Source organism: Paenochrobactrum gallinarii (assembly GCF_014205685.1).
In the GTDB taxonomy this organism is placed as follows: Bacteria; Pseudomonadota; Alphaproteobacteria; order Rhizobiales; family Rhizobiaceae; genus Paenochrobactrum; species Paenochrobactrum gallinarii.
In genome coordinates this window covers 1-57,671 of record NZ_JACIIU010000013.1, presented here as the reverse complement: position 1 = coordinate 57,671, position 57,671 = coordinate 1, and the positions used below count along the sequence as shown (strand labels likewise).

Below are 57,671 nucleotides of genomic sequence, written 5' to 3'. Positions count from 1 at the left end.
TAAAAATCGCGGTGTACCGCGCGCATCATTTGCACAGCTTGGTGCTTTCGGTGCACTTGATGCAGAAGAAGGTCAGCCGTTTAAACTGGATGTGGAAAAAGCAAAGGAATTGCTGGCCGAAGCCGGTTACCCTGACGGTTTTGAAACCACGATGCTGATTACCAATCAGCCATATGCAGCACCGATTGCCCAGTCCATTCAGGATGCAGCAAGTAAAATTGGTGTTAAAATCAAGATCGAACGCATGGCTTCTTCGCAGCTTTTCAGCCGCGTTCGCGGCCGTGAATTCCAGACAAGTCTGCTGGCATGGAAAACCACCGTTCCTGATGCACATGGCAATGCTTCACGCCAGATTTACAATCCGGACAATCGCCTAGAAGCCAAGCAGTCGATGTATCCGAGCTGGCGCGCTTCTTATTTTGATGAAGCAGTCAACGCCAAAGTTGAAGAAGCATTGCTTGAGCGCGATGAGGAAAAGCGCAAGCAGCTTTACCATGCATTGCAGAAAGAAATGCTGGAAAAAGGCCCGCACGCCTATATTTTCCAGAGCCTGACAACTGCAAGCATGAACAAGTCAATGAAAAATTGGCAGTGGAACGGTTTCCGCGCCTATTACGATCTGGCTGAAAAATAAGTGTTTAAAAACTGTTCTGCCGGTCTTTTGCCGGCAGAACAGGATATTTATTCAGCCCTGTTTATGACAAGCACACGCCCTCGCTTGTATAAAATCCTGCTCTTATTTTTTAGGAATAACTGCCGATGACGACGCATGAAATCATTGAAGACGGGGAGGTTGAACGAGAACTTAGCCCTGCGCTTCAGTTTTTCGCCGCCGCCGCGCGTCTGATCATTTCCGTGGCGATTACGCTGCTGGGTTTGGTTACGCTCACGTTTTTTATCAGTCGCCTTTTGCCGCTGGATCCGATCATTGCCATGCTGGGCGATAATATCTCGCAGGAAACTTACGATATTATGTATCGTAAGCTTGGCCTCGATCAGCCTCTGATCGTGCAATATGGTATGTATATTAAAAACGCGCTGATGTTTGATTTCGGGCAGGCGCTGACCTCCGGTCGCCCTGTCTTGGAAGATATCGCCCGCGTGTTTCCGGCCACCATCGAATTGGCAACAGTGGCGATTGTTATCGGCACGGCTTTTGGTATTCCGCTCGGCGTTTATTCCGCAATGTATCGCAATTCATTGCTTGATCACAGCGTGCGTATTATCAGCCTTTTTGGTTATTCGACGCCGAATTTCTGGCTGGGTCTGATGGCCTTGATTATTTTTTATGCCAAGCTTGACTGGATCGGTGGTCCGGGACGCATTGATTTCATTTATGAATATGCGTTTGAGAGCAAAACCGGTTTCATGTTGCTGGATACGGCCATGCAAGGCCAGTGGGAAGCATTCAGCAATGCTTTCAGCCATATTATTATGCCGGCATTAATTTTGGCTTTTGGCTCGATGGCTTATATCAGCCGCATGACCCGCGGTTTTATGATTGAGCAGCTCAATCAGGAATATATCATTACCGCCCGCGTTAAAGGTCTTTCATGGCCACGCACCGTGTGGGGGCATGCTTTCCGCAATGTTGCCGTGCAGGTGGTAACAATTGTTGCGCTTTCTTACGCCTTTTTGCTGGAAGGTGCGGTGCTGACCGAAACGATTTTCGCATGGCCTGGTTTTGGCCGATATCTCACTAACGCCCTGATGGCGGGTGATATGAACGCGGTTGTTGGCTGTACGCTGCTGATCGGCATCCTCTTTGTTGCCATCAATCTGATCAGCGATCTTCTCTATCGCGTCTTCGATCCGCGCACCAGATAAGGAAACATAACAATGAGTAATCATTCCGCTTCTGAATCCTTGCGCAAACAATCGGCATTTCGCGCATGGCTGACTGCTCCTGTTGCTGCTTCCGCTTTCCAGTCGCGCGTGCAGCAATCCTATCGCTCATGGCTCAAATTTCGCATGAATACATCAGCGATGTTTGGCATGATTATTGTCGTCGCTTTGGTGCTGATTGCAATTTTTGCGCCATATATCGCACCATATGATATTTATAGCAGTGATCTGGCTAATCGTTTGCAACCGCCATCATGGCAGCATTATTTCGGCACCGATGAAATCGGCCGCGATATATTTAGCCGTCTGATTTTCGGCTCGCGTATTACGCTTTATATTGTGACCCTAACCGCCGTCATTGCAGCGCCGATTGGTTTGATCATCGGCACCACCGCTGGTTATATGGGTGGCTGGGTCGATACAGCGTTGATGCGTATCGTTGACATTTTTCTGGCCTTCCCAAGTCTGGTATTGGCGCTTGCCTTTGCCGCAGCCCTTGGACCCGGTCTTGAAAACGCAGTGATTGCAATTTCGCTTGCTTCATGGCCACCGATTGCGCGTCTGGCGCGAGCCGAAACCCTGACCATTCGTTCATCCGATTATGTGGCAGCGATTAAATTGCAGGGTGCATCAACCATGCGCATTATTCTGCGTCATGTGGTGCCGATGTGTATTCCGTCCGTCGTGATCCGTATCACTTTGAATATGGCGTCCATTATTCTGACTGCTGCTGGTCTGGGCTTTCTTGGTCTTGGCGCACAGCCGCCAAGTCCGGAATGGGGCGCGATGCTCTCAAGTGGCCGTGAATTCATGATGACATCATGGTGGCTGGCCGCTGTTCCGGGTTGCGCCATCCTGCTCTCAAGCCTTGCCTTCAATCTGTTTGGCGATGGATTGCGTGATGTTCTTGACCCGCGGAATGGATAATAAAATGACCAAGCCTTTACTTGAAGTTGAAGATCTGTGGGTTTCTTTTCCAGGTGTCGATCGGGATTTTGATGTCGTGCGCGGCATTAGTTTTTCGATCGGACGCGAAAAAGTCGGTATTGTTGGTGAATCCGGCTCAGGTAAGTCGATGACCGGTCGTTCGGTGCTCAAACTAACCCCGAAAGCTGCAAAAATCCGCGCCAAAACCATGCGTTTTGGTGATACGGATTTGCTTAGTGCGTCTGAAAAAGACATGCGGAAAGTTCGCGGCAACAAGATTTCGATGATCCTGCAGGATCCGAAATATTCACTCAACCCATTGATCCGCATCGGTGATCAGATCATGGAAGCCTATCGCCTGCATCATAAGGTCAACAAGGCGGAAGCGCGCCAGCGCACATTGAATATGCTGGAAGCAGTGCATATTCGTGATGCTGAACGTGTCATGCAATTGTTTCCGCATGAGATTTCCGGTGGTATGGGGCAGCGCGTGATGATCGCGATGATGCTGATACCTGAACCGGATATGATTATTGCCGATGAGCCAACCTCAGCGCTGGACGTAACTGTTCGCCGTCAGGTTCTGACCGTTTTGGACGAACTGGTCAGCCGTTCCGGCACCGGTTTGATGTTCATCAGCCATGATCTTAATCTGGTTGCGGATTTTTGTGATCGTGTGCTGGTGATGTATGCTGGCCGCATCATGGAAGATTTGCCAGCCAAAGAACTGCACAAAGCGCAGCATCCTTATACGCAAGCACTTCTTGCCAGTTTGCCGCGCCTTAATCAGCCTGTTGATATGCTTGAAGTGCCACAGCGTGACCCAAGCTGGCTGACTGAGCCAACTCTGGCCGGAGCAAATAAATGACAGATATGACACAAGCTCCTTTCGTTGATGTGCGCAATCTTTCCATCAGCTTTGGTAAAGGCAGCAAGCGTGCCCGCGTCGTCAAGCAGGTCAATTTCCACATTGAACGTGGTGAAGCTTATGGTTTGATCGGTGAATCCGGCTGCGGTAAATCGACGATCCTGCGTGCCCTTGCAGGGCTTATTCCGCATTATCAGGGCGATTTTGTCTTTGATAATGTAAAGCTCGGCCAGCAACGCGACAAAGCTTTTTTCCGCCGTGTGCAGATGGTGTTTCAAGATCCATATGCTTCACTGCATCCGCGTAAGCAAGTGCATAAAGTGCTGGCGGAAAGCCTTGCCATTCACAATATGGATCGCAAGGAAGAGCGTATTCTGGATGTGCTGAAAGCAGTGGGTCTGGGCCCGAGCTTTCTCTATCGTTATCCGCATGAATTATCGGGCGGTCAGCGTCAGCGCGTGGCTATTGCGCGGGCTTTGATTATCGAGCCTGAAGTTTTGCTGCTGGATGAGCCAACCTCTGCACTGGATGTTTCTGTGCAGGCAGAAATTCTCAATCTGCTGAAGGTACTTCGCCGCGAAAGGAATCTCACCTATCTGATGGTGAGTCATGATTTGGCAGTGGTCGCGCATATTTGCGAGCGCGTTGGCGTGATGCATAAGGGCGTTATTCTGGAAGAATTGACGGCTGATGATCTGCGCCAATCCCGTGCCAATGCTGAATATACGCAAAGCTTTCTGCAAGCCAGTATTGAAGCCGTTGAACGCCGTCAGGAAGCTTGACGCAGTTTTACTAATAAGTCTGCATTTAAAAAACGGCCTGCATGATTGTATCATGCAGGCCATTTTCGTTTATGGTGTTTAATCTATTTAACGGTACAGAGTGCCTGAGGATCAAGCGCAGTAATAATGCCGCGAAGCTCGGCTAGCCCACGCATACGGCCGATCACCGGATAGCCAGGTGTTACTTTCTTGTCTAAGTCATCCAGCATGCGATGGCCGTGGTCAGAACGGAAAATAATTTTATCGCCCTTGTCACGCTTGCGGTCTTCCTGAACAAGAACGCGTAATAGGGCAACCATATCCACATCGCCTTCGAGATGTGCAGCTTCATAGAAGCTGCGACCATCGCCAAGCCGTGTTGTTGCGCGCAAATGCGAAAAATAAATGCGCGAAGCAAAGCGTTTGGCCATAGCTGGTAAATCATTATCCGCATTGACACCAAGGCTGCCTGAGCAAAAACACATGCCATTGGCTTGTGATGGTACGGCATCAAAAATCGCCGCATAATCGGCTTCATTCGATGCGATACGTGGCAAGCCGAAGAGTGAGCGAGGCGGATCATCTGGATGCAATGTCAGGCGAACACCAAGTTTTTCAGCAACCGGTGTTACTTCTTCCAAGAACTCAATCAGGTTCTGGCGGAGTTGGTCTGCATCAATATGGGTATAGGTTTCGAGTTTTTCACGGAATGCCGGAATTGTAAGTGGCTCGGTTGTAGAGCCGGGCAATGCGCTGGCAATATTGGCAATCAGCTGGTTGATATCATCGTCGCTCATTGCTTCAAAGGTAGAGCGTGCCGCAATACGATCTGCTTCTGAATAGTCTTTCTCGGCGTCTTTACGTTGCAAAATATGCAAGTCAAACGCGGCAAAGCGGTTCTGATCGAAATACATTGCTGTCGCGCCGGTGGAGACTTCATAATCAAGATCGGTACGACACCAATCCACTACCGGCATGAAATTATAGCAGATGACCTTAATGTCATTTTCAGCCAGTGCTTCCATGGAAGCGATCCATGCTGCGATATCCTGACTTGCTGCACGTCCCTCACGCTTGATTTTATCCGAAATCGGAATGCTTTCAACAACCGACCAGATAAGAGGTGTACGGCCGGAAGGGGTGTTCTCAATCAGGTTTTTGCGTGCACGCACCTGATCGGATGTCCAGGCTTGACCAATCGGCACTTCATGCAAAGCTGACACAATGTCAGTTGCCCCAGCTTGCCGCACTGCATCTAATGGTATGCCTCCATTGGGGCCAAACCATCTCCATCCCTGACGCATGTCAAATTCCTCACTTCATTCTTTAATTCAGTCTAAGACGAATTTGGCTTTAGTTAATACGGATGCCGGTTGTGGCATCAAAAAGATGCACGTTTTCAGTCGCATAGTTTAAATATACTGTGTCTGCGATGCGTGCATTCAGGCGTTGGTGCAATTGCACTTCAATCTTTTGAGTACCGATCATCCCTTGAATGAATGTGTCAGATCCTGTCGGTTCCAGATTGGTAATGGTGACCGGAATGCCCTGCGTTTCATCTGTCAGCGTCAGATGCTCCGGGCGAATGCCGAAAGTTACATCGTTACCGCCTGCCAGTGCGGTGGCCGAACCAAGAGGCAGGTTTATACCATCAGCTGTTTGTACTGACTTTTGATCTGCTGACACTTTACCTTTGATGAAATTCATCGACGGAGAACCAATGAAGCTGGCCACAAAAACATTGGCCGGATGATCATAAAGCTCAAGCGGTGAGCCCACCTGTTCAATCAAGCCGTCTTTCATGACGACGATTTTATCGGCCATCGTCATGGCTTCAATCTGATCGTGGGTGACGTAAATGGTTGTTGTTTTCAGGCGTGCATGCAGTTCTTTGAGCTCAGCACGCATTTGTACACGCAGCTTTGCATCCAGATTGGAAAGCGGTTCGTCAAAGAGGAAAACCTGCGGATTGCGAACCACTGCACGGCCCATCGCCACACGTTGGCGCTGACCACCGGAAAGCTGTTTTGGATAGCGGTCAAGATAATCAGAAAGACCCAGCATCCGTGCAGCTTCTGCAACGCGTGACTGAATTTCTGCCGCTGGCTTTTTAGCCAAGCGTAGCGAGAAACCCATATTTTCGGCAATGGTCATATGCGGATAAAGCGCATAATTTTGGAACACCATCGCAATGTCACGGTGTTTGGGTTCCACATCATTGACCACTCGGCCACCGATACGGATTTCACCGCCGGTGATGTCTTCAAGCCCTGCAATCATACGCAGCAATGTGGATTTGCCGCAGCCCGAAGGGCCGACAAGTACGACAAATGAACCATCGGGCACATCAACTGAAACGCCCTTGATGGTTTCAAGCTGACCATAGGCCTTGGTGACGTTTGCAATTTCAACAGAAGCCATGTCTCTTAAACCTTATGCGTTGCAGATAATGAAGATTTATTGCTTAATCTGTCTGCCACCTGAAGGGCAGCAAGCAGGCTGAGGCCGGTATGGTAGCCCGGATCAAGATCCGGTGTGGCAGGTACAAAATCGATCTGGCCATCTTGCGTCATGGTTTGACGTGCTAATGGTGGCGTGCCGAGCCAGTAATTTTTGAAGAAGGCTTGATCAGCCGTTTTCCAGACATCAAGAACTTCATTGCTGCGGTTGCGTTCATAAAGCAGCGCTGCCGCACGGATTGTTTCTGGCAGTGACCACCACGGGCAGGTTTTATTGGTGGCTTGGGTTGTGGCAACCGAAACTGACAAAGCAATACCCGGATTGATAAAGCCTGTTTTGAATGAAGCGAGCAGAATTTTTTCTAAGTTTTTAATTAGTGAAGGGTCCGCGTCCTCGCCCAAATAATCGAGCGCGAAACCAACAAATTCAATGCCATGGCCGACATTGCATTCATCACCTTCGGGCACATTACGTAGTAAGCCGGTTTTCACATCGAAATGCCGGTCGATAATATGACTGATAAAGCGTCCGGCATAGGCCGTGTGATTATGCAGACCAACACGATTGAAAAGGGCGGCAGCACCAAGCAAGATCATGCGGGGGCCGATGTCATCTGGTTGCTTTTCGATTGCCATTTTTGACAGAGGCTGGCGTTCGTCGATCTGAAAACGTCCGTTCTCAATTGCCTGAATGACATTGTCCAGATAGGCGACATGGTTTTTATCAGGCGCGCCGTGATAACGATTGCTTGCAACCATCAACCCTTTTGACACGAAGGCGTCAGAATAGGTGTAGATGTTGTTGGCCGGATTTTGGCGGGCAAGCTTGTAGTTTTGATCCGGATAAACCGGATTATGGTCTGGATCATAACAAAAATAAGCATGACCGTCTTTGGCAATGAGCTTTTCCAAAAGCGGATAAAGCGCCTTGCCTGTGGCATCGAGTTTTGTAGCGAGTGGCGGTAATTCCAGATCAAAAAAATTAGCATGAGTGGCGAGTGCTTCCAGCCCGCGACCTTGTATCCATCCATAGGTATAATCGGGCCCGCGCATGCCATCAGCATTACCATAATCTTGCAAGGTAAGGCTGTTATGCTTGGTGTTCAGAAAACCACCCTGTAACGGCGCACGTGACAGCATCCAGTAAAATGTGCCGCTATTAACAGCTAAATATTGGCTGCGGGCTGCATCAAGAAAATTCATCATTTATTCCTTCATGCCGGTGCTGGCGACACCTTGAACAAAGTTGCGGCGCAGCAGAACAAAGAGAAGAACAGACGGAATAAGCACGGTGGCCGAAGCGGCGCTGAGGCGACCCAAATCAACGGTGAAACCGGTTTGGAACAGTGCAAGCCCGACTTCAATTGTATAGCTCTCACGCGTTGTTGCCACAATCATCGGCCATGCGAATGATGTCCATGCCTGGAAAAAAGCCAGAACTGCAAGTGCAGCCAATGCACCGCGTAAGAGCGGCAGAACAATGCGCAGAAAAATCCAAAACTCACTGGCACCATCAATGCGTGCTGCTTCCAGTAATTCATCCGGAATGGAGTGAATGACATTTTGACGGATAAGAAAAATGCCAAAGCTCATCACCATATAGCCGAATAATAATCCCCAGACGGAATTCAGCAGGCCTAAGCTTTTGACCTGAAAATAGAGCGGGATCATATAGACTTCAAAAGGCACCACCGCCGTTGCCAAGAAGAGCGCGAAGATAATATTCATGCTGCGATAGCGGAATTTGCCCAGCACATAACCGGCAATTGCGGATGTGGCGACAATGCAGATGGTGGAAAGACATGCAAACAGAATGCTGTTCATGATCCAGCGCAAAAGCGGTGTGTCACTCAAAACCGACTTAAAATTTTCAAGAGTTGGATCCGCCGGAATAATGGTCGGCGGCCATGTGAGCATTTCTTGCGGTGTTTTGAACGCGTTCGCGACCAAAAATATCAGTGGCAACAGCATAGAGATCGAGATCACAAAAAGCAGCACATCAATCGATAGATTGACATTGCGCTTTTTACGCCGCAAGCGTTGCCCGTCTTGATGGTGGTCAGCTGTTTGTGTGGTTTGAACTTGGGTCATTACCGGCCCTTTTCACGTAACAGAGTAAACTGGATCAGGGTGAGCACCAATACAATGGCAAGCAGTACGACAGCCTCGGACGCCGCATAGCCGATACGGTAATTGCGGAAGCTGTTTTCCAGCATATCAAGCACCAGCACGCGAACCTGACGACCTGGCGCGCCTTGTGAGTCTGAGGCCAGCACAAAGGCTTGCGCATAGACGTTAAAGCCGGAAACAAGCGTCACAACGGATACGTAAAGGGTAATCGGCTTGAGCATCGGCACAGATAAGTGCCAGAAGGATTGCCGCGCTGTGGCGCCATCAAGCTTGGCTGCTTCATAAAGCGAAACGGGAAGGCTTTTAAAGCCGACCAGATAGATCAAAACCGCATAACCAAGTGCCTGCCAAGAGCACAGAATAATCATGCAAATAACCGATAAAACCGGATCAAAAAGCCATGGCTGCGGACTGATGCCGAAGATCGACAAAAAGGCGTTTAAAGGGCCAAGACGCGCATCAAATATCCATTTCCATGCCATCGCCGCGGGAACGAGCGAAACAATATAGGGAATGAAAATCGCGGTTTCGAAAAAGGCGGAAAAACGCGATGTGCTGCGATGATGGATAAGGCCGGCAATTACCATTGCGGTTGGAATGGTGATAATCAGCACGCCGAAAGCGATGATACTGGTATTTACCAGTGCATCCAGAAAGAGCTGATCGCTCATTAATTCGCGAAAATTGTCGAGGCCGATGAAGGGCTTTTTCTTCGACAGCAGATCCCATTTATGCAGGCTGAGCCGCAATGTGTCGACGATGGGATAAATCCGCATCCATGAGAAAATGGCAAGCGTCGGGAGGATTGCCAGAATTGCAAAAATCCATCGTTTACGGGTCAGCATGGCTCTTCCCTTAGAAAATGGGCCTTAAAAAATGGGCCTTAGAAAACAGACCTTGGAAAAGTGGCATTGGAAAAACGGGTCGGGCAATGTTGCCCGACCAGAAAGACTGCTGTTGAAATACTTATTTGCCGAGCAGGTCTTCACGATCGAGAATTTTCTCAATCTCTTCGCTGGCAGTTTTCAAGAAAGCATCAATCGCCGCATCATCATTGACCAGTTTGGCATTGCCGAAAGCATTGGTCAGCTGGGCTGCAAAGCGTGTGAGAATTTCTTCAACCGGACCAATGGATGGCAAAGTGAAGAACTCATAACCTTCAGGATAATCAACAAACGCTGCAAAAGCCGGTTGGCTGTTGGTGACCGATGAATAATCAACGCCGGAACGGTTTGGCAGCCAGCCAACATTTTTGAGCATCCAGACAAGATTTTCCGGAGTGTTGGCAGCTTTGGCAAATTCCCAACCAATATTGGCCTTGTCTCCTTCGCCCGCAACATAAAGATTGTTTGGCAGGCCGATGGAGCCGCGCGGCAGCGGGGCCGTGGCATATTTCAGATCGGGTGCCTTGGACGCAATATCGCTGATAACCCATGACTCACGGATGAACATGGCAGTTTCACCGCGCTCAAATGCTTCCGCATCCGCAGGCATTTCCGGTGTAACGGTTTTCAGCGTGTAAACATTTTCCAGATATTGCTTGAGCGCCTTACGGCCAGCCTCATTGGCAAAATCAGTGACCCATTTACCGTCATCTGTTTGCTTGACGACGTTGCCGCCAAACTGGAACAAGTTGATCCAGAATTTCTCGGCAATACCCTGACCGCCACCAGTCAAACGAAGGCTCCAACCAGAGACGGTCGGCTTGCCGGAAGCGTCACGTTTGGTGAGCTTTTCAGCGAATTGCGAATATTCTTCCATGGTTTTTGGCGCGCGATCAAGACCGGCTGCCGCAAACATTTCGGTATTATAGAAAAGCGAACCCTGACCGCGGAACAATGGCACACCGTAAACGGTGCCATCCATGCTAGCGGTCTGGCTGAAGAACGAACCAAAATTGGCCGGATCTTTCACAAAAGATGCAACTTCGTCTGGCGCTGCTGGCAGCAGTTCGTTTTCAATATAACGGCTGGCGGTGGAGCCGGAAAGCTCAATAACGGTTGTGTCGGATGTGCCCGATGACAGACCAAGAGCGACGCGTTTTTCATGTTCACGCAGTGCAATGGCTTCTACTTTTACCTGCAAATCAGGAAATTTTTCCTTCATGCCTTCAGCAACATGCTGATAGAACGGCGCCATTTCCGGATAGCCGCTCCAAACGGTCAGTGTTTCGGCGGAAACCCCAGAAAGACCAGCGAGAAGCCCTGCGCTGAGCACAGCGCTAAAGATGGTTTTTTTGTTGGCTGATGTCTGAACGACAAACTGTTTTGACCAGATTTTATTAATTATTGTCATTACTTCCTCCCTCATTTTAATGTAAAATTTCTCATGCAACCGGTTGCGTGTCAAGTTAACAAAGCAGATTTGCATGATTTTGGTTGTTTATTTTGTTATTCTTTCGTTGTTTTTTGTGCGAGACGGATGATGCCATTTGTGAGCAATTCTGCACATCCGGCGGCAAAAGTTGCGCTTTGCCCATAATAACGGTGGGCTTCATCCACTTCATAACCGCCATGGATATATTCATCCTCCGGTGGAATATATCCCGGATTATCATCGGAAAATCCGGCAATCAGCAAACACTCGTGAGTTTGCAATGCTTGGCGTATGTTAAGGCCGCTTTGGGCAAAAATTTCGCCGGGTAAAGCCGCAATGCCAATGCCCGCCCAGTTCAAGAATGTAATTCTTGCGTCAAGAGGCTCTAATGGTTCAAGGGCCTTGCTCTTTGCCCAGTCGCACCAATAGTTAAGTAATGCACGCCTTGCCGGTTCAGCAGTTTTTGCCTCATTTTGCCAAAGCGCCAAAAGTTCTTGTGGCGTTTGTTTTTCACGCCGTTCAAAGGTTAGTTCAACTGTCATATTCTGCGCGCTGACCGTGCCGTGCACCTGTTGTTCAGGTGCTGTCATCGCCGCATTGACAATCTTTTCACCGATGCGTTCGGCATTTTCATAAGTGCGATCCGGTGTGGCTGTCAGGCTTACCGAAGCATGGGCGTTATGGCCGGTATTTACATCGCCAATCGCACCGGTCACAAATAGAGCGACTGCTTCCGGATAGTGTTCTTCCAGTTTTTCACGCACATAAAAAGGATAATCAGCCGTCCAGAGAAGGTTGTCTGCGCCTAAAACAACAGGGTGGCAGGCATAATTGATGATAAGTGCCAGCATTTTTCCTGAGCTATCGCGGATCCGGATAAGTGGCAAGGCGGTGTCAACCGGCCCGTCTTTATGGCGGCGATTACGCCCGACATCAGGATCAGAACCGTGTGCTGCTGTGATGATTACGGGTTGCAGATTGTTTGCTGCCTGATTGATCGCAGTCACACAAGCATCTTCCAACCGTTCCAGCCATGCGGCATCGGCTTGAATACTTAAACGGTCGGCCATGGACACTGGCCCGCCATGATTGTGCAGAGCGCTGATAACAATATTGTCTGCGGCTAAGCAACAGCGCTGACGAATACGAGCGCTCATATCTGCACTGATGCCGATAACGTCGGCAACGACAAGAGCGGTGTCGTTGAGAACAAGTGCGCGCACACTGAGGCGGTCATGCGCACCTTCGGCAGGTTTTGTGCGAGCGGCAAAACCGGACATGGCAACGCCACATGTCGGGGTGATGTCAATAACAGCAACGCCTGCAGATATATTTACTGGTGAGGTGCTGCTGCTCATCATACAATCCGCTTTCCGGCAACCCAGACGGCTTGAATATCAAGCTGTTTCATCTGCGGCTCATAAATGAAGCTGATCAGATCAGCGCGTTCGCCAATCTGCAATTTACCGCGGCCATTGATGAAATGACCTGGATTACTGGTCGCTAATTGCAGCGCTTCGGCCAAAGACAGGTTCGCCATTTGCATGGCAATTGGAACATTGGCTGCGAGTGGCAGACCAGCGCCTGCAAGATAAGGCGTATCTGCAACGCCGATTCGACCGTTTTCAGAAACTTCAACCGTGCCGCCGATTGCTTGTTCATAGCGTCCGGCTGGCATGCCAGCGAGAGCCACACTGTCCGAGACCAGAAAAGAACGCTCAAATCCGCGGGCACGCAGCATGGCTTTAAATGTATCCGGTGATAAATGCCAACCATCAGCGATGAAACCTGCCGATAGCTTATCATTGGCAAGTTGCGCCCAGATTAAATTGGGATGGCGCGGCATAGTCGCTGCAACACCATTGCCAAGGTGAGTGGACATGGACGCACCAGCTTCAACGGCTTGATGAATATCATCCGGCGAGGCGGCGCTATGACCAATGGAGACGGTTATATTTTGCGCACTTAAAGCGCGGATATAATCAATGGCGCCAGTTTGTTCCGGTGCGATCGTTACTAAAGTTACTAAATTGCCGCTGGCTTTCTGCCACTCATCAAATTCGTCTAATGAGGGAGCGCGGACATGTTGCAAGGGATGTGCGCCACGCGGGCCCTCAAGCGGTGAAATCGAAGGACCTTCGACGTGCACACCGGCAATCATTTGCTCTGCCAGCCAATCCGTGCGGCGCGCTTCAGCAATGGCTTGCAATGCGGAAATGATGGAGCTTTTAGATGCCGTGATGAGCGTTGGTAACCAGCTGGTGACACCCAGCCTACATAGTTTACGGCATAAAGCACTGACCGTTTCAGGCGTGAGTTCGCCTGAATTCAGATCAAGGCCGGCATAGCCGTTAACTTGTAGATCGATAAGTCCAGCTGAAATATAGGGGAGGGGCGTTGCTTTAATGGCTGAGAGCGAAAGCTTGGCATCATCATCTTTTTCGATCGAAACAATGCGACCATCCTGTATGGAAATTTTGAGACCGCATTGGGTGGCAGGGTCAATGCCATACAGGATGTCTGTCATCACAGTGCTTTCACTCGATGCTGGAAATTAGCAATAAAACGACCATTCGCTTCGTCACCACCTGGTGCATTGCCACTACGCCAGACTGGTGGCTCGACATTGTCTTCAACCAGTTTTGCCACAGTGCGCATCACCAGACAGTTAAGCGTGAAGGCATTGGCAAAGGTTGAAATAGCCGCAATCTTCTCGCTCATGCCTGGCATGGTCACAACAGCATCGCCAATCGGCACTTTCGTATCAATGGCAATGTCAACGAGATCATGCAAATTATGCTTGGTAGGATGGCGTGCCGGATGGTCCGGACTGGTGTTTTCGGCATGTTCACGAGAGCTGACACCGATAACAAAAGCGCCACGTCTTTTGGCCTCGAGGGCTGCGTCAATCAAGGCTGCATTAATGCCGTAAGCATTAACAAGAATAAGCAGGTCTGTGCTGTCAAGATTTTGATCAGTAATAACAATTTTGCCATAACCAGGCAGACGTTCAATCGCCATGGAGCGCAGAGCGCCATTGGACAACAAGGTGCCTTCATCCAAAATGGCGCTGATATGCATCAGGCCGCCGGCGCGAAAGAAAACCTCTTGCGCGGCAAGATTGGAATGGCCGCCGGGCCCAAAAATATGGATCAGCCGGTCAGCCTTGATCTGTTCTGCCAGTTTGGCGGCGGCTTTATCCAGCGCGGATGTTTCCTCACATAAAATACGCTTCATAAGCGCATGGGTTTTGTCCAAATAATCAGCGCATAACTGGTCAGCATTGATGGTGTGAGTTTCAGGCATCCGGATCAGAATCCTTATCTAGATACAATGTGCAGGACGGATGGTTGCGTAAAATACTGGCCGGACATGCTGTGGTGATTTCACCATAAAGCGTATCACGCACTGCATTTTGCTTAAACGCACCCGGGACGACGCAAAATAATTGCTGGCCACTCATCAGGCATGGAATGGTGAGTGTAATGGCTTTTTCCGGTACATCATTGAAAGTGGCAAAACATTTATCATCAACCTGTTGCTGACGGCAGACATCATCCAACACAACAATTTTGACTGTTTCGGGATCATCAAACAGCGCAACCGGCGGATCATTAAAGGCGATATGGCCATTAACACCGATGCCAAGGCAGATGAAATCAATCGGCGCTTCTTCCAGTAATGCTGCATAACGCTTTGCTTCAGCGGACGCATCATCGCCCGGCATAATGCGATGCACTTGCCCAAAGGGAAGCTGATTAAAAATATGTCGGTTCAGCCAGAGGCCAAAACGTGCAGGATGATCCAGGCTCAAGCCGATATATTCATCCATATGGAAAGCCGTGACACGGCGCCAGTCAATATCAGGGGCAGCGCAAAGCATTTTGAGCATATCTGCCTGACTAGGGGCGGCGGCAAAAATCATACGAACCTGATTCTGGGTTTGAAGGCGGGCACGCAGCGCCGCTGCAATATCATTTGCCGCTGCCTCTCCCATATAATCGCGGTTTTCAAACGACCGAACCTTTAAGCTACCGTAATAACGGTTGCCCGTAGCTAAGCTCTCACCAATATTCGCTTCCGACAAAAATCTCTCCAGCATTTTAGGTGCGGCACGATCAGGAGCCAGCGATCAGTCTTTTGGCTTTTGATGCAAATTACGCACGATTATTTATTTTTATATTTGTCACGAAGATTCCATGCAACCGGTTGCATGTCAATAACATAAATTGCACATTGGCGCATAATCACGCATGCTATGGGCGTTTAAAGAGATGAGAAGCAGTTTTTAATGTGGGTAAAAAGAGCGGTAAAAGCTTGGAAAACTTAGCATTTCGACGAAAGAAAAACGGGCAATAATAACAATGATAAAGCAAATCAAGGGCGTCACAATTAGTCAGGTGGCAGAGGCAGCCGGTGTCGCACGCTCCAGCGTTTCCCGTGCTTTTACGCGCCCTGATATGTTGAGTCCTGAAACTGTGACCCGTATTTTGAATGCGGCAAAAGCGCTTGGTTATGTGCCAAATCATACAGCTCGCGCTTTAAGCACCGGCCGTTATGGCAACATTGCTTTGACTGTTCCTGATATCGCTAACCCGTTTTTTCCACCGCTCATTCAAGCTTCTCAAATGGAAGCCGACCGTTCGGATTTTTGCATTTTCTTAGGCAACGGTAGTGAAGATCCGGTTCAGGAAGATAAATTGCTCAAGCGTTTTGCCGGACAGGTGGAAGGTTTTGTGCTGGCGTCATCGCGCTTGTCAGATGCGCAAATTCGCGAACATGCCAGCCAGCATCCCCTCGTTTTGATCAATCGTGATGTTGAGGGGATTGCGCGAGTGCTGATTGATAGTGGTACAGGTGTGTGGCAGGCGGTGGAACATTTAGCCAGATTAGGGCATCGCAAGATTGTTTATGTCAGCGGGCCATCTACATCATGGTCGAACCAGCAGCGTAGTGCCGCTGTGCGTGATGCGTCAGAAAAATTCAACCTAACCGCACAGACCGTTGCAACCATTGTGCCATCATTTGAGGCGGGAAAAAATGCCGTTGATGCCATTTTAAAAACGGGTGCCAGCGCGGCAATTGCCTTTGATGATTTAACGGCGCAGGGGGTACTCGCCGGCATGGCCGAGCGGCATGTGATCGTGCCAAAAGATTTCAGTCTGATCGGTTGCGATGATGTGCTGGGTGCGATGACATATCCGGCCCTTACATCGGTTTCCAATCAATCAAGTGAGGCAGGCCGTGTCGCTGTCTCACTGCTCATGGAAATATTGCAGGCCGGCACTATTCGCGATGTGCGTCACACATTGGAAACGCATCTTGTTATTCGTGATACGATGACAAATATTCCGGCAGAATTTGCGCTGGTTGACTAAATAAATTCAGGCGCTGCAATTTCTTACAGCGCCTGAAATGTGTCTATGCGGTTTAATTAAATGCCGTCCGGATGCACATGCTGATAATAATCAGTAAGGCGCAATTGGCTTGCGGCTTCCTCGTCGGTGATGATGGTTGCGTGACGGTGGAACTGCAATGCTGATGCAGGGCAAGCAGCTGAAACAGGTCCCTCAATCATATCAGCAACGGCTTGTGCTTTGTCGGCACCTGTTGCGATCAGCAGGCATTCACGCGCATCCAAAATAGTGCCAATACCCATGGTCAGTGCAAAACGTGGTGTTTCTTCACCTTCAGGGAAATATTGGCGGTTTGCGTTACGTGTGGTTTCGGTCAGCGTTTTTACGCGGGTGCGCGATGCAAGCGATGAGGATGGTTCGTTAAAACCAATATGGCCGTTTTTACCAATGCCCAATAATTGCAATGAGATACCGCCCGCTGCGGTGATTTCCGCCTCATAGCGTTCACCTTCTGCATCCACATCATCCGGCATGCCATGCGGCAGATGAGTGCGGGATTGGTCGATATCAATGTGCCGGAACAGAATATCACGCATATAGGTGTGATATGAGCAAGGATGTTCCGGCGGGATGCCGATATATTCATCCAGATTGAAAGTTGTCACACCAGCAAAAGAGACAGCACCTGCCTGATAGGCACTGACGATGCGCTCATATAAAGGTACCATAGTGCCGCCCGTTGCAAGGCCGAGAACGGCTTTAGGCCTGGCATTAACGTGATCAATGATGATGCCTTTGGCGCGCTCAATCGCTGCATCGCGATCGGGACAAATGAGAACTTTCACTTCAAACTTCTTTCTCTATGTAAGGCACTTTAAGTGCATTAGCATGATAACCGCATTGGTGAGCGACATTGTTGCTATCAGGATTATTGCGACGAAGCTGTTTTTGCAAGCAGTCAGCGAGGCTTAGATCACTAAAATATGCGTATCTTTTATATTTATCTGAGAAGTCAGCACATTTCCTTTAAAACGATTTAATTTTTTGCTTATCCGGCCTGTGCGTTTTATCGGGAGTGGCTGATTTTACTCCGCCGGTTTCGTGGTAATTGCGAGAGATGCCTTATGTTTCATGGTGCAAACCCGATGTAATGAGATTGTCGTAAAATGGTGCTGTGTGATGCCGAGCGAGAATAAATTGCAGGAAGCACGTTATAAACAAGCAATTTTAAGCGAGTATCCGATTACCCGATCCTGAAGCCACGCGGATTAATGACTTTGGTGCAAGGCTGATCGATGACGGTATTTATTGGAGGGGTTTTGTATCCTCAAAAGCTGGCTATATCAGTGGCACTAATGTTAATGCGCCCTTGTTGCCCACCAGCACATAAGTGAACCTGCACTAACCAGTAATGCGCCAAGCCAGAAGGAAATACCTAAACTTTCCCCCAGTAGCTGCGCAGCAAAAAATGCTGAAAGCACGGGTGTAAAATAGGAGGCCGTGGCAAGCACGGTGACATTGCCGTAGAGAATGCCGGTATTCCATGCGGCATAGCCTAAACCCATGGCGCATGAGACCAGTGACAGCTCTATAAGCAGCTGAGGTGTGAAGTTAAAAGCCTGATTTTCAGTGAAAGCAAATTGAAGCCATAAGACTGTTGCCGTCAGGATGAAAAACAGCGTTATGCCGTTACAACCTTTTGCAATTTTTTTGGTTAGAACGCAGTAAACGCTCCATATAATCGCACCAGCGAAAGCAAGCCCATAACTGAGCGGGTTTGAACCAATATTAACTGCCATATGATGCAATGAAAGACCATTTTCACCACCCAACACCTTACTGACGCCTATCAGGCAGACGGTCATTCCAACAAATATAAGCGGGCGTAAGGTTTGCTTGCTGGTTATCACAGTGAGTAAAAGCGTCAGGCTTGGCCAAAGATAATTGACCATGCTGACTTCGATTGCTTGGGTGCCAGAATCTGCAAAACCAATAGAGAGTGACAAACACATCTCATAAGCGGCGAAAAGAAGTCCGCCCCAAATCAGATATCGGCGCGGGAAAGCGGATAGTTTTGGAACACCTACCGCAATAAGCAGAATAACAGAGCTGAGCGTATAGACCATTGCGGCGCCTCCGACCGCGCCCAATGCTTCGGTGACAGATCGGATAAGGCCGACGATCGTGCTCCAAAGAAGAATGGCTGTTAAACCTATAGCGGTAGCTCTGCTGTGAGGCACTGAAAAATTCTCGTTTTGTGGTTCGGAAGTATCCGATTGATTTGCCCCTTGCTAATAGATGCAGCCATTTTTGTACATGGTTGAATTGGCGGTGAGCGTAGTCGTCAACAATTGACGGAAAATGAGAGGACATACGGATTTAAAGAACTGTGCCTTTGATGTTATTTTTTAACGATGAGATTGAAAAACGGACATATTTGTGTAGTCCTGTTCATATTAGCTAATCATTGAGTGACAGGAGTCCCCGCTCACTAAAAGCGGGGTGAAGAGCATGAGCCAGTCAGATAATTTTGCCCGTATCGTTGATCTTGAGCCGCACCGTCCGGCATTGGAAGAAATGCGCCATCACTTGCATGCGCATCCGGAACTTTCTTTTGAAGAAGAAAAAACGGCCGCTTATGTGGCGGATAAGCTTGAGGGCTGGGGTTATGATGTAACCCGCAATGTCGGCGGACATGGTGTCGTTGGTTGTCTGACGGTGGGCTCGGGTGGGCGTAATATTGCTATTCGTGCCGATATGGATGCTCTGCCTATTCACGAGAAAACCGGCCTTTCTTATGCAAGTCAGACGGCGGGCAAAATGCATGCTTGCGGCCATGATGGCCACACTGCAATGCTGCTTGGAGCGGCTGAATATCTTGCTCGCACCAAGAATTTTAACGGTACGGTGACCTTGGTTTTCCAGCCGGCGGAGGAGGCCGGGGAAGGCAGCGGCGCACAGGCCATGATTGCCGATGGCCTGTTTGAACGTTTCCCTGTTGATGCGATTTTTGGCCTGCATAATCATCCGGGCATGCCGGAAGGTGCGGTGCTTTCGCGTTCAGGGCCGATGATGGCAGCATCCGATACTGCTTTAATCCGCGTTATCGGTAAAGGTGGCCACGCCTCTCGTCCGCATTTGACCGTTGATCCGATTATGGTTGCGTGCAGTCTGGTGATGGCACTGCAAACGGTTGTGTCGCGTAATATTGATCCGACTGAAACGGCTGTCATTACTGTGGGCACGATCCACGGTGGTGAAGCTTCAAACGTGATTTCAGAACATGTCGATCTGGCAATCAGTATCCGTTCATTTTCACCGGCGGTGCGCGAGTTGTTGCGTAAACGCGTTTGTGAACTGACCGAGCAGCATGTTGCAGCTTATGGCGCCAGGGCCGAGATCAAATATGAACTCGGATATCCGGTGGTTGTCAATTCCGATGCTGAAACAGTTTTTGCAACGGAAGTGGCTCGTGAGCTCGTGGGAGAAGATAATGTCTCGACCTGTCCACTGCTTCCGGGCAGTGAGGATTTTGCTTATTTTCTGCAACATAAGCCGGGCAGCTTTTTGCGTCTTGGCAACGGTTTGGATTCGGCGGTTTTGCACAACCCGAAATATAACTTCAATGATGAAAATTTAACCGTTGGTGCCGCCCTTTGGGCAAGGTTAGCAGAGCGCTATCTGGCTGCAGGCGGTAACATGAAATAAAGATATTTTGTCCGTGTTTTTCATGCCGGTATCAATATTTATCGGCATGATAACCCAGATATGAAACACATATATGAAGCGCAGATATAGCGGTAGAAACAGTCTCTTTTGATGGAAATGAAAAGCTGAATTCTTTGCGGATATAGGTTTGCCCCGTTTCATCAAAATTATGCTTGATTTATCATAAAAACTATATGATTTGCCTGATAGTCGGGTTGAATAGTTTGTAAAATTAAGTGCCATCAGAGGTTTAAATGTCTGCGCAAGTGATTGCGATGATACTCGCTCCGCTCTTAGGGTTGTTCATTGTCAGTATAGGCAATGGTTTCTTGTCATCATTGACAACGTTGCGACTGGATAGTGCAGGCATATCCGAGACGATGATCGGTATTGTGTCATCCTCTTATTTTATCGGTCTGACGGTAGGTGCTATTTTTCATGATCGGCTGATTGCCCGTATCGGGCATATACGTGCTTATAGTAGCTTTGCATCGCTCATTACGGTGAGTGTGTTGTTGCAAGGCATGTATTTTGATGTCTGGTTTTGGCTCAGCCTGCGCTTTCTTTATGGTTGGGCGGCAATTGGTATTTATCTGGTTATTGAAAGCTGGTTGTTATTAGCTGCTGATCAGAAAATGCGCGGCCGTATTCTGGCACTCTATATGATTGCGTTATACGGCTCCGGTATGCTTGGTCAATTAGCATTGGGTACTGCGGACGCAATGGGAGCCGTCATCCCGTTTATGGCGGCGGCCATTCTTATTTCACTTTCTGTGCTCCCCATTGTGATATTGCCGCGTGTCACACCGGTTGTTGAGCGCGTTGAAGCACTTAACCCGTTAGATTTGTTGCGTATGACACCAAGTGGTGTAATCGGCTGTTTTGGATCCGGTATTGCAATCGCCGCCGTTTATTCTTTGTTTCCTTTGTATCTGCAACGTGCTGGCCTTGAAACCAGTGAAATTGGTACGATGATGGCGAGTGTGATTTTCGGTGCAATGGTGCTGCAATATCCGGTGGGGCGCTGGTCTGACAGGCGCGATCGCCGCATTGTATTGATTACGCTAAGTGTTGCCTGTGCTCTGTTGTCTGCCTTGGTAATCACTTTGCCGCAAAATTCACCTTTTCTGATTGTGGTATTCTTTTTGCTGGGCGGCGCTATTTTTGCGATTTATCCGGTTGCTGTTAGTTTTGCGGCGGATAGTACCTCGTCAGATGCGTTGGTGCGGATGATCCAGGGTTTGTTGCTGATTAACTCAGTGGGCTGTGCGATCAGTCCGCTCATTATTTCGCCGGTTATGGCATTGATGGGGCCATTAGGGCTTTTCTGGTCGCTTGGCCTTCTTAATGTGCTGATGATTGGTTTCTTCATGTGGCGACGTGGTGCGCGGCCGGAATCGACACCAGCCGCACCATTTGCGCCGGCTACGCCTTATTCACCGGTTGGTGCAGAATTGCGTGTGACAGATGAAATGATACAGGGCGCCGTTGAGAACGAGAAAAATGATGCCGTGCATGTGGTTTTGCCTGAAAATGAGCAAACAATCTGAGTTCTATCAGATTGTTTTTGGGTTGAGAAAGTTAATGCTGGCCGTTTTTAAAATTTTGTTCGTTGGCAAACTACTTTAATCAAATCTATTGCTGTTCTGACAGTATATAATAAAATTACTGGTAAGAGATTATTTGATCTGTCTTCTTACGTTGTAAGGCGATTTTTCTAAGTAAATAATTTTTTTCAGTTTTTTGATCTATTGCTAGAATAGTATTGTGGTGCTTTAATAGTTGAGTCTGCTTATCATGATATTGATTTTTAAAGCAGTCATCAATGGGAGGAGTTACCATGATAAAGTTGAAGTCTGCACTCTTGAGTGCGGTTTATGGAGCTATATTGGTGAGCACTATTTCTACAGCATATGCAGAAGATAAGCCCCGTGCACGAGATCTCGGCATACCATTTACAGGTGAAACAGGTCCTAATAATGCGATTACTGACGTTGAGGGTGTGACGGTTGGCTATTCCACCATCATCGAAGGCGAAGGTAAAATCGAAGTTGGTAAGGGGCCTGTCCGCACAGGTGTGACGGCTATTTTGCCACGAGGTAAAACCTTCAATCCGGTCTTTTCCGGCTGGTATTCCTTAAATGGTAACGGTGAAATGACTGGTACAACATGGGTGGAGGAAAGCGGTTTTCTGGAGGGGCCGATTACCATCACCAATACGCATAGTGTCGGGGTCGTGCGGGATTCGGTAGTCTCATGGCTTGCCGATAATGATCTGACAGGGCCGCATTTCAGAGATCTCTACTGGCTGTTGCCGGTTGTTGCAGAAACATGGGATGGCATTCTCAACGATATTAACGGCATGCATGTGAAAAAAGAGCATGTTTATGCAGCGCTTGATAATGCGACCAGTGGCAAAATTGCCGAAGGCAATGTCGGTGGCGGCACCGGTATGAACCTCTTCAATTTTAAAGGTGGTACCGGTACATCATCACGTAAGCTCAGTGATGAACAGGGTGGCTATACGGTTGGCGTTCTGGTGCAGGGCAATTTCGGTTCGCGCAAAGATTTGCTGATTGCCGGTGTGCCGGTTGGGCAGGAAATCACCGACATGATGCCGGACACCTCGTGGACGCGTGAGGAATCCGGTTCCATCATCGTGGTGGTTGCAACGGATGCGCCCTTGTTGCCGCAACAGCTGAAGCGTTTGGCACGTCGTGTGCCAATCGGCATTGGCCGTGTTGGTGGTTTTGGCGGCAATGGTAGCGGTGATATTTTCATCAGTTTCTCGACCGGCAACCCAGAAGCCTATAGCCGTGAAGAAAATACCAAACTTGAAATGGTATCAAATAATAAGATGGATCCGCTTATTCAGGCAGCAGCTCTGGCAACTGAAGAAGCCATTGTAAACGCGATGATTGCGGCTGAAACAATGAAGGGGCGCGATGACAATGTGTCTTTCGCTATCCCGCATGATCGTCTTGTCGATGTGATGAAAAAATATAATCGTCTGGACGCTAAATAATAGTTTGAAAATAGGAAGGCGGCCTTTAGAGGCCGCTTTTTTATATGTGGTTTGTTGCTTGCATCGGAGATAATAGTCTATACAAAAAGACATTGGTCATCTTGATATGAGATATATAAAGTAAGATGATTATATTATTGTGTTTGAAATCAGCACTTTGCTGAAAGTGACGAAGGTGCAGTTTGAGCCAGGAAAATAATGCTCCGGTCAGTCTTTCAGAGCAAATTCAAAAAGATATTGAAGAAAATATCATCAATGGCCATTGGGCGCCGGGTGATAAAATCCCAAGCGAAAGTGATTTTATGGAGCAATATCAGTGCTCCCGCATGACCGTTAATCGCGTTTTATCGCGCCTTGCCGAGCGTGGATTGATCAATCGTCGCCGCAAAGCAGGTTCATTCGTCTCCGCGCCGCAGGCGGATAGTGTGATGTTTATGCAGATCCGTGACTTTGCCAAAGAAGCAAAGGAGACCGGCCAGCAATATCGCCATGAAATTTTGCTGCGCCGTGAAGAACGTATCGCACCGGCAAAAGCGAAAGAATTGCAGCTTGCGACTGATCACAAGATTTTACGCATTTTGTGCCTGCATATCGTTAATGAAAAGCCTGAAGCTTATGAAGACCGCATCATTTCCTTGGTAAAAGTGCCGGAAGTGGCGGCGGAAACATTTGAAGAGACGCCGCCCGGCACATGGTTGCTTGGCCATATTCCGTGGAATGAAGCCAAGCACACTATTCGTGCGATCAATGCCGATACCACATTAGCGGGCATACTTGGCATTGAAACCAATGCGGCTTGTTTGAAGCTTAACCGGCGCACATGGCACCGTGCGGAGCTGATCACCGATGTGGATATCATTTATCCGGGTCTCGGACACGAGATTACAGGTGTTTTCTCCTCTAATCTCGGGTCTTTTCCGCAAGTCAATGCGTGAGCCTGTTTAATTCAACAGCTCACGTATTGTTTGCTGGAATGCACGCTCGGCCTCATCGCGCATTTCGTGGCGGCCATTTTCCACCTGTTTTTTGCCGCGTACCCAGACATCGGAAACGCTTGCGCGACCAGCGAAAATCCAGGCGTCAAGAATAGTATCGCCCTTCGTGTCAGGTAAACGCTGCATGTCGAGCGAGATAAAGTCGGCAGATGCGCCGGTTTTTAAGCCGTCTTGAGCGCGTCCCATTGAAATATTGCCACCTTGAACGGCTCCATCAAACACAGCGCGTCCGGTGGAGCCTTCACTTGGTGCCAGCACATTGCGGGCGCGATGTTGCAGGCGCTGTGAATATTCATATTGGCGCAATTCGTCACCAATGCCGATCAGCACATTGGAATCAGAGCCAATGCCGAACTGCCCGCCATGCTCATGAAAGCATGGGGCGTTGAATGTGCCGTCACCCAAATTGGCCTCGGTTACAGGGCATAGACCGGCAATTGCACCTGCATTTGCAACGCCTTTTGTTTCTGCCTCACTCATGTGGGTTGCATGAATAAGGCACCAGCGGGATGATAGGTCCTGATGGTTTAACAGCCATTCTACTGGTCTCTGCCCTGACCATGCGATGCAATCTTCAACTTCTTTAACCTGCTCGGCAATATGAATATGCACCGGCGCATCGGGCAAAAGCTGTGCGGCAAAGTTCAATTCATCCGGTGTGACGGCGCGCAAACTATGGGGAGCAACGCCCAAAACAGCACCGTCAATAAGGGATAAGGATTTTTGGCAGCCTTCCATGAGGCGCGCAAAACTTGTCTCATTATTGATGAAACGGCGCTGGCCTTCATTGGGAGCGCTGCCGCCAAAACCGGAATGAGCATAGAATACGGGCAGCAGTGTGAGGCCGATACCGGCTGTTTGCGCAGCGGAAACAATCTGGTCGGCCATTTCGGAATTATTGGCATAAGGCCTGCCGTCGCGGTCGTGATGAAGATAATGAAACTCTCCAACGCGGGTGAAACCTGCCTCCAGCATCTCGATATAAAGGCGCAGCGCGACTGTTCGCGCTTGATCGGGCGACATGGCCAGCGCAAACTTATACATGATTTCGCGCCAGCTCCAGAAACTGTCGGCAGAGCTTCCGCGCTTTTCGGCAAGCCCTGCCATGCCATATTGAAACGCATGACTGTGAATGTTCGGCATGCCGCTGAGAATGACATGATGGCGCTCGTCATGAGCCTGAGCTTCTACATCAGTTTCGATGTTGCTTATCTTGCCGCCGGCAATGGTGAGGCGCATATTTTGTGCCCAGCCGTTTGGCAACAGAGCTTGGCTTGCATGGATAGTGCTCGCATGAGTGGCGCTTGCCGACATAGAACAAAACTCCTCTTGCCGCTTGGTTTTCCCGTTTGTTTTTCAACTAAATGTAATTTTGTACGTTTTTCCTCTTGGCGGCTTGATTATTATGTATATACATTATGTACAGTCAGGGGAAGAGAGAAAAATGCTGATGGCAAAGAAATCCGACTTCGTTTTAATCAATGCGCGCATGATTACACTTGCAGAAAAGCTAAGTGGTCCGGGCTTGATTGAAGATGCGGCACTTGCTGTGCGCGATGGCAAAATTGCCTATGCGGGTGCATTGGGCGAATTACCGTCTGAATTTGCTGATTTTGAAACAATCAATTGTCAGGGGCGTTTGATTACGCCTGGTCTGATTGATTGTCATACGCATCTGGTGCATGCGGGTAATCGCGCACATGAGTTTGAATTGCGCCTTAACGGTGCAACTTATGAAGAGGTTGCGCGTGCTGGCGGGGGCATTGTTTCATCGGTTAAAAATTTACGTGCCGCAAGTGAAGATGATCTGGTGCAAGAGAGCCTTCCACGTCTGGATGCATTGATTGCTGAAGGTGTGACAACGATTGAGATCAAATCCGGTTATGGGCTGGATGCTGAAAACGAAATGAAAGCACTGCGTGCGGCGCGAAAACTTGGTGAAAAACGACATGTTGCTGTGCGCACGACTTTCTTGGGCGCACATGCTTTGCCGCCGGAAATGAACGGTGATAAGCAGGCCTATATTGATAAAATCATCAATGATATGTTGCCGCATATTGCTGCTGAAAAACTGGCAGATGCGGTTGACGGCTTTTGTGAAGGTATTGCCTTTTTGCCGGATGAAATGGCACGGGTTTTTGATGCCGCTAAAACCTACAATCTGCCAGTCAAGCTCCATGCCGATCAGTTGTCGAATTTACATGGGGCAGCATTAGCGGCTTCATATCAGGCGCTTTCTGCTGATCATCTGGAATATACCGATGAAGCTGGTGCGAAAGCGATGGCGCAAGCCGGAACCGTCGCCGTTTTGTTGCCGGGGGCATATTACTTCATCCGCGAAACACAAAAGCCGCCGGTTGAGCTTTTCCGTGCCGCTGGCACAAAAATGGCGCTGGCGACCGATAATAATCCAGGCACATCGCCACTGACATCGCTGCTTTTAACCATGAATATGGGTGCCACACTTTTCCGTATGACCGTGGATGAATGCATTGCCGGTGTGACGCGTGAGGCAGCGCGCGCACTGGGCGTATTGGCGCAAACCGGCACGCTTGAGACCGGCAAAGATGCCGACATTGCCATTTGGGATGTCGAGCGTCCGGCAGAGCTTGTTTACCGCATCGGTTTCAATCCGCTTTGGAAGCGGATTTTCAAAGGTCAGATTTAATTTTCATAACCCGTGGGCATTGTCCCCGATGGAGCAACAGATGACTCTCGTTCTCATACCCGGCAATGTTTCTCTTGGAAATCTTGAGAAAATTTATCGTGAAAATTTAAGCGTACGCATTGATACGTCTTTTCATGGCGTTATCGAAAAAGCTGCCAATCGTATTGCCGAAATCGCGGCTGGTGACGCACCGGTTTATGGCATTAATACCGGCTTTGGTAAGCTGGCCTCCATCCGTATCGCGCCGGAAGATGTAGCAACGCTGCAACGCAACCTGATCTTGTCGCATTGCTGTGGCGTGGGTGAGCCGCTAAGCCAAGACGTTGTACGCCTGATTATGGCGCTGAAGCTTATCTCGCTTGGTCGCGGTGCATCCGGTGTACGTCTTGAGCTCATCACCTTAATTGAGGGCATGCTGGAAAAAGGTGTGCATCCGATGATCCCTGCCAAGGGTTCAGTGGGTGCTTCCGGTGATTTGGCACCGCTTGCCCATATGGCTGCGGTGATGATCGGCGAAGGTGAAGCTTTTTATCAAGGCGCGCGCCTTTCCGGTGCAGATGCTTTGAAAAAAGCAGGGCTTACCCCTGTTGTGTTGGCCGCCAAGGAAGGTTTGGCGCTGATTAACGGCACCCAGACCTCAACGGCTTTAGCGCTTGCAGGACTTTTCCGTGCGCATCGTGCGTTACAATCAGCATTGATTACCGGCGCGCTGTCTACCGATGCCGCTATGGGGTCCACCGCGCCATTCCATCCGGATATTCATACATTGCGTGGTCATCAGGGGCAGATTGATACCGCATCAGCTTTGCGCCAATTGCTGGCCGGTTCGGTTATTCGTGACAGCCATCTGCAAGGTGATCAGCGCGTACAAGATCCTTATTGCATTCGTTGTCAGCCGCAGGTGGATGGCGCATGTCTTGATATTTTGCGTCAGGCTGCCCGCAGCCTTGAAATTGAAGCGAATGCGGTTACCGATAATCCGCTTGTGCTTTCCGATGATAGTGTGATTTCCGGCGGTAATTTCCATGCCGAACCGGTGGCCTTTGCTGCGGATCAGATCGCTTTGGCGATTTGCGAAATTGGTGCAATTGCGCAGCGCCGTATTGCGCTTTTGGTTGATCCGGCGCTGTCTTTTGGTTTGCCAGCCTTTTTGGCTAAAAAACCGGGTCTTAATTCCGGTCTGATGATTGCCGAAGTCACTTCAGCCGCCTTGATGAGCGAAAATAAGCAGATGGCACATCCGGCGTCGGTGGATTCTACCCCGACTTCTGCCAATCAGGAAGATCATGTTTCGATGGCTTGTCATGGTGCGCGTCGCTTGCTGCAAATGACCGATAATCTTAATGCCATTATCGGCATTGAAGCTTTGAGCGGTGCTCTTGGTGTGGAGCTGCGCGGACCACTGGAAACCAGCCCTGAACTGAAAAACGCGATGGCTGCTTTGCGTGCTAAAGTGCCGACACTCGATATTGATCGCTACATGGCAAATGACCTTGAAGCTGCAACAGCCGTTGTTGCCGATGGTTCACTGAACGCCAGCATCAGCACTGGCATTCTGCCATCCTTGGAGGCTTAAACATGCAAGCCTTTGAGGTTAAACAAGGCTCATCGCCGGTCATAATCGGTTTGCCTCATACCGGCACGAATGTGCCGGATGATATATGGGCAAGGCTTAATGATAATGGCCGTATTCTTGCCGATACGGATTGGCATATTCACAAGCTCTATGACGGCTTGTTGGAAAATGCCACGACAGTGCGTGCAACGTTTCATCGCTATTGCATTGATGCCAATCGTGATCCTGAAGGTGTGAGCCTTTATCCGGGACAGAATACAACCAGCTTGATCCCGACCACGGATTTTGATGATCTTGCCATCTGGAAAGAAGGCGAGGAGCCGAATTCAGATGATATTCAGGATCGTCTAAGCCGGTTTCATAAGCCTTATCACGATGCTTTTGCGGCTGAAATTGAGCGGGTTAAAAACATTCACGGCATTGCAATTGTCTATGATTGCCATTCCATCCGCTCCCATATTCCGTTTTTGTTTGAAGGTACGCTGCCGGATTTCAATATCGGCACTGATATGGGCAAAACCTGCGCTGCGGAAATTGAAGCTATCGCCGTGGATGTGACCGGTAAAGCCAGCGGCTATAGCTCAATTTTGAACGGTCGCTTTAAAGGTGGCTGGACAACACGTTATTACGGCCAGCCGCAAAATCGCGTGCATGCTATCCAGATGGAGCTCGCGCAAAAGACCCATTTAACCTCGGAAAGTCTGCCTTTTGCCTATGACGAAGCCAAGGCAGAGCGTTTGCGCGTCCATCTTAAAACATTGCTGCAACGCATTGAAGACGTAGCGGCCAAGCTTTAAAATTTAAACAAGGGGAAAACATGTCCAATCCACGTCACAATGAGCGCGATGTGCGCGCACCGCGCGGCACAGAATTGAACGCAAAAAGCTGGCTTACCGAAGCGCCGCTGCGTATGCTGATGAACAATCTTGATCCCGATGTCGCCGAGCGCCCGCATGAGCTTGTGGTTTATGGCGGCATTGGTCGCGCCGCCCGCACATGGGATGATTTTGACAAGATTGTCGCGACACTGAAAACCTTGGAAGACAATGAAACCCTGCTAGTGCAGTCCGGCAAGCCGGTTGGTGTGTTCCGCACTCATAAAGATGCACCGCGTGTGTTGATTGCCAATTCCAATTTGGTGCCGCATTGGGCGACATGGGATCACTTCAACGAATTGGATAAAAAAGGCTTGGCTATGTATGGCCAGATGACAGCCGGTTCGTGGATTTATATCGGCGCGCAAGGGATTGTGCAGGGCACTTACGAAACCTTTGTTGAGGCTGGTCGCCAGCATTATAACGGTAATCTGAAGGGTAAATGGATTTTGACCGGCGGTCTTGGCGGAATGGGTGGTGCACAGCCGCTTGCTGCGGTGATGGCTGGGGCTTGTTGCTTGGCCGTTGAATGCGATGAAACGCGCGCTGACTTCCGTTTACGTACCCGTTATGTCGATGAAAAAACCCATAGCCTTGATGAAGCATTAATGAAAATTGACGAGTGGACTAAGGCAGGCGAAGCCAAATCCATTGCGCTGATTGGCAATGCGGCAGAAATTTACCCTGAACTTGTCAAGCGTGGTGTGCGTCCTGATATTGTTACCGACCAGACCTCGGCGCATGATCCGGTACACGGCTATTTGCCGATTGGATGGAGCGTTGCCGAATGGCGCGCCAAACAGGAAAGCGACCCGAAAGGCGTTGCAAAAGCTGCCCGAGCTTCCATGAAAGTGCAGGTTCAGGCCATGCTCGATTTCTGGAATGCCGGTATTCCGACCGTTGATTATGGTAATAATATCCGTCAGATGGCGCTGGAGGAGGGCTTGGAAGATGCATTTGCATTCCCGGGCTTTGTGCCAGCCTATATCCGCCCGCTGTTCTGCCGTGGCGTCGGGCCTTTTCGTTGGGCTGCTCTTTCGGGTGATCCGGAAGATATCGCCAAGACCGATGCTAAAGTTAAAGAGCTGTTGCCGGATAATAAGCATCTGCATAACTGGCTGGATATGGCGAAGGAACGCATTGAGTTTCAGGGCTTGCCAGCACGTATCTGCTGGGTAGGTTTGGGTGATCGTCATCGCCTTGGGCTTGCATTCAACGAAATGGTGCGCAACGGCGAATTGAAAGCGCCGATTGTGATCGGTCGCGATCATCTGGATAGTGGTTCGGTGGCGTCGCCTAACCGTGAAACAGAAGCGATGCAGGATGGCTCGGATGCCGTATCCGATTGGCCATTGCTCAACGCGCTGCTCAACACTGCATCGGGAGCAACATGGGTTTCGCTCCATCATGGCGGTGGTGTCGGCATGGGCTTCAGCCAGCATTCCGGCATGGTGATTTGCTGCGATGGTTCCGCCGATGCGGATGAGCGTATTGGCCGTGTACTTTGGAATGATCCGGCAACCGGTGTGATGCGCCACGCTGATGCAGGCTATGATATTGCGCTTGATTGGGCAAAACAGCAGGGACTTCGTCTGCCTGCTATTCTCGGCAATTAATATATTTTTCTCCCGCAAGTGCCGCACTCGCGGGAGATTTTTTTGAGAGGCAACACCGATGAAAATTTTGCGTGTCAGTGACCATAAGCAAATGCCGTGGAAAAACGGTGGTGGTGTGACAATAGAAATCGCCATTCATCCGGCAGATGCAACAGTTGATAATTTTGACTGGCGTATTTCCACAGCAACCGTTGCGCAAGATGGTGCTTTCTCGGTATTTCCTGACATCGACCGGACGCTGGCGGTGCTGGAGGGAAACGGTATTATATTGTCGGTGGATGGTGTTGAGACGACACTCTCGCAAGTGAGCGAGCCATATAGTTTTGCCGCTGACGCACATACAAGTGCGCGACTAAATGACGGCACAATCACTGACCTCAACATTATGACACGGCGTTGTGCCTATACGCATGAAGTAAAGCGCATTGTGCTGGATAATCAAACAGCACGTTTACATTTTGAAGAGCCAGTTTTTTTGTTTGTCGCCAGTGGAACTATAATAATTCAACACCTTGAAGGTGAAGAGATATTGTTTGCAAAAGATTGCGCGAGTTTTAGTGCTGCGCAAAAAGGCAGTATTGCAATTTCAGGTCAGGCGGTCGCTTATTTGATTAATTTCAAACGCAACTAACCGTTTTTAAGTGTGGCGACGGCCTGCTCACTGTTGCGGATATAGTCATAAGCGTCACTTTGTTTTTGGATCAGCAGGATGAAAAGCAGATCGGTTAAAATAAGCTGCGCATCGCGCGATGTGATCGACGATGAACGCACTTTTTCTTCATCCGCAACCGTATAAAGATTTATATCGGCATTGGATGCCAGTTTGTTTTCTTTCAAGCCGGTGACCGAAATGACCAGTGCGCCGCGCTCTTTCGCAGCTTCTGCAATCCGCAATGTTTCAATACTGGCGCCAGACTGCGAAAAAGCGACAAGTACATCCTCGCTGCTCAATGTCGAGGCATTGGCCATCTGAATATGGCTGTCGTCATTATGTAGCACATTGCGACCGAGCTTCATCATCTTGTAAGAAAAATCACGCGCGACAAGCGATGATGCACCAACACCTGCCAGATGAATGCGCCGCGCTGCATCAAGAGCAGATAATGCTTTGCCGATATCGTCTTCATTATTCACCGCGACGGTCTGCTGCATGGATTGCAGCTTACTGCCAATCAGTTTTTGTAAAATGGAGAGATAACCATCATCTTTTTCAATGGAGCCGTGAATAACACCGGCGGGCACACGCCATTCTTGCGCTTTCGCCTCAATAACTGCGCGTTTTAACTCTTGATATCCGGCAAAGCCTAGCTTCTGGCTGAATTTTACAACACTGGACTGGCTGCGTCCTGTTTCTTGCGCCAAAGCGGCAGAAGAAAGCTTGGCGACCTGTTCGGGGCGCTCGAGAATAAACTCACCGATCTGCTGGTCGGCAGGTGCCATGTCTGTTAACCTGACACTGATCATCTGTAATACCGACACTGTTGATCTCCCAAATCTATTCTATAATTGCCGCCATCCTATGTTTTTTTAATTGCTGTTCACAATAGGATGAGATGAAGAATATATTATTCCAAATCGATTGACACATGGTACTGCTGAATTAATATCCGATGCAAGTCCATCATAGCAGCCCATTATAGCAACAAGGCAGTTTGTTCCATGGATAAATTACGAATAGTCGGCGGAAAGCGCCTTCAGGGTGCGGTTAGTATTGCGGGTGCAAAAAACTCGGCGCTGCCACAAATTGCTGCCTCGCTGCTGAGCCCGTATCCGCTGGAGCTGACCAATCTGCCGGTTGTGACTGATGTGCATGCCATGTTGAATGTCGTGGAAGCGCAAGGTGCAGTGGTGAGCCGCTCGGCGCAAGGCACGACGATTGAAGCGCGTGCGCTGCTTGACGTTGATACAACTTATGAAACCGTGCGCAAGATGCGTGCGACTGTGCTAGTATTAGCGCCTCTTTTGGCGCGAAACGGACAGGCGCGGGTTTCGATGCCAGGCGGTTGTGCTATTGGTGCCAGACCAGTGGATTTGCATGTCAAAGCATTGCAGGCATTGGGCGCGCATGTGGAAATTGACCGCGGTGTTATTGCCGCATCTTTGAACAACGGCCTTCGCGGTGCACGTATTGTTTTAGGTGCGCCATCTGTGGGGGCGACGGCCACGGCAATGATGGCGGCCACATATGCCAAGGGCGAAACGGAAATTCTCAATGCAGCGCGTGAGCCGGAGCTGGCTGATCTTGCGGCATGTCTGACGGCAATGGGTGCCGAAATTGAAGGGGCTGGTACTCATCGCATTTTGATTAATGGTGAAACATCATGGCGTGCAGCCCGTCATCACAGTATCCCTGATCGCATTGAAGCAGGAACTTATGCGGTAGCGGCAGCGATTACCGGCGGACAGCTGGAATTGACCAATGCCCGGCTTGAACATCTGGCTTCTGCGGTGCAAATTTTGGAAATGATGGGCGTGAATGTCTGGCCAAGTGATCGGGGCATTGTCATCTCACGCGATGGTGCATTGCGGCCGGTTGATCTGACAACAGAGCCTTATCCGGGCTTTCCGACCGATTTGCAGGCGCAGATTATGGCGCTGGCAACTTGTGCCAACGGTGCGTCGCTTATACGTGAGACGGTGTTTGAAAGTCGCTTCATGCATGTGCCGGAACTTTGCCGGATGGGTGCGGATATTACGCTGAAAGGCACGTCAGCCTTGGTGCGTGGTGGCGGGGAACTATATGGCACAGAGGTGATGGCAACTGATTTGCGCGCATCTGTTTCGCTGATTTTGGCGGCTTTGGTGGCTGAGGGTGAAACGATTGTTAATCGCGTTTATCACCTTGATCGTGGCTATGAGCAGCTGGATCGCAAACTTCGCCAATGCGGCGCCGATATTGAACGGCTGAAAGGGTAAGTGCCATCATGTCACAAGTTTCAGCCTATTTTCTTGGTGTTGATGGTGGCGGAACCGGTTGCCGCGCGCGCATTGAAGATGCGGAAGGCCATGTTTTAGGGCAGGGTGTCTCTGGGCCGGCGACGACGCGCCTTGGCATTGAAGCGGCGTGGAACTCGGTGATGCGCGCCAGTGAGGCAGCGATTGAGGAGGCCGGTTTACATGACACTCAATATGGCCAAATCAATGTCGGTATTGCGCTTGCCGGTCTTGGTCGCAAGGGCGCATTGCAAGCCTTGCAGGCTATCCCGCATCAGTTTGCATCTATCGCCTTTGTCAATGATGGCAAAGGTGCCTGTCTTGGTGCGCATTCCGGCCGTGATGGTGCAATTGTAATTGCCGGTACCGGCTCGGTCGGGCTTGGTTTTGCTGATGGTGAAGACTTGCGCGTTGGCGGTTATGGCTTTCCTGTTTCAGATGAGGGGAGCGGCGCTTATCTGGGGTTAAAGGCTATTCAGCATGCACTGCGTGCGCATGATGGCCGCCTGGAAAAAACGGCTTTGTTATCGGAAGTGATGCAACGCTTTGGCAATGATCCGATGGAAGTGGTTGCATGGATGGATCAGGCCGCGGCCACCGAATATGCGACCCTTGCGCCGATGGTCATGCGCCATGCCGATCAGGGGGACGGGGCGGCACGTCGTATCGTGCAAGGGGCTGCCGGACATGTGGATACATTGGTGCGCGCTTTGTTTGAGCGTGGTGCGCCGCGTGTCTCGTTGCTTGGCGGGTTGGCTACGCCGCTTTTGGCGTGGCTTGCGCCTGATGTGCGCCGTCGTTTGAAGCCTGCGGATGGTGATGCAGTGTCGGGTGCAATTATTTTGGCCAGAAGCGGAGCGAAGGCTAAAAATCAGTAATTCCTGACATGCTGTGAATTGGAATAATAAATTCCAATAATTTATTGACATATGGAATATTTGAACTTAGATTTTGTCTGTAAGGTAGGCATCGGGTGAGGGCTGTGTTGCATTTGCGCTCTTGCTCTGATGGCTGGCCGGACAGGTGAATTCCAGATGCGATTTTTAAGGCGAGCTGCATGTTGAAGCGAGAATTATTGTCAGAGCTGGACGGATTGGTATCCGAGGGACGTAACCCGCGGACAATGGATATTGATCTGCTCGACAGCCTCGCTGTTGTTCGTAAAATCAACGATGATGATAAGATTGTGCCGCTGGCCGTGGAAAAAGTGCTGCCGGAAGTGGCGCAGGCTGTTGATGCCATCGTTGCTGCTTTTCAAAAAAATGCCCGTCTCATTTACATTGGTGCCGGAACGAGCGGCCGTTTAGGTGTTTTGGATGCCTCCGAATGTCCTCCCACATTCGGGGTGCCGGAAAGCATGGTCGTTGGATTGATTGCCGGTGGTGATGAGGCGCTGTTGCGCGCGATTGAAGGTGCGGAAGATGATGCTTCGCAAGGTGAAGCGGATTTGCGCAATATTCAGTTGAGTGCTGATGATGTGGTTGTCGGTATCGCAGTCAGCGGGCGCACGCCTTATGTGATTGGTGCGTTAAATTATGCCAAATCATTGGGCGCGGTAACGGTCGCTCTTTCGTGCAACCCGCAATCCACAATTGCAGCGCTTGCCGATATTGCGATTTCGCCGGTTGTGGGGCCGGAAGTTTTAACCGGTTCAACGCGTTTGAAATCCGGTTCCGCGCAGAAACTGGTGCTTAATATGCTGACAACTGCAAGCATGATCCGGATCGGGAAAAGCTATCAAAACCTGATGGTTGACGTGTCTGCGACCAATGAAAAACTGGTTGCCCGCGCGGTTCGTATTGTCATGCAGGCAAGCGATTGCGACGAGCGCACCGCTGAGGAGGCGCTTCGTCTGACAAACAATGATGTCAAGCTTGCGATTCTTGTTGTAATGAATGAAACAGGGGTTGAAGAAGCTCGCCGCGCACTGCATGAAGCGAACGGCTTTTTAAGACCGGCAATACATGTAAAATCAGTTTGAGACAAAGCACAGTTCCGCGATGGATAATAGGGATCGCTTAAGGGGAGCACGAATGAAAACATCATTTAAAATGAAACTGCTGGGCTGCGTTGCGGCTTTGGCAATGTATTCGCCGGTGATGGCCGGTGATGCAATGGCGCAGACATTGCGCATGGCCTGGTCGCAGGATGCTACCGGCCTTGATCCGCACAAGCAGACTGCATTCTCGTCGCAGCGTTTGCTGGAATTGGTTTATGAGCCGCTTGTTCGCTCTGATGCGCAGCTTTTGGCAGCGCCTGCCATTGCTGAAAGCTGGGAATTTTCCGATGAAGGCAAGGTTCTGACCTTCAAGCTCAACAAAGCTTCAAAATTCCAGAACGGTGCGAACGTTACCTCTGCGGACGTCAAGGCATCTTTCGAGCGTATTCTGGACGAAGCAACCGGTGCCGCAGCGCGTGCAAACTTCCAGTCGATTGAAACGATCGAAACGCCGGATGATGCAACGGTTATTTTCAAGCTGAAACAGGCTGATATTCCGCTGTTGACCGCGATGACTTCGATTAATGCTGCTATTTTGCCTGCCAGTGAAATCGCGGCCGGTAATATCGGCACCAAGGCCGTTGGTTCAGGGCCTTTCATTCTCGAAAGCTGGAACCCGAATTCGAAGGAAGTTTTGAAAACCAATCCTGATTGGGCTGGTGGTAAAGTTGAAATCGACGGCATTGATATCAGCGTTTTGCCGGATGAAACAGCAATTTTGGCAGCCCTGCGCGCCAAGCAAATTGATTTTGCCGTGCTGAATGATCCGATGGTTGCAACCATGGTTGATCGTGAAGCCAATGTGACGCTCGACCGCACGCCAAGTCTTGCTTATCACGTGCTGCAGATGAACCCATCGCGTGATGGTATGAAAGAACTGGCTGTGCGTCAGGCAATTTCATGCGCCATCGACCGCAAAGATGTTCTGGAAACTGCTTCACTTGGTGAAGGAGCTGTAACAGGCCCGTTGACATCGCCAGCTTTTGCCAATGATCCGTCAACCCTTTTCTGCTATGAGAAAGATCTGGAAAAAGCCAAGAAGCTGATGGCTGATGCCGGCTTTGAAAAAGGCTTCTCCGCAACCGTTATTGCAGCAACCGGTGAACCACCGACCGCAGCAGCAGAAGCACAGGTTATCCAGTCTCAGCTTGCTGAAATCGGCATCAAACTCGACATCCGCATGATGGAACTCAACGTTTATGTCGATACCTGGCTGAAGGGTGATTTTGACATGGCTGTTGCGCTGAACGGCGGCAGTGCTGATCCTTACACCATGTATAATCGTTATTGGACGAAAAACGGTAACCTGCAAAAGGTTGCTCAGTTCACAGACGATAAGCTGGACAGTTTGCTGCATGAAGGACGTGCAGAGACCGATCTGGAAAAGCGCAAAGAAATCTTCTCTGAATTCGAGAAGCATCTTGCCGAAGTTTCACCATGGGTCTGGCTCTATACATCATACAACTATGCTGCATTCCAGAAGAATGTGACCGGTTTTGAACCACGCCGCACCAATTCCATTTTTGGTGTGACCAAGATCAAACTGGCTAACTAAACCCAAAAAATGCCCGTCCGCATGCCATTAAAGCAAGCGGACGGGTTTGTTTCATCCACTGATAAGGTCTGCCACAATGAGTTACCTGACACGGCGGCTAGTGACATTTCCATTGGTCATGGTCGGAGTATCGATCCTCGTTTTCGTCTCCATCCGCATGGTGCCGGGGGATTCCATTACGGCGATGCTTGGGACAGAAGCAGGGCTTCTGACACCACAGCAGCGTCAGGCGCTGGCAGAATATTTTGGTATTGATCGGGGCTGGCTGGCGCAATATTGGCACTGGCTGACCGGTGTGCTGCAAGGCGATATGGGCTTGTCGGTTACTTATGGTAAGCCGGTTCTCGATGTTATTCTTGAGCGTTTTCCGCTGACACTGCAATTAGCTTTGATGTCGATGGTGGTGGCGTTGGCTGTGGGCTTGCCTGCAGGTGTTTATGCAGCCACGCGCAATGAGCGCCCGTCTGATCTGATTGTGCGCATTGTGGCGATGATTGGCCAGTCAACACCAAGTTTTGTGCTTGGTCTTTTGATTATTTATGTTCTTTCAGCTGGCTTTGGCATTTTGCCGACCATGGGCGAATATGTGCCGATCTGGGTTGATCCGTTGGCCAATCTGGGGCAGTTGATTTTTCCCTCCCTCACTCTTGGCTTTGCATTTGCTGCAGCCGTCACGCGCATATCCCGATCTGCCATGCTCGATGTTTTGGGCGATGATTATGTGCGCACAGCGCGCAGTAAAGGGGTGCCGGCACGTAAAGTGATATGGCGTCATGCGCTACCCAATGCTCTGATACCGGTGGTGACTTTGTGCGGTGTGGAATTTGGCTATCTTTTAGGCGGTGCCGTGCTGGTTGAGCAAATTTATGCCCTTCCGGGTCTTGGCCGTATGGTTCTGGAGGCTATTTTGCAGCGCGATTACGCGATGGTGCAAGGTGCAGTTTTGTTTATCGCTTTCAATTTCATGATTGTTAATTTGCTTGTTGATCTTGCCTATGTGGCGCTCGATCCGCGTATCCGGATGGAGGAACGCTGATGCAACTTCTTCGCTCAATCTTTTCCCATCCGAGCGGTCGCATCGGTGGTGTTATCATTGTCGTTTATCTGATCGTGGCCGTGATGGGCTATGTCGGCCTCACCCCTTATGATCCGTTGCTGCAAAATCGTCTTGCCCGTTTGCAGGCGCCAAGCAGTGCTTATTGGATGGGCACCGACCTTTTCGGACGTGATGTGATGAGCCGCCTGATGACCGGTATCACGCAATCTTTCGTGGTGGGTTTTGCCGCTGTCGCCATTGCTGCTTTCGCAGGCACTGTGTTGGGCTTGACCGCTGCATGGTTTGGCCGTTGGTGGGATGGCTCTGTGATGCGTTTGATGGATGTGCTGCTGGCGTTTCCGGCCATTTTGCTGGCACTTCTCATTATTACTGTGGTGGGGCCGGGTGTTGGCACCAGTATTGCAGCGATCGCGATTGTTTATACGCCGATTTTCACCCGTGTTGTTCGCGGGCCTGCATTGTCCTTGCGTTCGCGTGATTTTGTCGATGCGGCGCGCACTTTCGGTAGCAGCCGTTTTTATATCTTAACGCGCCATTTGCTGCTTAATCTGGTTGCTCCTTTGACTGTGCAGATCACGCTGGCACTTGCCTGGTCATTGCTGACCGAAGCAGGTTTGAGCTTCTTAGGCCTTGGAACGCAGCCACCTGCATCATCGCTTGGGCTGATGTTGGCAGATGCGCGCAACCTGATGGAAAGCGCTCCATGGCTGCTGATTTTCCCAGCCCTTGCCATTATGATCGGCATTCTTGGTTTCAACCTGCTCGGTGATGCGCTGCGCGATATTCTCGATCCTAAGTCGCGGAGGACTGCATCGTGACCGCTCTTCTTTCAGTTAAAGGCCTGCGTGTCGGTTTTGGCCGCGATCCAAAGGCTAATGAGATCGTTCGCGGCGTCAGTTTTGATCTGAATGCCGGTGAGACAATGGCTATTGTCGGCGAAAGTGGCTCAGGCAAATCCGTCACCTCGCTTTCGGTCAATCGATTGGTGGATTTTGGCGGTGGTAGTATCATTGGCGGTTCAATGCTGTTCCAGCGTGCTGATGGCTCGATCATTGATCTGGCAACAGCACAGGAAAAAGAACTGACGACAATCCGCGGTGCGGAAATTGGCATGATTTTTCAGGAGCCGATGACGTCGCTTAACCCTGTTTTGAGCATCGGCACGCAGATTGAGGAATCCTTCCGGCTGCATCGTGGCTTGACGGGTAAACAAGCCCATGCAGCGGCAAAGGATGCGCTGGATCGTGTGCGCATTCCGGATGCGGCGCGTCGTTTGAAATATAGCCCGAACCAGTTTTCCGGCGGTATGTTGCAGCGTGTGATGATTGCCATTGCGCTGGCTTGCAACCCGCGTTTGCTGATTGCGGATGAGCCGACAACGGCACTTGATGTGACCGTGCAGGCACAGATTATGGCTTTGCTCAGCGAATTAAAGCGGGAAACCAATATGGGAATGATTTTCATCACCCATGATATTGGGCTTGTGGCTGGTATTGCCGACAGGGTGATGGTTATGCAGTCCGGACAAGTGGTCGAGCAGGGCACGATTTCCGATGTGCTCGACCGCCCGCAACATGATTATACGCAGCATCTTTTGCAGGCTGTGCCGCATTTTGAAAATGGCGCAGCGGTGCGTCATGATTATCAGCGCCCGCTATCAGAAGATGCGGCAAAGCCAGCCCTTAAAGTGGAAGGCCTGACGGTTCGTTTCTCAGTCAAATCCGGCCTTTTTAGCCGCACAACCGGCAATGTACATGCGGTGGATGGTGTTGATTTTGATCTGATGCCGGGTGAAACGCTGGCGATCGTGGGTGAAAGTGGTTCCGGTAAATCCACCACTGCACGCGCCATATTGGGGCTTGTGAAAGCAACGCGCGGCGCATTTGAAACCAATGTGGTTAAATCAGCGCATGGGAATGCGGATGAGCCAGTGCAGATGGTGTTTCAAAACCCTTATGCGTCGCTTAACCCGCGTTTGCGTGTGGATGAGATCTTGGCAGAGCCGGTCATTGCCGCAGGCGGCAGCCGTACGGCTGAAGTGAGGGCAAAAATGATTGCGCTGTTGAAGCGCGTTGGTTTGCCTGAAGATAGTTTGCTGCGTTACCCGCATCAGTTTTCCGGTGGTCAGCGACAGCGCTTGTGCATTGCGCGCGCGCTCATGCTCAATCCATCCGTGCTGGTACTTGATGAGGCGGTTTCGGCGCTGGACGTTTCGGTACAGGCAAAAGTGCTGGAACTTCTGGTCGATCTGCAAAAAGAATATGGCCTTGCTTATCTGTTTGTGTCGCATGACATGGCTGTTGTCGAGCGGATCGCGCATCGCATTGCTGTTGTTTATGCGGGGCAGATCGTCGAAATCGGCGATGCAGCTTCGGTGCTTTCCAAGCCGCAACATTCTTATACCAAGCGCTTGATTTCTGCTGTACCGAGCGTTTCAAAACGCAATGAGCATTTCACGCTGGATTCCCGTCAGGTGCCGTCATTGGTACGCCCTTTAGGCTATGAGCCACCCGCGGCTGATTGGGTCAGTTACGGTGCCGACCATAAGGCACGGGCAGAGGCATAAGATGAGCAAAAATTTCGCCCAAGCTTTTAGCCTTGTTGAAGAAGCGGTTGCGTCAGGCCGGATCCCAGGTGCTGTGTTAGGTTTGGTTGAAACGGATGGCGCACGCAAAATTCAAGCCATCGGTCGTGCGCAAATTGTGCCGTCAGAACGAATAATGCGTGAAGATACGTGGTTTGATCTGGCATCATTGACCAAAGTGCTTTTCACCACGCCGCGTATTCTGGAACTGGCCGAACAAGGTGTTGTTGATCTTGACGCGCCTTTGATCAGCCATCTGCCGGATTTGCGCCAATATAATGCCAATGCATGGGAGCGGAAGGTCACATTCCGCCAATGTTTGGGGCATCAAACACCGTTTCCGGCGGTAGAGCCAATCTACACCTATGGTCGCGACGCGGATTTACTGCGCACATTCATTATGCAGCGCGAATGGAAAGCCGGTGCGCCGGTTTATTCCGATATCAATTTCATTCTGCTGGGCTTTGTGCTTGAGCGTCTGGCACACAAAACTATCCGTGAAATGGATGCAGGCAAAGGTTTTGCTTGGGAAACGGATGCCGATCAAACGGCTGCGACCGAAGATTGCACTTGGCGCCACCGTGTCCTTTGCGGCGAAGTGCATGATGATAATTGTAGCGCCTTACAAGGAGCAGGCCATGCGGGTCTTTTTGGCACAGCCGCATCGGTTCTTAATTTCGGCGAAGGCCTGTTGAATGGCAGTGGTGCCAGCAAACAGGTGATTGACTGGATGCGCACGCCTTTATCATCCAGCCGTACGCATGGTTTTGAACGCGCACATCAAGGCTGGGCGGGCGGCTCTGTCTGCTCGGCTGAAACAATCGGCCATACCGGTTTTACCGGCACTGGTTTATGGGTTGATTTTGAGAAAGGTCGGGCATGGACATTGCTCACCAATCGCATTCATCCTACCCGTCATTTTGACAGTCAAATCGTGTCGCTGCGCATAGCTGTTGGCGATCTTATCTCTCAAGCCTAGGAATTTAAGACATGAAACCTGTATGGGCCGTTGGTCTGATGACCGGAACTGTTCTTGATGGCAATGTGGATGTGGCACTTTTAAAAACCGATGGCGAGAGCGTCACTGAGTTTGGTGCATATGCGCTTAAACCCTATCCGCAGGAAATCCGTGATCTGTTGGAAGAAACCTTGGCGCAAGCGCTGAAATGGGGTTTTGACGGACCAGAACCGGAAATTTTCAAAACGGCTGAAGAAGCGCTGACCAGAGCACAATCTGCGGCTGTTCGTGAGCTGGTGACCGAAAGCGGTCTGACCATGGCTGATATCGGCGTTGTTGGTTTTCATGGCCAGACAGTGCTGCATCGTGCGCCAACCAAAGAGCGTTTGGGTGATACCCGCCAGCTTGGCGACGGCGCTTTGATGAGCGAGTTGCTGGGCACTAAAGTTGTTTATGATTTCCGTACCGCTGATATGCGTGCCGGTGGTCAGGGCGCACCGCTTTCAGCTGTTTATCATGCGGCATTGCTGAAAGGTGCTGATGCCAGCGGTGAAACAGCTGTGCTTAATCTGGGCGGGGTTGCCAATGTGACCTGGTGGGATGGTGCAGATGCCGTTGTGGCTTTTGATACCGGCCCTGCCAACGCGCCGTTGAATGATTTTATCAAGGCGCATACCGGTGCTGAAATGGATCGCGATGGTGCTCTGGGGCTTGCAGGCAAGGTCGATGAGGCACGTCTTGCCAAATTGCTGGAGCATAAATATCTGACCGCTCCATATCCAAAATCGCTGGATCGTTTTGACTTTGGCGCCAGCATGGCTGACGGGCTGGAGCTTGAAAACGGTGCCGCCACACTTACCGCTTTCACTGCAAGTGCTGTGGGCAAAGCGCTGGATCTGTTGCCGCACCGCCCAAAACGTCTGGCTGTGAGCGGCGGTGGCCGTCATAATCCGGCAATGATGAAAATGCTGGGCGAGCGCGCAGGTGTTGAAGCGGTACAAGCTGAAACATTTGGCTGGCGCGGCGATGCGGTTGAAGCAGAATGTTTCGCGTTTTTGGCTGTGCGCGCATTGCGTGGCCTGCCGATCAGCTATCCGGGCACAACCGGCGTGCCGGCACCAATGACCGGCGGCAGGATAGCTGGTTAATCAACGGATTAACTGGCGTTTGCAAGGCGTTTTTTAAGAAAGCTGCGGGTGCGCCCGATGGGAAAATCGGGCAGCTCACCAAAAACTTCATAGCCCTGACGTTCATAAGCAATTTTAGCGACAGGGCTAAAAGTATCGATCAGCGCACTATGGCATCCGCGTGCCAGCGCTTCATCTTCTGCGGCTTGCAACATTTTTCCGGCCACGCGTTGGCCGCGTAAGGAACTATCGACCCAAAGCCACTGAATATAGAGCCAGCCCCAAGCCGTATAACCTGAAATACCAGCCAGTATTTTGCCATTTTCATCACGTACGAAAACAGCAAGTGATGTGCGATCAGAAGCACCAACATCAGCATCGTTAAAAGCTGATAATTGTTGGCCGACAAAAGCGAGGTCATCGGCGGAAGGTGTGGCGGTAATTTCAAATTCTGTGGTCATTTCGGTTGTCCGATGAGAATAAAACGGAGCGTTATGCTCGATAATTTAAGTGAAAGCATAGGCGGTTTTTATCGCCTTCTGTCAATGCGGATTTAAGGCGTTGCCGCCATTAAAATGCTTATGACACAATACACTGACGGAGACAGTCTGATGAATGCTTATAGTTTAAAAGGCGCACGGGTTTTTGACGGCGAACGCTTGACTAATCATAAGGCTGTGATTGTTCGTGAAGGCCGCATTGAAGCGATTGTTGCTGAAAATGACATTGACGCAAACCTGCCGCAGATCAATCTGGATGGTGGTATTTTAGCGCCGGGCTTTATTGATGCGCAGGTTAATGGCGGTGGCGGTATCATGCTCAACGATGCGCCAACCGCTGAAAATATGCGTATTATGGCTGCGGCTCACCGCCCGTTTGGCACAACGAGCATGCTGCCGACACTGATCACCGATGTGCAGGAAAAATCTGAGCAAGCCATTGCGGCGGCTATTGCCGTGATGGATGAAAATGCAGGCGTTGTCGGTTTGCATTTGGAAGGCCCGCATATTGCACCTGCACGTAAGGGCGTGCATTTGCCTAAATTTATGCGCCCTGTCAGCGAAGACGATGTGGCCGCAATGGTTGAAGCTGCAAAACATATTGATGCCTTACTGGTTACAATGGCGGCAGAGCAGGTGAGCGCTGCTCAGGTGGAGAAATTATCGGCTAATGGTGTTATAGTTTGTCTTGGCCATACGGATGCAACAGCAGAAGCTGCGACAAGGCTGTTTGAAGCGGGCGCTCATGGTGTCACCCATTTGTTCAATGCGATGAGCCAGCTTGGCAGTCGCGCACCGGGGGTAGTTGGTGCGGCACTGGATCATCCGGCGGTTTGGGGCGGTATTATTGCAGATGGTCATCATATTGATCCGATGAGCCTGCGTGTGGCGATCCGTGCCAAGCACGCCAATATGGGTGAGGGAAAACTGTTTTTTGTCACCGATGCGATGAGCTTGGTTGGCTCTGACAAAAATAGCTTTGATCTGCATGGTCGCACGGTCAGCCGTAGTATAGGCGATGGCTTGCCGAAGCTTACCCTCGATGATGGCACCATTGCCGGTTCTGATCTCGATATGGCCGCAGCGGTTCGTTTTGGTGTTGAAATGCTTGATTTGAGCTTAGCTACATCGCTTGCAATGGCGACATCTTATCCGGCGCGTTTTTTACGTTTGGCAGATAGGGGTTTTATCCGTGCCGGATTGCGTGCGGATTTGGTGCATCTGGATGATGAACTTCAACTGCGCCGCACTTGGATTGCAGGTGTTTGAGAAAGTGCAGCTGTATAAATTTAAGATAGTCAGTCAGCGACGGGCAAATTGCATCGCCGTTGCTCTGACTGCTTAAAGAATTTCTAGTGTTGATGATCGCGTATCCAGTGCGAGATTAAATATGATAAAAAAATTCTAGTTTTTTCAGGTTTAGGGTAGTATCAGCTTAACCAGTTGATTCTTAACAATAGAAAGCCTTGCTATGAGTGAAACTATTGCTCTTGAAACAGTCACCAATTTGCCACGTTCCAAGCGCTTGAAGGCCGTAACTTCGGGCACTCATGACACACTGGACAAAGCCATCATGGCAGGAGAACCTTTCAGGGATCGTGAAAGATATGCACTCTTTCTCAAGGTGCAGCACCAGTTTCATCGTGATATTAACGCGCTTTATGACAATGCCAAATTAGATGCAGTGTTGCCTGATCTTCAAGGTCGCCGTCGTTTCAGCCTGATTGGTGATGACTTGTCTGATTTGGCGGTGTCTGCACCAGAAATAACGGATGCACCGGTTTTTGCCAGTAGTGATGATATTGACCTGCCAACGGCACTAGGTTGGCTTTATGTCGCTGAAGGATCCAATATGGGTGCAGCTTTCTTGTTGAAAGCAGCTCAAAAGATTGGTTTATCGGAAGCGTTTGGCGCTCGTCATCTGGCCGGTGCTCCTGAAGGTCGCGGCCTTCATTGGCGTACATTTACGCAGGCACTGGATGATATTAACTTAAGCGAAGACGAAGAAGATAAATTGGTTGCCGGTGCTGAGAGCGCTTTCAAGCGTGTTCATGCACTGGTTAAGCAGATGTTTGGCTAATCGCCGATAAGTTTTTCAATTTTGCGTTGGGGCGGTGTGTTTTATCACCGCCCTTTTTTTATTTTAGCGCATTATTCAACACCAGATTGTAGTGTGTCATATCTTTGTTATAAGAGTGTAGCGCAATAATATTACGTGCAGCTCACTTCTGTGGATAAATCTTGCGTTTTGAGGTGCTTTTTGATTGCGTAATCATATTTGAGCACTATAAGTGAGCCCTAATTTAGCGAGCAAAAGTGGACGGATTTTTTAAAATTTATGGCTCTGCCGTCCGAGCATCTTCTCCGGAGGACTGAAATATATGAACCATTCTCGCATGGCGCTTTGTCTTAACTGTAAAGGGGAAAGACAATGAATGCCTCGACCAATGCTGTTCAGCCGGACAATGCCCCAAAAACAGTAATTGAGCTTAAAAATGTCGCCATTTCATTCAATCTGGCCAATGGCGGACGCTATGATGCGGTAGCAGAAAGCAATCTTAAAGTTGCCGATAATGAATTTGTTGCCATTGTCGGGCCAACCGGTTGCGGTAAATCTACTTTACTGAATGCCGTAGCAGGTCTTTTGACGCCTGCAAGCGGCACCGTGGAAATCAGCGGCAAGCAATTAAGCGGCCTTAACCGTCAAGCCGGTTATCTTTTTCAGCAAGACGCATTAATGCCATGGAAAACCGTGCTGGAAAATGTTGCTATCGGACTGGAAATTGCCGGTACGCCTAAAAAAGAAGCCCGTGAACAAGCGCAGGAATGGCTTGCCCGTGTGGGGCTTGCCAATTTCGGCGACCGCTATCCGCATATGTTGTCGGGTGGGCAGCGCAAGCGTATTGGCTTGGCACAGGTGCTGATCCGTAATCCTAAATATTTGCTGATGGATGAACCTTTCGGGCCTTTGGATGCGCAAACGCGCGTTATCATGGGTGATCTGCTGCTTGATCTCTGGTCGCAGGATCGTAAAGCCGTGATGTTTGTCACCCATGATCTGGAAGAAGCGATCGCATTGGCTGATCGTGTTGTGATTATGTCTGCCGGCCCGCGTGCCCATATTCTGGCTGAATATCAAATTCCGCTGGAGCGCCCGCGTGAGATTTCTGAAATTCGCTTGAATGACCAGTTCCACGAAATTCATCGTGAAATCTGGGGTGCGCTGAAAGAAGAAGTGCTTAAAGGCTATCAGCAGACAAGCGGAGTGCGCAAATGAACAAGCCTCTCTTATTTTTAGCGCAGCTTAGTGTGGCTGTGTTCGTTATCCTTGTCTGGTATTTGTTTACCGAAACGCATTTGTTCGGCAATCCGGCCAATGCCAAGTTTTTCTTTGCGACACCAACACAAGTGGCCGTACGAATTTATAAATGGTTTGCGCAAGGTACAATTTGGTATCATCTCGGCATCACGCTGTTGGAAGCCATGCTTGCTTTCATCATTGGTTCAGTAGGCGGCGTGATGATCGGTTTTTGGTTTGCCCGCAAACCAATGCTGGCTGCTGTTTTTGACCCTTATGTGAAAGCTGCCAACTCGTTGCCGCGTGTGGTGCTGGCACCAATTTTCATGCTCTGGCTGGGTTTGGGGATTTGGTCAAAAGTGGCGCTCGGCGTTTCGCTGGTCTTCTTCATTGTGTTCTTTAACGTTTATCAGGGCGTTAAAGAGGTCAATCAGACCGTGTTGGCTAATGCTCGTATGCTGGGCATGAATGAGCGTCAGTTATTGCGCAATGTCTATTTGCCATCTGCATTGTCCTGGATGTTCTCAAGCTTGCACACGGCGGTTGGTTTTGCCGTTGTGGGGGCGGTTGTGGGTGAATATCTGGGCTCTTCCGCAGGGCTTGGCTATCTCATTCATCAGGCGGAAGGCGTGTTTGATGTCACCGGCGTTTTTGCCGGAATGATTGTGCTGACGGCCTTTGTTTTGCTTATCGATTGGGCAGTTTCGATTGTAGAAGCCCGCTTGCTCATCTGGCGACCTAAAACAGTCGGACCAAACGGCGCTTAAAACGATAATTCAAGGAATATAATCATGAATATAACACGTCGCGATTTAATGCTTGGTGCAGCCGCTTTCGGGCTGATGAATATCGCAGCTCAGTTGCCTGCCTTTGCGCAAAACCCTGATGCGAAACCTGAGAAAACCGATCTGATGCTGGGCGTAGGCGGTAAGCCTTTATTCTATTATCTGCCGCTTACCATTGCTGAACGTTTGGGCTTTTTTGAAGAGCAAGAGCTTAACGTCACAGTCAACGATTTCGGTGGTGGCGCAAAATCTTTGCAGGCGCTGATTGGTGGTTCGGTTGATGTGGTTACCGGTGCTTATGAGCATACATTGCGCATGCAGCATCGTGGTCAGGATATTAAAGCCATTTGTGAACTTGGCCGTTTTCCGGGCATTTGCATTGGTGTGCGCAGCGATCTGGCAGACGAGATCAAAACGATTGCCGATTTGAAAGGCCGTAATGTTGGTGTGACCGCCCCCGGTTCTTCCACCTCGCTGTTCTTGCAATATGCAATGATCAAAAACGGTTTGGCTGCGGATGATGCCTCGATTATTGGTGTTGGTGGTGGTGCAAGTGCTGTTGCGGCGATTAAAAAAGGTGACATTGCAGCATTGGTTCACCTTGATCCGGTGATCACCAAGCTTGAAGTTGACGGCGATATTAAAATTCTGCTCGATACGCGCACAGAAGAAGGCACCCGTGCTTTGTTTGACGGCACCAATCCGGCAGCCATTGTCTATATGCAGCAGAGCTTTATCACTGCCAATCCGGTGACCACGCAGCGCGTTGTCAATGCTTTTGTTAAAGCCTTGAACTGGATTCACAATGCAACGCCTGATGAAGTGGCGGATGCTGTGCCGGAAGAATATTTGTTTGGCGACCGCGAACTTTACAAGACAGGCTTTGTAAAATCCCGTGCGATGTATTCGGAAAAAGGCTTTGTAGCTGAGGATGGTTTCAAGAGCATGTATGATATGCTGAAAAAGCTTGATCCTGATCTGGCTGATAGTGATCTGAAATTCTCGCAGACTTTCGATCCGCGTTTTGTTGAATATGCCAATATTTAATTCAGTTAAGCGTTAAAAACAAAAAGCCCGGCTTGTAAAAACAAGTCGGGCTTTTTTTAATCAGTGCACTGCTCAGGTCTGAAATTCGACCGGAGCAGTGATATTTTTAAAATTTCATCGTCAATCCAGCGCGGAAAGTACGTCCGGGTGCCGGCATAAAGCTCTGTGCCAGTGGATCGAGATAATAGCGGTTGGTGATATTTTGTACTGATGCGTTGATCACAGCATCTTCACGCAGCTTATAAGTTACAAATGCGTCAAACAATGTAACCGGCTTATAAAGAATTTGTGGTGTTGTTGCACCGATCTGCCAAGGCTTGTCGTTTTTCTCAACTGGCCCTGATGTGTAGGTCATACGACCGCCGACCGTCAAAGTTTCGTCGAAGAAACGGCTGCCCAGTGTCAGATTGACCGAATATTTAGGCGGGTTCTGGGTATTGGTAAATGAACCCATATAGCTGCCTGGTGTACAATCAGGTGTATTTTCGGTTTTCTGGTATTGATTTGCAGTTTCGCGCAGGCGTGCAGCAAAATTAGCGTCACAGGTTTCAGTTTTGAAGTAGTAAGTCGCGGAGAGATCGGCAAAAATCCGGCCGCTATCATAGCTTGACTGAAACTCGAGACCATTGGTCTTGTAGCTGTCTGCATTGCTGAATGTCATGCCGCCATTTGATTCAGGGTCATAATAGCGTACGATATAGTTTTTAATATTATTGTCGAAATAAGCCAGTTTAAACGATGCTGTATCACCAGTGATGAAAAGATTATCCTGTGTGGTGCTGGCACCGATTTCAATGGCGCGGGAACGCTCAGGGCGCAAGCCCTTGGTTGGGTCAACCTGCAATGTACCCAGTGTTGTTTCAAACAAGGATGGCAGACGGTAGCCTTGTGTATAGCTGGCATAAACCAGTGTCTGTGGCATGATTTCGTAATTGAAACCAAAGGCAGGTGTAAAGCTGCTGCTCTTGTCGGAGAGCTTCTGCCCGCGTGTAAAGCCGGTCACAATGTCTGAATAGCCCGCATTGCTGACGCCCATATAGGTCGGGGTGCCATATTCATCAAATGGGGTGCCCTCAAACGGGTTGTTCGTGTTTGATGCGGCAATGCCATTGTTCAGACGCGGATCTGTCGCATCGGTAAACTGGCCATTTTCGTCAGGGCGCCAGAACATACTGTCCCATGTGCCCGGCCCACGGGAGAGTGAAATCCATTTACCATAAAGCTTTTCACGGATTTCAATACTTGGCGTATTGCGGTCATGGGAGCTGAAACGCCCATAGCGGCCACCCGCCCAGAATTGTAAATTCTCTTGCGGCTCATATTCAATTTTACCGGTGAGGTTGATTTCGGAGCGGCGACCATCGCGCAGGTGACGGTTCATGTTGATGTCATGCTCGGTGATCAGGACATCCTTTTGTGGGCGGATATCTTCATATTGGAAGGAGCCCCCGAAATCGAAGGCCAATCCACCAACAGAAGTTTTGATTTCTGAACGGTTGGAAACATCACCGCCTACGCGTATGTCGTCCATACGCACCCATGTCCGGTCATAACTATTATAAACCTGTTGTGACTTTGGCCCGTTGGTGCCGTTGATCTGGTCGGTTCTGGCATTGGTTGCCCAGAAATTGGCTTTGAAATCCAAAAGGTCATTATCGGCAGGAGTATAATGGTAGCGCGCTGTTGCGGAGTTGATAACCACGCTGCCGGTTGGATATTGATAGAGGCTTGCGGTGCCAAAACGATAAACATCCGACGGCATTACTTCGCCAAAACGACCATCATAATAACGGTAGGTCAGTTCTAAAGCCTGTTCGTCGGTCGGTTTAATCATTGCTTTCAACAGAACAGAATCTGTCTCCGCTGATGAGTTTAAAACTTCTTCGCCAGCCATATAGGATTTGGCGACGGAGTTTTGCTCATAGCCATATTTATCAAAGCGCCGATACTGCTCACGTCCATGTTTACCGGCAAAATAGTTGCCCTGCTTGCGCTTGGCATAGGCGGCAACGACATCAAAATATTCGCTGCTATAGGCTGCGGCAATGCTGCCGGATTTTGCGGCTGAGTTAAAGATATTCGGGCGGTCATTGCGTATATCGACTTCAAAATCAGCACTGTTTTTCATGTAATCAGGACGATGTGCCTGTTTGATGCCATTATCCCAGATTTCACCTTTGAGACGGATGCCGAAATTTTTGCCGTCTTTGAGAATATCCTGAACGCCAATGGTGGTCATATTGACCGCGCCGCCAATGGCACCGGCTCCAGCCGCGGTTAAATCAGGGCCTTTGTTAATGGCAATATCGCTGATGAGATCAGGGTCGATGTAGCTGCGCTGCTGTGTGCCGCCATAGCCGCGATAAACATTGAGCGATTGCTGGGAGCCATCGACAGTCACAGCCACTCGGCCTTGGCCTTGAATGCCGCGAATATTAACGTCAAGGCCACCACCATTGCGACTGTCGCCAACCTGCACACCAGCCACACCTTTAAGCATGTCGGATGGTGAAAGATTGCCGTAGCGCTCCATCTGCTCGGCTGACAAATGCACGGTGGAGCGTGGTGCGGAATAAACGGCCATAGCACCAGAAGGTTTGCTCACTGTAATGGTGTTCAGCAACACAGAGCCATCGGTCGTATTGATGCCACCTGCATTATTGCCAGCGTCTTCTGCAGCATAAAGGCTGATCGTTTTGCTATCGACAAAACGATATTGAAGATTGCTATTCCCCAGAACTCGTTTCAGTGCCGCTTCGGGAGATTGACGTCCGAGAACAGAGGCGGATTGCCCGGAGATCGCGCTGCCGTTCTGGCGCACAACCTGAATGCCTGTTATCGCGGTAAAATCAGCCAGTGCGGTAAGCAATGGTTTAGCCGGAATGTTGAAATTATAGCTACTCTGATTTTGCGTCGTTTGAGGTGCTTGAGCAAGTGCTGCCACGGGGCACGCGGAGACAAGCGCAATAAGCGAAACACCGCTGGCGGTGAACGCAGTTCTGATCGTTTTCATTCTTGACGTTTCCTGTTCAAATTCAAGGACGTCTGGTCCCATATTCAAACAACGATCAGGCCGGTGAAAACCCGTAAAAATAATCTTAACGATAGATAATTGTCATTAAACCCGGCACACGCACGACGGTTAATTTCAGAGTTGTGCGCAACGCATCAAACACGGCATCTGGATTTTTAGTTTGAAAAACGCCGGAAACAGGCAGGTTTTCCAATGATGTATCATGCAAAACAATGCGTCCGCTGGAATATTTGCTTAATTCTTCAAGCACTGTTTTCAGCGGTGTCTGGTTCATCATGATGAGACCGCGCTTCCACGCAAGGCTAATTTCTGTGTCATCGCCGTCAATATATGCAATCTGGTTTTGCGCGACAGATGCACTTTCCCCAGCCTGCAAATTGATACTGTCATCAAAGGTGCTGGCATCAAAGTTGCTGGCATGAACGGTGACAAATCCGCGTTCGACGGTTACTTTGGTCAAATCCGGTTCCAGTTCCACTGCAAAAGCAGTGCCTAAAACCTGTATTCGGGCATTACCACCCGTGACCTTGAAGGGGCGGTTTTCAATGCGGGTGACATCAAACCATGCGCGCCCACGGATTAATTCAATGTGGCGCTCGTCAGGGCTGAATTTTTCATTGATCGCGCTATCGCCGTCCAAATAAACATGGGAGCCGTCACTAAGGGTAAATTCGCTGTAGCTGCCGGGCGCGGCCGCATAATCGGCAAACCCGCGCTGAAGCAGGCCGGCATCACGCCATAACGCACCGGCAGTGGTGAGCATAACAAGGATTGCGGCAAGGCTTGCCCATTTGAAGGCGGGCATAAATGTAAAAAATGATTGTTGTTTCCGGCGATGCCAGCCGCTACGTGCTGCTTCACGGGCAGGGGCGTGAAGATCCTGCCATAGCTGTTCTGTCTGTTGGTAAGCTTGAAAATGGAGCGGGCTTTCATCCAGCCATTGCTGAAAAGATTTTTGCAAAACGGTACTGACCGGCTGATTACTCATCCGCACAAACCACTTTGCAGCGTCCTCTATCGCTGCATTGTTGCGTTTTTCAGAGCTGTTAATGTTCAGCATAAGGCAGAGCGTTTTCCTCAAATACGCGAGATATTGTTCATGCAGCAAGTTACAGAAACTATCATTTCCGCCCCCTCATTTGCTGCCATTTATGACAAGAAGCAATGGCTGCCGCCATTTCTTTTTCAACGGTGCTCAGCGAGACATCCAAATGCAGTGCAATCTGCTGATAGGTCATGCCGTCGACTCTGGCCAGCAGAAAAATCTGTGCCCGCCGTTTAGGTAAGGTATTGATAGCATTCAAGAGTGCTGAAAGATCGCAACGTGCACAGACAATGCGCTCGGGCTGGATGGAGTCTGTTGCATCGCTCTGATGAGCATCATGAAGCGACAGGCCGGTGCGGATTTTACGGGAGCGAATATGATCGAGCGCCAATGTGGTGACTGTTCGCACAATCAGGCCGCTATCATTGTCTGTTAACGGGCGTTTGGAGAGTTTGACATATGTATCGTGCAGAATGTCATCAGCATCATCTGCATTGCCCAAAATGCTGGCTGCAAGCCTTTTCAGACGTAATCGTTCCCTGACATAAATCCGTTCAAAAACAGCACTCATGGAGGGCATCAATATCCTGCAAACCTGTACGGCACCGCCGCCATTTATATAACTAGAGTTATTTACTCATATTAAATTTGAATGGCAAGCAAAAGCTATAAAAATATAAAGCGGCTGTGCATAAACTTTGTTTTTCAGAGTGATAGTATGGTGAATAATTATAACTTGATTATTTCAATCATATTAATTAAGTGGTGAAATGTGAGACACGTTTTTCAGCCTTAAAGGCTTGTTCGTATCGAGGCAAATTGTGCGCTTATTTTATCGTGGATCAGATAAAAACACACTTGCTCAGCTTTTGTTGTGCGAGGTTTTTATAAGGTGAGTTGGGACATTAAAATGTTGTTCCGCCGTCATGCTCTCGATATTGCCCGATCTTTAAAGCGCAATGGTCTGAGCGAAGACGCAGCTGCCGACATTACTCAGGATACATTTGTCAGAGTATTGGCAAAGCCCCCCGCTGCAACGACAGGCACACATAATCCTAAGGCATATCTCTATAAAATTTCGCGCAATCTTCGTATTAATCAACAAAAGCGTGAGCGGCTGATCGAAACAGTCGATATTGAAAGTGATGCCGCTCAAAATCTGGCTGATCCTGCTCCTTCACCTGAAGCCGTTGTTTATTCAAGACAATGCCTGGCGCAAACGCATCAAGCGCTAGCTGAGTTACCGGAACGGACAAGACGTGCCTTTGAAATGCATCGTTTGGGAGAGCGCACGCTTAATGAAGTGGCGCAGGAACTGGAAATTTCCACCACCAGAGCATGGATGTTAATACGTGATGCCTATAAACACCTGCTCGCTCGGGTGGGGGAGTTTTGATAATAATTGTGAAAATTTCAGCCGCTGGATTGTATTATAATCAGACAGATATTTATTGTTGTTACAAGTAATCAGGAAAATGGAAGTGAGCGCGGGTAAACCAGATCAGAATATTCTGCTTGATGAGGCGATTGATCTGGTCATTCGGTTGCAGAATGATCCTGATAATTCTGTGATCATAGAGATGATCCATGTCTGGCGTGCGCGCAGTGCCATGCATGAAAAAATATGGCTGCGTGTTGAAAAAATTCATGGTGCTTCAGGAAAAATTTTAAATTTCCAGCGACGGGTCGAACGTCGCGAAGGCTTGACGCGCCGGCATTTTCTATTAGGTGCCTTTATCGCAGCGGGTGGCGGAGCCGCGCTTTATTCATTTGTGCCGGAATTATTGCTTAACCAGCGGGCGGATTATCGCACTGTGAAAGGCGAAATCCGTAAAATTGAACTGGAAGACCGCAGTCTGGTAACGCTTGGCCCAGACAGTGCCATTGCGGTTGATTATGATGATAAGCAACGCGCTATTCAACTTCTTGCGGGCATGGCTTATTTTGAAGTTGCTAAGGACAGGAACAGGCCATTTACGGTGTATTCAGCCTCTGCACAAGTGACGGCGCTCGGCACGGCTTTTGAAGTGTCGCATGATGCTGGTTTTATGACGGTTGGTGTCGATCACGGCGTAGTGGAAATGCAAAGCAGCATCAGAAATGCCAATATCAGGGAAATATTGCATCAAGGGCAGTGGCTGGTATTTGAACCTTCACAGCCATCAATAGAGCGCAGCGATCGCGTGAGTGGTCAAGTCGCCAGCTGGCGCGATCATTCACTTGTCGCGGAAAAAGAAACTTTGTCTTCTTTGGTGGCGCGCATTGGCCGCTGGCATCAGGGGCGTATTGTTGTTGTTGATCCTTATATTGGTGAAAAGCGTATCAGTGGCATTTTTGACCTGCAAAATCCGCATGGTGCTTTGGAAGCAGTGGTCAAGCCGGCAGGTGGAAAAGTCTATCAGCTGACGTCTGCTTTGACGATTATTTCGCCAATTTGAAAAAAACTTGAGTATTTTAGTGAAAATATCTGTTCCCCGATTGTAATAGTATCAGGAGCTGCATTTACCCTATGCAGGCACAGCCGCTCCTCAGATATGTTTTCGATTGATGGAGCAGTTTAGCCATGCGGCTTAAAGTAGTAAAGAATAGGGTTCTCACGGACAATTTCAGCAAAGCATTAGTTACATCATTGATGATGACAACGGCGATGAGTTTTTATTCTATTGGTGTTAGACCAGCAGTGGCACAGGAAGATGCGCAAAAGAATTTTGCCATTCCAGCAGGTCCGCTTAATCAGGCTTTGACGAGTTTTGGCCGTCAGGCAGGCCTTCAGGTCAGCTATTTAGCTTCTGTGGCATCGGGTAAAACAAGCCCGGGAGTTTCTGGCAGACTGTCAAATCAGGCTGCACTTGCACGGCTTTTACAAGGCTCAGGCCTTGAATATTCCTTTATCAATGCCACGACCGTATCTATTAGTCACGCAAGCAATGGGAGTAGTACAACTCAAAGCGCTGACGGTTCGATTTTGCTGGATACAATTACCGTTACCAATAATTTAAACGCAGCGATGGATGCGACTTATTCCAGTGCTGGCTCGTCCACCTATTTGTCGCAAAAAAAGATCGAACAATTCCGCGGCATGTCGACGGGTGACTTTCTTAAAGGTCAGGCGGGTGTGATGACAGGCGACAACCGCAATAGTGGTGCGGTTGATATCAATATTCGCGGTATGCAGGGTTTTGGCCGTGTGCCGGTCGTTGTTGATGGTGCGCAGCAGCAAAATACGGTTTATCGCGGTTATTCCGGAGTTGCCTCGCGCAACTATATCGACCCTGATATGATCGGCGGGGTAGAAATTGTTAAAGGGCCGTCGTCTGGTGTTTATGGTGTAGGAGCAACAGGTGGTGTCGCGGTAATGCGAACACTCAATGCCGATGACATTCTGAAAGAAGGGCAAAATTACGGTTTCAGAGTGCGTGGTAGTATGATTGGTAATACATCAACGCCACCTCCTGAAGGTACAAAAGGCGGATTGCCTGATATAGATAAAAGTTTTCTGCAGGAATGCTGGAATGGCTGTGCCCCGACACCAATTCCGGATGAGCTATTAAATACCAATATTTCTTCATTGGGACCGTCAACCGGACTTAACCGCCCAGCTCTACTTAAACCGACTTCTGGTTCTGGCAGTGTAGCTTTTGCAAGCCGCTGGGAGAATTTGGAGCTTTTGGCTGCTTATTCGCGTCGTAAGATTGGCAATTACCATGCCGGAAAGCACGGCAACGTTCCGGACAAACTGAAGATAACAGACCGCCTTATGGAAATGCCAAATACCGATATTTGGTTTAAGTATAAGGATGTGTCTCTCGGTGGCTTGAACCGTTATCGCGCTGGAGAAGAGGTTCTGAATACATCGCAGGATAATACGTCTTATTTGTTTAAAGGAAAATTGGAGTTAGATGACGGACATACATTTGATGTCGGTTATATGAAATATAAAAGTATTTTTGGCGAATTAATGCCATCGATAATTATACGCTTTGATGGTGCCCAGCAGGCCCCCTTAAGCGAAGTTGAGGTTGATAGTTATACGACGCGTTATAATTGGAACCCAGATAATGATTTGATCAATTTGACTGCTAATTTGTGGCATACAAAAACTGAAACCCAGATTCGTACTCCCTATAATTTTGGTATGTTTGACAGAACAGGCTATTGGGATGTTGCTAAAAGGACTGGTGGTGATGTTTCCAATGAAAGCAAGTTTAGCAGCAGATGGGGGGATGTCACACTTAATTATGGTGGTTCATACACTTATGAAACACTCGCGCCGCCTAGTGATATTGAAAAATTGGCTGGCACGGTCACTAATAATGAAATAGCGCGTGATGGCTGGCGCAAGGAAGGTAGCGCTTTTGTTTCAGGTGAATGGAAAGTAAATGACTGGTTGAAACTGGATGGTGCCCTTCGATACAGTAAAACCCACTCTTACGATCGTAATGCAAGACAAGTGCCAGCTCCTGGGGAAAGTACAGATACCGCACCGTGGTATAACAATGAAGAGCGTAGCTCTGGTTTTGCGCCAATTATGTAAGAGCCCCCGAATTCTCCGGACATTTTCTCACCCTTAATTAAGGGTTAGGAGTAATGTTAGGCATATGACTAGTCATAATTCGCATATT

General features: G+C 49.5%; 50 protein-coding genes (1 of these 50 running past the window's edge). 32 read left to right on the top strand and 18 right to left on the bottom strand.

Annotation, left to right across the window (positions count from 1 at the left end; genetic code table 11):
- The 5 genes from FHS77_RS12015 to FHS77_RS11995 all read left to right on the top strand — a co-directional run.
- On the top strand, positions 1-634 hold the 3' portion of the coding sequence (locus FHS77_RS12015) for an ABC transporter substrate-binding protein (RefSeq protein WP_184223689.1). Its footprint begins 995 nt before the window's first position; 634 of the gene's 1,629 nt are visible here — the last part of the coding sequence; its start codon lies beyond the left edge, outside the window; the stop codon is at positions 632-634.
- Positions 635-759: 125 nt separating this feature from the next.
- A complete protein-coding gene (locus tag FHS77_RS12010; RefSeq protein ID WP_184223687.1) occupies positions 760-1,827 on the top strand; it encodes an ABC transporter permease in 1,068 nt (355 codons plus the stop codon).
- A gap of 6 nt (positions 1,828-1,833) precedes the next feature.
- Positions 1,834-2,772, top strand: a complete 939-nt coding sequence (gene nikC / locus FHS77_RS12005) for a nickel transporter permease (protein ID WP_343061013.1) — start codon at positions 1,834-1,836, stop codon at positions 2,770-2,772.
- Between the two features lie 4 nt (positions 2,773-2,776).
- Positions 2,777-3,640: an ABC transporter ATP-binding protein gene (locus FHS77_RS12000; protein WP_184223683.1), complete on the top strand. Its 864-nt coding sequence runs from the start codon at positions 2,777-2,779 to the stop codon at positions 3,638-3,640.
- Complete coding sequence (locus tag FHS77_RS11995; RefSeq protein ID WP_246431310.1) at positions 3,637-4,422, top strand: ABC transporter ATP-binding protein; 786 nt, start codon at positions 3,637-3,639, stop codon at positions 4,420-4,422. The genes FHS77_RS12000 and FHS77_RS11995 overlap by 4 nt, the downstream gene beginning before the upstream one ends.
- Before the next feature lie 83 nt (positions 4,423-4,505).
- Here FHS77_RS11995 and uxuA read toward each other — a convergent pair whose 3' ends face one another.
- From uxuA to FHS77_RS11945, 10 genes are all read right to left on the bottom strand, one after another.
- The gene (gene uxuA / locus FHS77_RS11990) at positions 4,506-5,705 is read right to left on the bottom strand and encodes a mannonate dehydratase (protein WP_184223682.1); all 1,200 of its coding nucleotides are present in this window, start codon (positions 5,703-5,705) and stop codon (positions 4,506-4,508) included.
- 49 nt (positions 5,706-5,754) lie between these two features.
- Positions 5,755-6,822 (bottom strand): ABC transporter ATP-binding protein, encoded by a 1,068-nt coding sequence (locus FHS77_RS11985; RefSeq protein ID WP_184223680.1) that lies wholly within the window; start codon positions 6,820-6,822, stop codon positions 5,755-5,757.
- A 5-nt stretch (positions 6,823-6,827) separates the two neighbouring features.
- On the bottom strand, positions 6,828-8,063 hold the full coding sequence (locus FHS77_RS11980; RefSeq protein ID WP_184223678.1) for an AGE family epimerase/isomerase: 1,236 nt from the start codon (positions 8,061-8,063) through the stop codon (positions 6,828-6,830).
- 3 nt (positions 8,064-8,066) lie between these two features.
- Positions 8,067-8,951 carry a carbohydrate ABC transporter permease gene (locus FHS77_RS11975; protein ID WP_184223676.1) on the bottom strand — a complete coding sequence of 295 codons (885 nt, stop codon included), beginning with the start codon at positions 8,949-8,951 and terminating at the stop codon, positions 8,067-8,069.
- Positions 8,951-9,835, bottom strand: a complete 885-nt coding sequence (locus FHS77_RS11970) for a carbohydrate ABC transporter permease (protein ID WP_184223674.1) — start codon at positions 9,833-9,835, stop codon at positions 8,951-8,953. Before FHS77_RS11970 ends, FHS77_RS11975 begins: the two co-directional genes overlap by 1 nt.
- A 121-nt stretch (positions 9,836-9,956) precedes the next feature.
- Complete coding sequence (locus tag FHS77_RS11965) at positions 9,957-11,285, bottom strand: ABC transporter substrate-binding protein (RefSeq protein ID WP_184223672.1); 1,329 nt, start codon at positions 11,283-11,285, stop codon at positions 9,957-9,959.
- Positions 11,286-11,380: 95 nt separating this feature from the next.
- Entirely contained in the window at positions 11,381-12,664 is a 1,284-nt protein-coding gene (locus tag FHS77_RS11960) for a neutral/alkaline non-lysosomal ceramidase N-terminal domain-containing protein (protein WP_184223670.1), read from the bottom strand.
- Positions 12,664-13,833 (bottom strand): N-acetylglucosamine-6-phosphate deacetylase, encoded by a 1,170-nt coding sequence (locus tag FHS77_RS11955; RefSeq protein WP_184223668.1) that lies wholly within the window; start codon positions 13,831-13,833, stop codon positions 12,664-12,666. The genes FHS77_RS11960 and FHS77_RS11955 overlap by 1 nt, the downstream gene beginning before the upstream one ends.
- The gene (locus tag FHS77_RS11950; protein WP_184223666.1) at positions 13,833-14,612 is read right to left on the bottom strand and encodes a sugar isomerase domain-containing protein; all 780 of its coding nucleotides are present in this window, start codon (positions 14,610-14,612) and stop codon (positions 13,833-13,835) included. The genes FHS77_RS11955 and FHS77_RS11950 overlap by 1 nt, the downstream gene beginning before the upstream one ends.
- Entirely contained in the window at positions 14,605-15,393 is a 789-nt protein-coding gene (locus tag FHS77_RS11945; RefSeq protein WP_374786259.1) for a 6-phosphogluconolactonase, read from the bottom strand. The genes FHS77_RS11950 and FHS77_RS11945 overlap by 8 nt, the downstream gene beginning before the upstream one ends.
- Before the next feature lie 277 nt (positions 15,394-15,670).
- Here FHS77_RS11945 and FHS77_RS11940 point away from each other — a divergent pair, with 277 nt between their 5' ends.
- Positions 15,671-16,684, top strand: a complete 1,014-nt coding sequence (locus FHS77_RS11940) for a LacI family DNA-binding transcriptional regulator (protein WP_184223664.1) — start codon at positions 15,671-15,673, stop codon at positions 16,682-16,684.
- 56 nt (positions 16,685-16,740) lie between these two features.
- Here the strand turns inward: FHS77_RS11940 and nagB are convergent, their stop codons facing one another.
- Complete coding sequence (gene nagB, locus FHS77_RS11935; RefSeq protein WP_184223662.1) at positions 16,741-17,508, bottom strand: glucosamine-6-phosphate deaminase; 768 nt, start codon at positions 17,506-17,508, stop codon at positions 16,741-16,743.
- A 513-nt stretch (positions 17,509-18,021) separates the two neighbouring features.
- Positions 18,022-18,903 carry an aromatic amino acid DMT transporter YddG gene (yddG, locus tag FHS77_RS11930; protein ID WP_184223660.1) on the bottom strand — a complete coding sequence of 294 codons (882 nt, stop codon included), beginning with the start codon at positions 18,901-18,903 and terminating at the stop codon, positions 18,022-18,024.
- A gap of 271 nt (positions 18,904-19,174) precedes the next feature.
- Here yddG and FHS77_RS11925 point away from each other — a divergent pair, with 271 nt between their 5' ends.
- From FHS77_RS11925 to FHS77_RS11910, 4 genes are all read left to right on the top strand, one after another.
- Positions 19,175-20,371, top strand: coding sequence for a M20 aminoacylase family protein (locus tag FHS77_RS11925; protein ID WP_184223658.1), 1,197 nt, complete (start codon positions 19,175-19,177; stop codon positions 20,369-20,371).
- A 254-nt stretch (positions 20,372-20,625) separates the two neighbouring features.
- On the top strand, positions 20,626-21,921 hold the full coding sequence (locus tag FHS77_RS11920; RefSeq protein WP_184223656.1) for an MFS transporter: 1,296 nt from the start codon (positions 20,626-20,628) through the stop codon (positions 21,919-21,921).
- A 290-nt stretch (positions 21,922-22,211) separates the two neighbouring features.
- On the top strand, positions 22,212-23,396 hold the full coding sequence (locus tag FHS77_RS11915) for a DmpA family aminopeptidase (RefSeq protein WP_184223654.1): 1,185 nt from the start codon (positions 22,212-22,214) through the stop codon (positions 23,394-23,396).
- Positions 23,397-23,578: 182 nt separating this feature from the next.
- Positions 23,579-24,331 (top strand): histidine utilization transcriptional repressor HutC, encoded by a 753-nt coding sequence (locus FHS77_RS11910; protein ID WP_184223652.1) that lies wholly within the window; start codon positions 23,579-23,581, stop codon positions 24,329-24,331.
- 6 nt (positions 24,332-24,337) lie between these two features.
- Here FHS77_RS11910 and FHS77_RS11905 read toward each other — a convergent pair whose 3' ends face one another.
- On the bottom strand, positions 24,338-25,705 hold the full coding sequence (locus tag FHS77_RS11905; RefSeq protein WP_184223650.1) for a formimidoylglutamate deiminase: 1,368 nt from the start codon (positions 25,703-25,705) through the stop codon (positions 24,338-24,340).
- Positions 25,706-25,841: 136 nt separating this feature from the next.
- Here FHS77_RS11905 and hutI point away from each other — a divergent pair, with 136 nt between their 5' ends.
- From hutI to FHS77_RS11880, 5 genes are read left to right on the top strand one after another with little or no spacing between them, the layout of a single operon-like run.
- The gene (hutI, locus tag FHS77_RS11900) at positions 25,842-27,059 is read left to right on the top strand and encodes an imidazolonepropionase (RefSeq protein ID WP_184223647.1); all 1,218 of its coding nucleotides are present in this window, start codon (positions 25,842-25,844) and stop codon (positions 27,057-27,059) included.
- A gap of 40 nt (positions 27,060-27,099) precedes the next feature.
- Complete coding sequence (hutH, locus tag FHS77_RS11895) at positions 27,100-28,635, top strand: histidine ammonia-lyase (RefSeq protein ID WP_184223645.1); 1,536 nt, start codon at positions 27,100-27,102, stop codon at positions 28,633-28,635.
- A gap of 2 nt (positions 28,636-28,637) precedes the next feature.
- A complete protein-coding gene (gene hutG, locus FHS77_RS11890) occupies positions 28,638-29,432 on the top strand; it encodes an N-formylglutamate deformylase (RefSeq protein ID WP_184223643.1) in 795 nt (264 codons plus the stop codon).
- A gap of 20 nt (positions 29,433-29,452) precedes the next feature.
- Positions 29,453-31,126, top strand: coding sequence for a urocanate hydratase (hutU, locus tag FHS77_RS11885; RefSeq protein ID WP_184223642.1), 1,674 nt, complete (start codon positions 29,453-29,455; stop codon positions 31,124-31,126).
- Positions 31,127-31,184: 58 nt separating this feature from the next.
- The gene (locus FHS77_RS11880; protein ID WP_184223639.1) at positions 31,185-31,757 is read left to right on the top strand and encodes a HutD/Ves family protein; all 573 of its coding nucleotides are present in this window, start codon (positions 31,185-31,187) and stop codon (positions 31,755-31,757) included.
- Here FHS77_RS11880 and FHS77_RS11875 read toward each other — a convergent pair.
- Positions 31,754-32,605 (bottom strand): SIS domain-containing protein, encoded by an 852-nt coding sequence (locus FHS77_RS11875; protein ID WP_184223637.1) that lies wholly within the window; start codon positions 32,603-32,605, stop codon positions 31,754-31,756. The genes FHS77_RS11880 and FHS77_RS11875 overlap by 4 nt on opposite strands.
- A gap of 180 nt (positions 32,606-32,785) precedes the next feature.
- Between FHS77_RS11875 and murA the strand changes: the two genes are divergently transcribed.
- The 9 genes from murA (at position 32,786) to FHS77_RS11830 (ending at position 43,361) form a co-directional block, all read left to right on the top strand.
- The gene (gene murA, locus FHS77_RS11870) at positions 32,786-34,042 is read left to right on the top strand and encodes a UDP-N-acetylglucosamine 1-carboxyvinyltransferase (RefSeq protein WP_184223635.1); all 1,257 of its coding nucleotides are present in this window, start codon (positions 32,786-32,788) and stop codon (positions 34,040-34,042) included.
- Positions 34,043-34,050: 8 nt separating this feature from the next.
- Positions 34,051-34,938: a glucosamine kinase nucleotide-binding domain-containing protein gene (locus FHS77_RS11865; RefSeq protein WP_184223633.1), complete on the top strand. Its 888-nt coding sequence runs from the start codon at positions 34,051-34,053 to the stop codon at positions 34,936-34,938.
- 179 nt (positions 34,939-35,117) lie between these two features.
- On the top strand, positions 35,118-36,041 hold the full coding sequence (gene murQ, locus FHS77_RS11860; RefSeq protein ID WP_184223631.1) for an N-acetylmuramic acid 6-phosphate etherase: 924 nt from the start codon (positions 35,118-35,120) through the stop codon (positions 36,039-36,041).
- Positions 36,042-36,111: 70 nt separating this feature from the next.
- Positions 36,112-37,614, top strand: a complete 1,503-nt coding sequence (locus FHS77_RS11855; protein ID WP_374786260.1) for an ABC transporter substrate-binding protein — start codon at positions 36,112-36,114, stop codon at positions 37,612-37,614.
- Between the two features lie 76 nt (positions 37,615-37,690).
- Positions 37,691-38,650, top strand: coding sequence for an ABC transporter permease (locus FHS77_RS11850; RefSeq protein ID WP_184223627.1), 960 nt, complete (start codon positions 37,691-37,693; stop codon positions 38,648-38,650).
- A complete protein-coding gene (locus tag FHS77_RS11845) occupies positions 38,650-39,489 on the top strand; it encodes an ABC transporter permease (RefSeq protein WP_184223625.1) in 840 nt (279 codons plus the stop codon). Before FHS77_RS11850 ends, FHS77_RS11845 begins: the two co-directional genes overlap by 1 nt.
- Entirely contained in the window at positions 39,486-41,237 is a 1,752-nt protein-coding gene (locus FHS77_RS11840; RefSeq protein ID WP_184223623.1) for a dipeptide ABC transporter ATP-binding protein, read from the top strand. The genes FHS77_RS11845 and FHS77_RS11840 overlap by 4 nt, the downstream gene beginning before the upstream one ends.
- Before the next feature lies 1 nt (position 41,238).
- A complete protein-coding gene (locus tag FHS77_RS11835; RefSeq protein ID WP_184223621.1) occupies positions 41,239-42,234 on the top strand; it encodes a serine hydrolase domain-containing protein in 996 nt (331 codons plus the stop codon).
- A gap of 11 nt (positions 42,235-42,245) precedes the next feature.
- A complete protein-coding gene (locus FHS77_RS11830; protein ID WP_184223619.1) occupies positions 42,246-43,361 on the top strand; it encodes an anhydro-N-acetylmuramic acid kinase in 1,116 nt (371 codons plus the stop codon).
- Between the two features lie 8 nt (positions 43,362-43,369).
- On the opposite strand, the gene FHS77_RS11825 is transcribed toward FHS77_RS11830, so the two are convergent.
- A complete protein-coding gene (locus FHS77_RS11825; protein WP_184223617.1) occupies positions 43,370-43,801 on the bottom strand; it encodes a GNAT family N-acetyltransferase in 432 nt (143 codons plus the stop codon).
- 150 nt (positions 43,802-43,951) lie between these two features.
- Here FHS77_RS11825 and nagA point away from each other — a divergent pair, with 150 nt between their 5' ends.
- From nagA to FHS77_RS11800, 5 genes are all read left to right on the top strand, one after another.
- Entirely contained in the window at positions 43,952-45,109 is a 1,158-nt protein-coding gene (nagA, locus tag FHS77_RS11820; protein WP_184223615.1) for an N-acetylglucosamine-6-phosphate deacetylase, read from the top strand.
- 202 nt (positions 45,110-45,311) lie between these two features.
- The gene (locus FHS77_RS11815) at positions 45,312-45,920 is read left to right on the top strand and encodes a biliverdin-producing heme oxygenase (RefSeq protein WP_184223613.1); all 609 of its coding nucleotides are present in this window, start codon (positions 45,312-45,314) and stop codon (positions 45,918-45,920) included.
- Between the two features lie 351 nt (positions 45,921-46,271).
- The gene (locus FHS77_RS11810; protein WP_184223611.1) at positions 46,272-47,117 is read left to right on the top strand and encodes an ABC transporter ATP-binding protein; all 846 of its coding nucleotides are present in this window, start codon (positions 46,272-46,274) and stop codon (positions 47,115-47,117) included.
- Positions 47,114-47,905: an ABC transporter permease gene (locus FHS77_RS11805; protein ID WP_184223609.1), complete on the top strand. Its 792-nt coding sequence runs from the start codon at positions 47,114-47,116 to the stop codon at positions 47,903-47,905. Before FHS77_RS11810 ends, FHS77_RS11805 begins: the two co-directional genes overlap by 4 nt.
- A 24-nt stretch (positions 47,906-47,929) precedes the next feature.
- Positions 47,930-48,970, top strand: a complete 1,041-nt coding sequence (locus tag FHS77_RS11800) for an ABC transporter substrate-binding protein (RefSeq protein WP_184223607.1) — start codon at positions 47,930-47,932, stop codon at positions 48,968-48,970.
- A 106-nt stretch (positions 48,971-49,076) separates the two neighbouring features.
- On the opposite strand, the gene FHS77_RS11795 is transcribed toward FHS77_RS11800, so the two are convergent.
- From FHS77_RS11795 to FHS77_RS11785, 3 genes are all read right to left on the bottom strand, one after another.
- Positions 49,077-51,983, bottom strand: coding sequence for a TonB-dependent receptor (locus tag FHS77_RS11795; protein ID WP_184223605.1), 2,907 nt, complete (start codon positions 51,981-51,983; stop codon positions 49,077-49,079).
- An 85-nt stretch (positions 51,984-52,068) separates the two neighbouring features.
- Complete coding sequence (locus tag FHS77_RS11790; protein ID WP_184223603.1) at positions 52,069-53,064, bottom strand: FecR family protein; 996 nt, start codon at positions 53,062-53,064, stop codon at positions 52,069-52,071.
- A 61-nt stretch (positions 53,065-53,125) separates the two neighbouring features.
- Complete coding sequence (locus FHS77_RS11785; protein ID WP_184223601.1) at positions 53,126-53,620, bottom strand: RNA polymerase sigma factor; 495 nt, start codon at positions 53,618-53,620, stop codon at positions 53,126-53,128.
- 321 nt (positions 53,621-53,941) lie between these two features.
- Between FHS77_RS11785 and FHS77_RS11780 the strand changes: the two genes are divergently transcribed.
- The 3 genes from FHS77_RS11780 to FHS77_RS11770 all read left to right on the top strand — a co-directional run bounded on the left by FHS77_RS11780 (position 53,942) and on the right by FHS77_RS11770 (position 57,583).
- Positions 53,942-54,445, top strand: a complete 504-nt coding sequence (locus FHS77_RS11780) for a sigma-70 family RNA polymerase sigma factor (RefSeq protein ID WP_184223599.1) — start codon at positions 53,942-53,944, stop codon at positions 54,443-54,445.
- Between the two features lie 85 nt (positions 54,446-54,530).
- Positions 54,531-55,487: a FecR domain-containing protein gene (locus FHS77_RS11775; RefSeq protein WP_184223597.1), complete on the top strand. Its 957-nt coding sequence runs from the start codon at positions 54,531-54,533 to the stop codon at positions 55,485-55,487.
- 125 nt (positions 55,488-55,612) lie between these two features.
- The gene (locus tag FHS77_RS11770; RefSeq protein ID WP_184223595.1) at positions 55,613-57,583 is read left to right on the top strand and encodes a TonB-dependent receptor; all 1,971 of its coding nucleotides are present in this window, start codon (positions 55,613-55,615) and stop codon (positions 57,581-57,583) included.
- Positions 57,584-57,671 lie beyond the last annotated feature (88 nt).

What these genes read in the sequence shown, in the direction of transcription:
- FHS77_RS12010 (WP_184223687.1), top strand. Translation starts at nt 760, where the DNA reads ATGACGACGCATGAAATCATTGAAGACGGGGAGGTTGAACGAGAACTT.
- FHS77_RS12000 (WP_184223683.1), top strand. Translation starts at nt 2,777, where the DNA reads ATGACCAAGCCTTTACTTGAAGTTGAAGATCTGTGGGTTTCTTTTCCA.
- FHS77_RS11995 (WP_246431310.1), top strand. Translation starts at nt 3,637, where the DNA reads ATGACAGATATGACACAAGCTCCTTTCGTTGATGTGCGCAATCTTTCC.
- uxuA (WP_184223682.1), bottom strand. Translation starts at nt 5,705, where the DNA reads ATGCGTCAGGGATGGAGATGGTTTGGCCCCAATGGAGGCATACCATTA.
- FHS77_RS11985 (WP_184223680.1), bottom strand. Translation starts at nt 6,822, where the DNA reads ATGGCTTCTGTTGAAATTGCAAACGTCACCAAGGCCTATGGTCAGCTT.
- FHS77_RS11980 (WP_184223678.1), bottom strand. Translation starts at nt 8,063, where the DNA reads ATGAATTTTCTTGATGCAGCCCGCAGCCAATATTTAGCTGTTAATAGC.
- FHS77_RS11975 (WP_184223676.1), bottom strand. Translation starts at nt 8,951, where the DNA reads ATGACCCAAGTTCAAACCACACAAACAGCTGACCACCATCAAGACGGG.
- FHS77_RS11970 (WP_184223674.1), bottom strand. Translation starts at nt 9,835, where the DNA reads ATGCTGACCCGTAAACGATGGATTTTTGCAATTCTGGCAATCCTCCCG.
- FHS77_RS11965 (WP_184223672.1), bottom strand. Translation starts at nt 11,285, where the DNA reads ATGACAATAATTAATAAAATCTGGTCAAAACAGTTTGTCGTTCAGACA.
- FHS77_RS11960 (WP_184223670.1), bottom strand. Translation starts at nt 12,664, where the DNA reads ATGAGCAGCAGCACCTCACCAGTAAATATATCTGCAGGCGTTGCTGTT.
- FHS77_RS11955 (WP_184223668.1), bottom strand. Translation starts at nt 13,833, where the DNA reads ATGACAGACATCCTGTATGGCATTGACCCTGCCACCCAATGCGGTCTC.
- FHS77_RS11950 (WP_184223666.1), bottom strand. Translation starts at nt 14,612, where the DNA reads ATGCCTGAAACTCACACCATCAATGCTGACCAGTTATGCGCTGATTAT.
- FHS77_RS11940 (WP_184223664.1), top strand. Translation starts at nt 15,671, where the DNA reads ATGATAAAGCAAATCAAGGGCGTCACAATTAGTCAGGTGGCAGAGGCA.
- FHS77_RS11925 (WP_184223658.1), top strand. Translation starts at nt 19,175, where the DNA reads ATGAGCCAGTCAGATAATTTTGCCCGTATCGTTGATCTTGAGCCGCAC.
- FHS77_RS11920 (WP_184223656.1), top strand. Translation starts at nt 20,626, where the DNA reads ATGTCTGCGCAAGTGATTGCGATGATACTCGCTCCGCTCTTAGGGTTG.
- FHS77_RS11915 (WP_184223654.1), top strand. Translation starts at nt 22,212, where the DNA reads ATGATAAAGTTGAAGTCTGCACTCTTGAGTGCGGTTTATGGAGCTATA.
- FHS77_RS11905 (WP_184223650.1), bottom strand. Translation starts at nt 25,705, where the DNA reads ATGTCGGCAAGCGCCACTCATGCGAGCACTATCCATGCAAGCCAAGCT.
- hutI (WP_184223647.1), top strand. Translation starts at nt 25,842, where the DNA reads ATGGCAAAGAAATCCGACTTCGTTTTAATCAATGCGCGCATGATTACA.
- hutH (WP_184223645.1), top strand. Translation starts at nt 27,100, where the DNA reads ATGACTCTCGTTCTCATACCCGGCAATGTTTCTCTTGGAAATCTTGAG.
- hutG (WP_184223643.1), top strand. Translation starts at nt 28,638, where the DNA reads ATGCAAGCCTTTGAGGTTAAACAAGGCTCATCGCCGGTCATAATCGGT.
- hutU (WP_184223642.1), top strand. Translation starts at nt 29,453, where the DNA reads ATGTCCAATCCACGTCACAATGAGCGCGATGTGCGCGCACCGCGCGGC.
- FHS77_RS11880 (WP_184223639.1), top strand. Translation starts at nt 31,185, where the DNA reads ATGAAAATTTTGCGTGTCAGTGACCATAAGCAAATGCCGTGGAAAAAC.
- murA (WP_184223635.1), top strand. Translation starts at nt 32,786, where the DNA reads ATGGATAAATTACGAATAGTCGGCGGAAAGCGCCTTCAGGGTGCGGTT.
- FHS77_RS11865 (WP_184223633.1), top strand. Translation starts at nt 34,051, where the DNA reads ATGTCACAAGTTTCAGCCTATTTTCTTGGTGTTGATGGTGGCGGAACC.
- murQ (WP_184223631.1), top strand. Translation starts at nt 35,118, where the DNA reads ATGTTGAAGCGAGAATTATTGTCAGAGCTGGACGGATTGGTATCCGAG.
- FHS77_RS11855 (WP_374786260.1), top strand. Translation starts at nt 36,112, where the DNA reads ATGAAACTGCTGGGCTGCGTTGCGGCTTTGGCAATGTATTCGCCGGTG.
- FHS77_RS11850 (WP_184223627.1), top strand. Translation starts at nt 37,691, where the DNA reads ATGAGTTACCTGACACGGCGGCTAGTGACATTTCCATTGGTCATGGTC.
- FHS77_RS11845 (WP_184223625.1), top strand. Translation starts at nt 38,650, where the DNA reads ATGCAACTTCTTCGCTCAATCTTTTCCCATCCGAGCGGTCGCATCGGT.
- FHS77_RS11835 (WP_184223621.1), top strand. Translation starts at nt 41,239, where the DNA reads ATGAGCAAAAATTTCGCCCAAGCTTTTAGCCTTGTTGAAGAAGCGGTT.
- FHS77_RS11830 (WP_184223619.1), top strand. Translation starts at nt 42,246, where the DNA reads ATGAAACCTGTATGGGCCGTTGGTCTGATGACCGGAACTGTTCTTGAT.
- FHS77_RS11825 (WP_184223617.1), bottom strand. Translation starts at nt 43,801, where the DNA reads ATGACCACAGAATTTGAAATTACCGCCACACCTTCCGCCGATGACCTC.
- nagA (WP_184223615.1), top strand. Translation starts at nt 43,952, where the DNA reads ATGAATGCTTATAGTTTAAAAGGCGCACGGGTTTTTGACGGCGAACGC.
- FHS77_RS11815 (WP_184223613.1), top strand. Translation starts at nt 45,312, where the DNA reads ATGAGTGAAACTATTGCTCTTGAAACAGTCACCAATTTGCCACGTTCC.
- FHS77_RS11810 (WP_184223611.1), top strand. Translation starts at nt 46,272, where the DNA reads ATGAATGCCTCGACCAATGCTGTTCAGCCGGACAATGCCCCAAAAACA.
- FHS77_RS11805 (WP_184223609.1), top strand. Translation starts at nt 47,114, where the DNA reads ATGAACAAGCCTCTCTTATTTTTAGCGCAGCTTAGTGTGGCTGTGTTC.
- FHS77_RS11800 (WP_184223607.1), top strand. Translation starts at nt 47,930, where the DNA reads ATGAATATAACACGTCGCGATTTAATGCTTGGTGCAGCCGCTTTCGGG.
- FHS77_RS11795 (WP_184223605.1), bottom strand. Translation starts at nt 51,983, where the DNA reads ATGAAAACGATCAGAACTGCGTTCACCGCCAGCGGTGTTTCGCTTATT.
- FHS77_RS11790 (WP_184223603.1), bottom strand. Translation starts at nt 53,064, where the DNA reads ATGCTGAACATTAACAGCTCTGAAAAACGCAACAATGCAGCGATAGAG.
- FHS77_RS11785 (WP_184223601.1), bottom strand. Translation starts at nt 53,620, where the DNA reads ATGAGTGCTGTTTTTGAACGGATTTATGTCAGGGAACGATTACGTCTG.
- FHS77_RS11770 (WP_184223595.1), top strand. Translation starts at nt 55,613, where the DNA reads ATGCGGCTTAAAGTAGTAAAGAATAGGGTTCTCACGGACAATTTCAGC.